Origin of the sequence: Pseudomonas sp. PB101, assembly GCF_009764265.1 — a bacterium.
Lineage (GTDB): Bacteria > Pseudomonadota > Gammaproteobacteria > Pseudomonadales > Pseudomonadaceae > Aquipseudomonas.
On record NZ_RWIR01000025.1, the window covers coordinates 1 to 52,850 of the forward strand.

The 52,850-nt window shown below is 60.0% G+C and carries 47 protein-coding genes; 26 read left to right on the forward strand and 21 right to left on the reverse strand.

The window, feature by feature from the left end; translation table 11 throughout:
* Positions 1 to 88: 88 nt before the first annotated feature.
* The 5 genes from EI969_RS08045 to EI969_RS08065 all read right to left on the reverse strand — a co-directional run bounded on the left by EI969_RS08045 (position 89) and on the right by EI969_RS08065 (position 5,387).
* Entirely contained in the window at positions 89 to 730 is a 642-nt protein-coding gene (locus tag EI969_RS08045) for a transcriptional regulator (RefSeq protein WP_160386999.1), read from the reverse strand.
* A 90-nt stretch (positions 731 to 820) separates the two neighbouring features.
* Positions 821 to 1,948: an FAD-binding oxidoreductase gene (locus tag EI969_RS08050; RefSeq protein ID WP_160387000.1), complete on the reverse strand. Its 1,128-nt coding sequence runs from the start codon at positions 1,946 to 1,948 to the stop codon at positions 821 to 823.
* Positions 1,949 to 2,073: 125 nt separating this feature from the next.
* Positions 2,074 to 3,018, reverse strand: coding sequence for an ornithine cyclodeaminase family protein (locus tag EI969_RS08055; protein WP_160387001.1), 945 nt, complete (start codon positions 3,016 to 3,018; stop codon positions 2,074 to 2,076).
* A gap of 123 nt (positions 3,019 to 3,141) precedes the next feature.
* Positions 3,142 to 4,632 carry an ATP-dependent RNA helicase RhlB gene (gene rhlB, locus EI969_RS08060; protein ID WP_160387002.1) on the reverse strand — a complete coding sequence of 497 codons (1,491 nt, stop codon included), beginning with the start codon at positions 4,630 to 4,632 and terminating at the stop codon, positions 3,142 to 3,144.
* A 98-nt stretch (positions 4,633 to 4,730) separates the two neighbouring features.
* Positions 4,731 to 5,387: an alpha/beta hydrolase gene (locus EI969_RS08065; RefSeq protein WP_160387003.1), complete on the reverse strand. Its 657-nt coding sequence runs from the start codon at positions 5,385 to 5,387 to the stop codon at positions 4,731 to 4,733.
* Positions 5,388 to 5,855: 468 nt separating this feature from the next.
* On the opposite strand from EI969_RS08065, the gene EI969_RS08070 reads away from it, so the two are divergent.
* From EI969_RS08070 to EI969_RS08095, 6 genes are all read left to right on the forward strand, one after another.
* Positions 5,856 to 6,887, forward strand: a complete 1,032-nt coding sequence (locus EI969_RS08070) for an amino acid ABC transporter substrate-binding protein (RefSeq protein WP_110657923.1) — start codon at positions 5,856 to 5,858, stop codon at positions 6,885 to 6,887.
* Between the two features lie 65 nt (positions 6,888 to 6,952).
* A complete protein-coding gene (locus tag EI969_RS08075; protein ID WP_160387004.1) occupies positions 6,953 to 8,134 on the forward strand; it encodes an amino acid ABC transporter permease in 1,182 nt (393 codons plus the stop codon).
* Between the two features lie 10 nt (positions 8,135 to 8,144).
* Positions 8,145 to 9,242 carry an amino acid ABC transporter permease gene (locus EI969_RS08080; protein WP_160387005.1) on the forward strand — a complete coding sequence of 366 codons (1,098 nt, stop codon included), beginning with the start codon at positions 8,145 to 8,147 and terminating at the stop codon, positions 9,240 to 9,242.
* Positions 9,243 to 9,272: 30 nt separating this feature from the next.
* Positions 9,273 to 10,037, forward strand: a complete 765-nt coding sequence (locus tag EI969_RS08085) for an amino acid ABC transporter ATP-binding protein (RefSeq protein ID WP_160387006.1) — start codon at positions 9,273 to 9,275, stop codon at positions 10,035 to 10,037.
* A 262-nt stretch (positions 10,038 to 10,299) separates the two neighbouring features.
* A complete protein-coding gene (locus tag EI969_RS08090) occupies positions 10,300 to 10,959 on the forward strand; it encodes a FadR/GntR family transcriptional regulator (protein WP_160387007.1) in 660 nt (219 codons plus the stop codon).
* On the forward strand, positions 10,949 to 12,259 hold the full coding sequence (locus EI969_RS08095; RefSeq protein ID WP_160387008.1) for a CynX/NimT family MFS transporter: 1,311 nt from the start codon (positions 10,949 to 10,951) through the stop codon (positions 12,257 to 12,259). Before EI969_RS08090 ends, EI969_RS08095 begins: the two co-directional genes overlap by 11 nt.
* A gap of 7 nt (positions 12,260 to 12,266) precedes the next feature.
* On the opposite strand, the gene EI969_RS08100 is transcribed toward EI969_RS08095, so the two are convergent.
* The 5 genes from EI969_RS08100 to EI969_RS08120 all read right to left on the reverse strand — a co-directional run bounded on the left by EI969_RS08100 (position 12,267) and on the right by EI969_RS08120 (position 18,202).
* Complete coding sequence (locus EI969_RS08100; protein ID WP_160387009.1) at positions 12,267 to 12,917, reverse strand: DUF1120 domain-containing protein; 651 nt, start codon at positions 12,915 to 12,917, stop codon at positions 12,267 to 12,269.
* 82 nt (positions 12,918 to 12,999) lie between these two features.
* Positions 13,000 to 13,614, reverse strand: coding sequence for a DUF1120 domain-containing protein (locus tag EI969_RS08105; RefSeq protein ID WP_160387010.1), 615 nt, complete (start codon positions 13,612 to 13,614; stop codon positions 13,000 to 13,002).
* Between the two features lie 83 nt (positions 13,615 to 13,697).
* Positions 13,698 to 14,843, reverse strand: a complete 1,146-nt coding sequence (locus EI969_RS08110; protein WP_160387011.1) for a DUF1120 domain-containing protein — start codon at positions 14,841 to 14,843, stop codon at positions 13,698 to 13,700.
* Between the two features lie 11 nt (positions 14,844 to 14,854).
* On the reverse strand, positions 14,855 to 17,338 hold the full coding sequence (locus tag EI969_RS08115; protein WP_160387012.1) for a fimbria/pilus outer membrane usher protein: 2,484 nt from the start codon (positions 17,336 to 17,338) through the stop codon (positions 14,855 to 14,857).
* Between the two features lie 135 nt (positions 17,339 to 17,473).
* Complete coding sequence (locus EI969_RS08120; RefSeq protein ID WP_160387013.1) at positions 17,474 to 18,202, reverse strand: fimbria/pilus chaperone family protein; 729 nt, start codon at positions 18,200 to 18,202, stop codon at positions 17,474 to 17,476.
* Positions 18,203 to 18,660: 458 nt separating this feature from the next.
* Between EI969_RS08120 and EI969_RS08125 the strand changes: the two genes are divergently transcribed.
* The 4 genes from EI969_RS08125 to EI969_RS08140 all read left to right on the forward strand — a co-directional run bounded on the left by EI969_RS08125 (position 18,661) and on the right by EI969_RS08140 (position 21,264).
* Positions 18,661 to 19,287 (forward strand): response regulator transcription factor, encoded by a 627-nt coding sequence (locus tag EI969_RS08125; protein WP_160387014.1) that lies wholly within the window; start codon positions 18,661 to 18,663, stop codon positions 19,285 to 19,287.
* Between the two features lie 121 nt (positions 19,288 to 19,408).
* The gene (locus tag EI969_RS08130) at positions 19,409 to 19,879 is read left to right on the forward strand and encodes a nuclear transport factor 2 family protein (RefSeq protein ID WP_160387015.1); all 471 of its coding nucleotides are present in this window, start codon (positions 19,409 to 19,411) and stop codon (positions 19,877 to 19,879) included.
* A gap of 40 nt (positions 19,880 to 19,919) precedes the next feature.
* Complete coding sequence (locus EI969_RS08135; protein ID WP_160387016.1) at positions 19,920 to 20,240, forward strand: GIY-YIG nuclease family protein; 321 nt, start codon at positions 19,920 to 19,922, stop codon at positions 20,238 to 20,240.
* Positions 20,241 to 20,328: 88 nt separating this feature from the next.
* Positions 20,329 to 21,264 carry a glutathione S-transferase family protein gene (locus tag EI969_RS08140; protein WP_160387017.1) on the forward strand — a complete coding sequence of 312 codons (936 nt, stop codon included), beginning with the start codon at positions 20,329 to 20,331 and terminating at the stop codon, positions 21,262 to 21,264.
* A gap of 146 nt (positions 21,265 to 21,410) precedes the next feature.
* On the opposite strand, the gene EI969_RS08145 is transcribed toward EI969_RS08140, so the two are convergent.
* Together EI969_RS08145 and yejK are read right to left on the reverse strand one after the other, a co-directional pair.
* Positions 21,411 to 21,761 (reverse strand): glutaredoxin family protein, encoded by a 351-nt coding sequence (locus tag EI969_RS08145; RefSeq protein ID WP_160387018.1) that lies wholly within the window; start codon positions 21,759 to 21,761, stop codon positions 21,411 to 21,413.
* Positions 21,761 to 22,765, reverse strand: coding sequence for a nucleoid-associated protein YejK (yejK, locus tag EI969_RS08150; protein ID WP_160387019.1), 1,005 nt, complete (start codon positions 22,763 to 22,765; stop codon positions 21,761 to 21,763). Before yejK ends, EI969_RS08145 begins: the two co-directional genes overlap by 1 nt.
* A gap of 395 nt (positions 22,766 to 23,160) precedes the next feature.
* Between yejK and EI969_RS08155 the strand changes: the two genes are divergently transcribed.
* Positions 23,161 to 23,442, forward strand: coding sequence for an HU family DNA-binding protein (locus EI969_RS08155; protein WP_007905514.1), 282 nt, complete (start codon positions 23,161 to 23,163; stop codon positions 23,440 to 23,442).
* A gap of 304 nt (positions 23,443 to 23,746) precedes the next feature.
* Positions 23,747 to 24,187 carry a DUF3757 domain-containing protein gene (locus tag EI969_RS08160; protein WP_160387020.1) on the forward strand — a complete coding sequence of 147 codons (441 nt, stop codon included), beginning with the start codon at positions 23,747 to 23,749 and terminating at the stop codon, positions 24,185 to 24,187.
* Between the two features lie 145 nt (positions 24,188 to 24,332).
* Here EI969_RS08160 and rlmF read toward each other — a convergent pair whose 3' ends face one another.
* The 5 genes from rlmF to EI969_RS08185 form a co-directional block, all read right to left on the reverse strand.
* Positions 24,333 to 25,364: a 23S rRNA (adenine(1618)-N(6))-methyltransferase RlmF gene (gene rlmF / locus EI969_RS08165; protein ID WP_160387021.1), complete on the reverse strand. Its 1,032-nt coding sequence runs from the start codon at positions 25,362 to 25,364 to the stop codon at positions 24,333 to 24,335.
* 228 nt (positions 25,365 to 25,592) lie between these two features.
* Positions 25,593 to 28,439 (reverse strand): valine--tRNA ligase, encoded by a 2,847-nt coding sequence (locus tag EI969_RS08170; protein WP_160387022.1) that lies wholly within the window; start codon positions 28,437 to 28,439, stop codon positions 25,593 to 25,595.
* A gap of 230 nt (positions 28,440 to 28,669) precedes the next feature.
* Positions 28,670 to 29,986, reverse strand: coding sequence for an MFS transporter (locus EI969_RS08175; RefSeq protein WP_160387023.1), 1,317 nt, complete (start codon positions 29,984 to 29,986; stop codon positions 28,670 to 28,672).
* 261 nt (positions 29,987 to 30,247) lie between these two features.
* Positions 30,248 to 31,480, reverse strand: coding sequence for a transporter associated domain-containing protein (locus EI969_RS08180; protein WP_160387024.1), 1,233 nt, complete (start codon positions 31,478 to 31,480; stop codon positions 30,248 to 30,250).
* Positions 31,481 to 31,492: 12 nt separating this feature from the next.
* Entirely contained in the window at positions 31,493 to 32,305 is an 813-nt protein-coding gene (locus EI969_RS08185; protein ID WP_160387025.1) for an inner membrane protein YpjD, read from the reverse strand.
* Positions 32,306 to 32,515: 210 nt separating this feature from the next.
* Between EI969_RS08185 and ffh the strand changes: the two genes are divergently transcribed.
* From ffh to rplS, 5 genes are all read left to right on the forward strand, one after another.
* Positions 32,516 to 33,892 carry a signal recognition particle protein gene (ffh, locus tag EI969_RS08190; RefSeq protein WP_056726162.1) on the forward strand — a complete coding sequence of 459 codons (1,377 nt, stop codon included), beginning with the start codon at positions 32,516 to 32,518 and terminating at the stop codon, positions 33,890 to 33,892.
* Positions 33,893 to 34,142: 250 nt separating this feature from the next.
* Positions 34,143 to 34,394: a 30S ribosomal protein S16 gene (rpsP, locus tag EI969_RS08195; protein ID WP_007972721.1), complete on the forward strand. Its 252-nt coding sequence runs from the start codon at positions 34,143 to 34,145 to the stop codon at positions 34,392 to 34,394.
* Between the two features lie 5 nt (positions 34,395 to 34,399).
* Positions 34,400 to 34,936: a ribosome maturation factor RimM gene (gene rimM, locus EI969_RS08200; RefSeq protein ID WP_008053499.1), complete on the forward strand. Its 537-nt coding sequence runs from the start codon at positions 34,400 to 34,402 to the stop codon at positions 34,934 to 34,936.
* A gap of 2 nt (positions 34,937 to 34,938) precedes the next feature.
* A complete protein-coding gene (gene trmD, locus EI969_RS08205) occupies positions 34,939 to 35,691 on the forward strand; it encodes a tRNA (guanosine(37)-N1)-methyltransferase TrmD (RefSeq protein WP_007897583.1) in 753 nt (250 codons plus the stop codon).
* A gap of 45 nt (positions 35,692 to 35,736) precedes the next feature.
* On the forward strand, positions 35,737 to 36,087 hold the full coding sequence (rplS, locus tag EI969_RS08210) for a 50S ribosomal protein L19 (RefSeq protein WP_003175895.1): 351 nt from the start codon (positions 35,737 to 35,739) through the stop codon (positions 36,085 to 36,087).
* A gap of 260 nt (positions 36,088 to 36,347) precedes the next feature.
* Here the strand turns inward: rplS and EI969_RS08215 are convergent, their stop codons facing one another.
* On the reverse strand, positions 36,348 to 38,159 hold the full coding sequence (locus EI969_RS08215) for a sodium:proton antiporter (RefSeq protein ID WP_160387026.1): 1,812 nt from the start codon (positions 38,157 to 38,159) through the stop codon (positions 36,348 to 36,350).
* A 107-nt stretch (positions 38,160 to 38,266) separates the two neighbouring features.
* Here EI969_RS08215 and xerD point away from each other — a divergent pair, with 107 nt between their 5' ends.
* The 6 genes from xerD to EI969_RS08245 all read left to right on the forward strand — a co-directional run bounded on the left by xerD (position 38,267) and on the right by EI969_RS08245 (position 44,987).
* A complete protein-coding gene (gene xerD / locus EI969_RS08220; RefSeq protein WP_160387027.1) occupies positions 38,267 to 39,163 on the forward strand; it encodes a site-specific tyrosine recombinase XerD in 897 nt (298 codons plus the stop codon).
* Positions 39,164 to 39,417: 254 nt separating this feature from the next.
* Positions 39,418 to 40,149, forward strand: a complete 732-nt coding sequence (dsbC, locus tag EI969_RS08225) for a bifunctional protein-disulfide isomerase/oxidoreductase DsbC (protein WP_150715434.1) — start codon at positions 39,418 to 39,420, stop codon at positions 40,147 to 40,149.
* 133 nt (positions 40,150 to 40,282) lie between these two features.
* On the forward strand, positions 40,283 to 41,587 hold the full coding sequence (locus tag EI969_RS08230; protein WP_007998527.1) for a homoserine dehydrogenase: 1,305 nt from the start codon (positions 40,283 to 40,285) through the stop codon (positions 41,585 to 41,587).
* 66 nt (positions 41,588 to 41,653) lie between these two features.
* Entirely contained in the window at positions 41,654 to 43,063 is a 1,410-nt protein-coding gene (gene thrC / locus EI969_RS08235; RefSeq protein WP_075945553.1) for a threonine synthase, read from the forward strand.
* A 119-nt stretch (positions 43,064 to 43,182) separates the two neighbouring features.
* On the forward strand, positions 43,183 to 44,538 hold the full coding sequence (locus EI969_RS08240; protein ID WP_160387028.1) for a transporter substrate-binding domain-containing protein: 1,356 nt from the start codon (positions 43,183 to 43,185) through the stop codon (positions 44,536 to 44,538).
* A gap of 161 nt (positions 44,539 to 44,699) precedes the next feature.
* Entirely contained in the window at positions 44,700 to 44,987 is a 288-nt protein-coding gene (locus EI969_RS08245; protein ID WP_160387029.1) for a DUF3509 domain-containing protein, read from the forward strand.
* Positions 44,988 to 45,157: 170 nt separating this feature from the next.
* On the opposite strand, the gene EI969_RS08250 is transcribed toward EI969_RS08245, so the two are convergent.
* Complete coding sequence (locus EI969_RS08250) at positions 45,158 to 46,126, reverse strand: TIGR02285 family protein (protein ID WP_160387030.1); 969 nt, start codon at positions 46,124 to 46,126, stop codon at positions 45,158 to 45,160.
* Complete coding sequence (locus tag EI969_RS08255) at positions 46,080 to 47,279, reverse strand: CaiB/BaiF CoA-transferase family protein (RefSeq protein ID WP_160387031.1); 1,200 nt, start codon at positions 47,277 to 47,279, stop codon at positions 46,080 to 46,082. Before EI969_RS08255 ends, EI969_RS08250 begins: the two co-directional genes overlap by 47 nt.
* Before the next feature lie 147 nt (positions 47,280 to 47,426).
* Between EI969_RS08255 and EI969_RS08260 the strand changes: the two genes are divergently transcribed.
* From EI969_RS08260 to EI969_RS08270, 3 genes are all read left to right on the forward strand, one after another.
* The gene (locus tag EI969_RS08260; RefSeq protein ID WP_160387032.1) at positions 47,427 to 47,969 is read left to right on the forward strand and encodes a YaeQ family protein; all 543 of its coding nucleotides are present in this window, start codon (positions 47,427 to 47,429) and stop codon (positions 47,967 to 47,969) included.
* Between the two features lie 67 nt (positions 47,970 to 48,036).
* Positions 48,037 to 49,746 carry a single-stranded-DNA-specific exonuclease RecJ gene (recJ, locus tag EI969_RS08265; RefSeq protein ID WP_160387033.1) on the forward strand — a complete coding sequence of 570 codons (1,710 nt, stop codon included), beginning with the start codon at positions 48,037 to 48,039 and terminating at the stop codon, positions 49,744 to 49,746.
* A 182-nt stretch (positions 49,747 to 49,928) separates the two neighbouring features.
* Entirely contained in the window at positions 49,929 to 51,035 is a 1,107-nt protein-coding gene (locus EI969_RS08270) for an NADH:flavin oxidoreductase/NADH oxidase (protein ID WP_160387034.1), read from the forward strand.
* Between the two features lie 67 nt (positions 51,036 to 51,102).
* Here the strand turns inward: EI969_RS08270 and glpD are convergent, their stop codons facing one another.
* The gene (gene glpD / locus EI969_RS08275; protein WP_160387035.1) at positions 51,103 to 52,641 is read right to left on the reverse strand and encodes a glycerol-3-phosphate dehydrogenase; all 1,539 of its coding nucleotides are present in this window, start codon (positions 52,639 to 52,641) and stop codon (positions 51,103 to 51,105) included.
* Between the last annotated feature and the right edge of the window lie 209 nt (positions 52,642 to 52,850).

A 52,850-nucleotide genomic window follows, 5' to 3' on the forward strand; every position in this document is an offset into this window, starting at 1 on the left:
AAGCCCGCTCCCACAGTGGATCGGTGTACACCGTACCCTGTGGGAGCGGGCTTGCCCGCGATGAGGCCGGAACAATCCCTGCAAATCTTCAGCCCTTCAATTCCTTCAAATGCTTGTACACCGTCGCCCGGCCCATGTTCAGCACATTGGCCACGTAGTTCGAGGCGCTTTTGCCCTTGAACGCGCCTTCGGCGTGCAACGCCAGCACCAGTTCCCGCTTGTGGTCGCGAGTCAGCAGATTCAGGCTCAACTGGCGTTCGCGCAGCCAGGCGTGGAGGAAGGTGTTGATCCGCTCCTGCCAGTCATCGCGAAACAGTGCATCCGGTTGCGGGATCAGTTTGGTCGGCGACAGGAAAAGGTCCAGGGCGGCCTTGGCATTCTCGAACAACGAAATATTCAGGTTGATGCACAGCACCGCCAGCGGATGCCCCTCGCTGTCGCGCAAAACGGTGCTGAGGCTGCGAATTTTCTGACCATCCCAATTGAGCTTTTCGTACGGCCCGATGTTTCGTTCGCTGGCATCCTCGCTGAGCATGTCTTCCAGCGCCGAGTCGTCGCCGATTACCCGCTTGGACAGGTTGTTGGCGATGTAGTCGACCTTTTGCGTGCGCAGGTCATGCAGCACCACTTCGGCGTGGGGAAAGAACAACGTGGCGATGGCGTCGGCGATCGCGTGGAAGTTATTCAGGGACGTGTCGTCCAGGGCCGGGTCTTTTTCGGGGGCGTTCATACGGTGGAACTCCAGGCAGCGTCAGCGCCCCATCAAAGGGGCACTGAAAGTGTGCCGTAATCGGATGGGCACGTCACCTGAGGATCAGGATCAGCCGAGGCGGGCAGGGGAGAGCATTTCGGCATTCAGGCCGAAACGGCCAAGCGACTCGGGCAACGCTTCACCGCGTACCAGCGCAGCGCTGGCCTGGCCCATGGCCGGCGAAGTCTGGATGCCGTAACCACCTTGCGCCGCGACCCAGAACAGGCCAGGTACCCGTGGATCGAAACCCGACAACAGGTCGCCGTCGCTGACAAAGCTGCGCAGGCCGGCCCAGGTGCGGGTCGGGCGGCGGATGGTCAGGGTCGTGGCCTCTTCGATCTGGTAGATGCCCATGGCGATGTCCAGCTCTTCGGGCTGCACGTCGTGGGGCTCCACCGGGTCGGCGTTGGCCGGCGAGCCGAGGAACATCCCGGCATCGGGTTTCATGTAGAAGGATTCGTCGAGGCTGACCAGCATCGGCCAATGGTGGATGTCCACGCCTTCGGGGCCGGCGAAGATGAACGCGGCACGGCGTTTCGGTTGCAGGCCCAGTGGTTTCGCGCCGGCCAATTCACCGAGCTTGTCGGCCCAGGCGCCGGCGGCGTTGATGATGACCGGGGCGCTGAAGGTCTGAGTGCCGGTCTGGACGTGCCATGTGCCTTGGTCGTCGCGACTCAGGCTGACGACCTCGCTGTCGGTATGCACTTCGCCCTGGTTGCGGCGGATACCGCGCAGATAGCCTTGGTGCAGGGCATCGGTGTCGATGTCGGTAGCCGTCGGATCGTAGATCGCGCCGTGGACTTTTTCCCGGCGCAGGATCGGCACCAACGCGCAGGCCTCGTCGGCGTCGAGCAATTGCATCTCCGGCACGGTGGCTTTCGCGCTTTGGTATTGCCTGTTCAGTTCATCCGGATCGCCAGTGAGATCCACGGTCATCTCGCCGCGCGGGGTCAGCAGCGGGTGTTCGCAGAAGCCAACGGGCGGGTTGTCGAAAAAGTCGCGGCTGGCCAGGGTCAATGCCCGCACTTGCGGAGTGCCGTAGGCAGCGGTGTACAGCGCCGCCGAGCGTCCGGTGGAGTGATAGGCCGGATGGGATTCGCGTTCGAGCACGATCACGCGGCTGTGCTGCGACAGCCAGAAACCGGTGGAAGCTCCGGCAATCCCGCCGCCGATGATGATGAAGTCTGCCTGGCTCATGAATGTCTCCTGTTATTGGTTTTTCCTGTAGGAGCCGGCTTGCCGGCGATGGCATCGCTGCGGTTTATCTGATGGACCGCGGCGTCTGCATCGCTGGCAAGCCAGCTCCTACAGAGGTTGTGGTGTTAGTGAGACAGGCGATAGATCGCATTGGCCAGCGCAATGTCTTCCAGGCCCAGGCCGATCGATCGGAAGAACACGTGTCGGTCATAGTCCGGGCGCTGTACTTTTCCACTGATCAGGTCCGGCAGGTCGCCGACAATCGCGCCCTTGTCCCAGCCATGCTGTTCGCCGGCGATCAGCATTTCGCCGGCCGAGCCCGGCGTGGTCAGGCGATAGTCGCAGAACACGTGCATGTCGTTGAGGCTTTGCGGCGGCACCTCGTGGGCACGCGGGGCGTTGGTGCTGATGGAGGTGATCAGCGCCGGTTTGTGTAAGTGAGACGGGTCGATCACCGGGCCGGGGGAGGAGGTGCAAAGCATGATCACGTCGGCGTCCGCAACGGCAGCTTCGCGACTGTCGAGGATGTTCAGGCGTGGCTCGATGTTTTTCAGCAGGCTCGCGGTCTCGGCATCATCGCTCAGGTTCGGCGCGTACAGACTGATGCTCTGCCAGTCGCGCAGGCCTTTCACGTAATGCAGGTGCGCCTGGGCCACTTTGCCGCTGCCGATGATGGCAAGCCGATTGGCGGTGGGTGGCGCGAGGGCATCGACCGCTACTGCGGTGGTCGCGGCGGTGCGTGCGGTAGTCAGTTCACCGGCGTCGCACAGCAACAGCGGCTGGCCGGTCTGCGTCGACATCAGCAGCGTCCACGCGGTCACCAATGGCCCCTGTTCACGGACGATGTAGGGCGAAGTCTTGATCCCGTACACGCCGTCTTCGGCCAACACACCCAGGTAGTTGATGAAGTCGCCGGCACCCTGTGGGAACTCCACCAGTTGCTGCGACGGTTGCACTGCCTGCCCGCACGCCAGGTCACGGAACATGTTGCGCAGGATCTGCGGTACGTCGACTTGCGCCAGCAACTCGCGAGCCTGGTTCTGGGTGATCACTTGGGGCGTGCTGGACATGGTCGGCTCCGGGATTGAAAGTAAACTAATTTGTCTATTATGGACTTTTAGTTGTGTCAGACAATATCCAGGCGAAAAAAAAGCGCAGTCCGTTTCCGGCTGCGCTTGTCTTTTCAGCGTCGTTTAATGAGGACGCTTGCGCTCAACCGCCCGCAACAGATGCGTCGGTGGCGTTTCACAGCTGATCTTGCGCCCCAGCTTTTCCTCGATGGACGGTAACTGGTAGGAGTCGTCTTCACCGGCAAAACTGATGGACACGCCATCGGCACCAGCGCGACCGGTACGCCCGATGCGGTGCACGTAGTCGTCCGGCACTTCCGGCAGGGTGAAGTTGATCACGTGACTGATGCCGTCGATGTGGATGCCGCGACCGGCCACGTCGGTGGCGACCAGCACGCGGATCTTGCCTTCGCGGAAGCCTTCCAGGGTCTTGATGCGCTTGTGCTGCGGCACGTCGCCGGACAGTTGCGCGGCGTTGATGCCGTCACGTACCAGGCGCTCTTCGATGCGTCGCACTTCATCCTTGCGGTTGGCGAAGACGATGACCCGCTCCCAACCGTTGTCGTTGACCAGGTTGAAGAGCAGTTTGTACTTGTCGGCACCGGCCACCGCGTAGATGTGCTGTTCGACGTTTTCGTTGGCCACGTTCTGCGACTCGATCTCGACGATCGACGGGTCGGTGGTCCATTGCTTGGCCAGGTTCATCACGTCTTCGGTGAAGGTCGCGGAGAACAGCAGCGTCTGGCGCTCGGATTTCGGCGGCGTCTGGCGAATGATCTGGCGCACTTGCGGGATGAAGCCCATGTCGAGCATGCGGTCGGCTTCGTCCAGCACCATCACTTCGACCATGTCCAGGTGCACGTCGCCGCGCTGGTTGAAGTCCAGCAGGCGGCCCGGCGTGGCCACGAGGATGTCGCAGTGACGGGCTTCGAGATGCTTGAGCTGCTTGTCGAAGTCCATGCCGCCGACGAACGTCATGACGTTGAGGCCGGTGTACTTGGTCAGGTCGGCGGCGTCCTTGGCGATCTGCACCACCAGTTCGCGGGTTGGCGCGATGATCAGCGCCCGCGGCTCACCCATGTAGCGCTCTTTCGGCGGCGGGGTTTGCAGCAACTGGGTGATGATCGAGACCAGGAACGCAGCGGTTTTGCCGGTACCGGTCTGGGCGCGGCCGATGGCGTCTTTGCCCGCGAGGGTAAAACCCAGCACTTGGGCCTGGATCGGCGTGCAATACGGGAAGCCCAGGTCCTGGATGGCGTGCATCAGTTCGGGGGCAAGCTTGAAATCGTGGAAGCGGGTTTTGCCTTCCTGAGGCTCGACGACGAAGTCTTCGAGTTTCCATGGGATGACCGGCGCCTTGGGCTTGGGTTCGCGGCGCGGTTTGGCGGGTTTCGGCGATTCGCTGAGCGGCTGTTCTGGGGCTGTCACTGCCGCAGGCTGGACAGCGTTTGCGGTCTTCGGCTCATGCCTGGGTGCCGTCGTGGTCGTGGCCCGTTCGGACGGATTGCCGTCGGTGCGGTGGCCGGGAGCGTGAGACGCAGCGCTGGGAACTGGCGCGAGTTGCTCAGTCTCGCTTTTACCGAACATTTTCTTGAGTGCTTTGAGCACGGTCATCTCATCAATTGGTTAAGGAATGTACGCCGGCCAGTGTAATGCAAGAATCGGGCGCGGCGTAGGGGGATGGATCAAAGGGTGTTTTTAAACATCAGTGTTCAGCGCAGGCGCTCGGTGAGCCAGGCGCCGATATCGCGAATTTCCTCGGGTAACACTTCGTGACCCATTGGGTATTCCTGCCATGTCACGGTGACACCATGCCGCTTCAGATGCTCGTAGGCACTGCGTCCCATCGAGTTCTGCACCACATCGTCGTACTGGCCGTGCATCGACAGCGCCGGAATTCGCTGCTGGCTGGCGGACAGTTCCAGTTCGTCGCTGAAGGTCGGTGCATAAGTAGAAAGGGCAACTACGCCACCCAGTGGTCCCTGCCATTTCACAAACGCCGTGTGGAATACCACCGCACCGCCCTGGGAAAAGCCTGCCAGGAAAATCCGCGAGGCGTCTATTCCGATGGCCTTCTGGGCTTCGATCAGTTCGATGATCCAGTTGGCCGACTCTTCGAGTTGTTCGCGATTGATCGCGCGCGCCGGGCTCATGGCCAATATGTCGTACCAGCTCGGCATCTCGTAGCCGCCGTTGATGGTGACGGCGCGGGTCGGTGCCTGGGGCAAAACGAAGCGGGTACTCAGCAGGCTTTCCTGCAGCGCTTCGGCCACCGGCAGGAAGTCATAGCGGTCGGCACCCAGGCCATGCAGCCAGATAACGCAGGCGTCTGCGGTCTTGACGGGTTCAAGAATCAAGGGGTTGGTCATGGCTGCTCCAAAAATGTGCGTGCGCTCTCATTGAGTGCGAGGGCTGTGTGCGTGTCTGGTTGATCAGTTACGAAGATGTCGCAAGGTTACAAGTTTTGCTATTGACCTGCAGCTGAACCGCTTCGGAGAGCGGTGTGGTACGGGCTTTGCTATGGCGAAGTCTGTATGAAAAATCCCACGTCTGTCGGTAACACTATCAGGCCAAGGTTATTAGTGGGATTGAAAAAAATCCGGTGATGGATGTTCGCCAAGGGCCGCTACGGGGCTTCGCGAACGTGAAAGGGCTACAGCCCGTTCGGCCGACTGGTGAGAGTGAGTTTTCCATGATGTGGATTTTCTCCTACTAGACTCATAGCTAACGTCTTACGTCGGTTGACCCCAAAACAAGCCAACTCGGGTCGACTACGCCTCATAAGGGTGCGACAGGACTCACGCTCCGACACAACAAGAGCAAAACTGGAGGTTTGAATGAAGATGTTGAAATCCACCCTGGCTATCGTGACTGCAGCCGCAGTACTCGGTGTCAGCGGGTTTGCCCAGGCGGGTGCAACCCTGGATGCAGTGATGAAGAAAGGTTTCGTGCAGTGTGGCGTCAGCGATGGTCTGCCAGGCTTCTCGGTTCCGGATTCCACCGGCAAGATCGTCGGTATCGATGCTGACTACTGCCGTGCAGTAGCGGCCGCTGTCTTCGGCGACGCGACCAAGGTCAAGTTCAGCCAGTTGAACGCCAAGGAGCGCTTCACCGCGCTGCAGTCCGGCGAAATCGACATCCTGTCGCGCAACACCACCATGACCAGCTCCCGTGACGCTGGCATGGGTCTGAAATTCCCTGGCTTCATCACTTACTACGACGGCATCGGCTTCCTGGTAAACAACAAGCTGGGCGTGAAGAGCGCCAAGGAACTGGACGGTGCAACCATCTGCATCCAGGCCGGTACCACCACCGAGCTGAACGTTTCCGACTACTTCCGCGGCAACGGCCTGAAGTACACCCCGATCACTTTCGACACCTCCGATGAAAGCGCCAAGTCGCTGGAATCCGGTCGTTGCGACGTACTGACCTCCGACAAGTCCCAGCTGTTCGCCCAGCGCAGCAAGCTGGCTTCGCCGAAGGATTACGTGGTTCTGCCGGAAACCATTTCCAAGGAACCTCTGGGCCCGGTCGTGCGTAATGGCGACGACGAGTGGCTGGCCATCGTGCGCTGGACTGGCTACGCCATGCTCAACGCTGAAGAAGCCGGCATCACTTCGAAGAACGTCGAAGCCGAAGCCAAGGGCACCAAGAACCCTGACGTTGCCCGTCTGCTGGGTACCGACGGTGAATACGGCAAAGACCTGAAAGTGAAGAAAGACTGGGTCGTGCAGATCATCAAGCAAGTAGGCAACTACGGCGAAGTGTTCGAGAAAAACCTCGGCAAGGACACCCCGCTGGAAATCGACCGCGGGCTGAACGCTCTGTGGAACGCTGGCGGCATTCAATACGCACCACCAGTGCGCTGATGGTTCTGTCACCCGGTGGGCCAACCACCGGGTGATGTTCTGTTCCATTATTTCCGGGGCACTTCATGCAAAATTCAATCGGCGCACCAAAGCAGAGGCTCAGCCTCAGCGATCCGAAAGTGCGTGCGTGGCTATTCCAGATCATCACCATTGTCGCGGTGGTCTCGATGGGCTGGTATCTGTTCGATAACACCCAGACCAACCTGCAACACCGGGGCATTACCTCCGGTTTCGACTTTCTGGAGCGCAGTGCCGGTTTCGGCATCGCTCAACACCTGATCGACTACACCGAAGCGGACACTTACGCCCGGGTGTTTGTCATCGGTCTGCTCAATACCTTGCTGGTGACTTTCATCGGCGTGATCCTGGCGACGATCCTCGGTTTCATCGTCGGTGTGGCGCGGCTGTCGAAGAACTGGATCATCGCCAAGCTGGCGACGGTGTACGTGGAAGTCTTCCGCAACATTCCGCCGCTGCTGCAGATCCTGTTCTGGTACTTCGCGGTATTCCTGACCATGCCGGGGCCGCGCAACAGCCATAACTTCGGCGACACCTTCTTTGTCAGCAGCCGTGGCCTGAACATGCCGGCGGCGTTGATGGCGGACGGTTTCTGGCCATTTGTGATCAGCATCGTGGTGGCCATCGTCGCCATCGTGCTGATGAATCGCTGGGCGACCAAACGCTTCGAAGCGACCGGTGTGCCGTTCCACAAGTTCTGGGTCGGCCTGGCGCTGTTCCTGGTGATCCCGGCACTGTGCGCATTGGTCTTCGGCGCACCGGTTCATTGGGAAATGCCGAAGCTGCAAGGCTTCAACTTCGTCGGTGGCTGGGTGCTGATCCCGGAACTGCTGGCGTTGACCCTGGCCCTCACGGTGTACACCGCGGCGTTCATCGCCGAGATCGTCCGTTCGGGCATCAAGTCGGTCAGCCACGGCCAGACCGAGGCGGCGCATTCCCTCGGCCTGCGCAACGGCCCGACCTTGCGCAAGGTGATCATCCCGCAAGCCCTGCGCGTGATCATCCCGCCGCTGACCAGCCAATACCTGAACCTGGCGAAGAACTCCTCGCTGGCGGCCGGTATCGGTTATCCGGAAATGGTCTCGCTGTTCGCCGGGACCGTGCTCAACCAGACCGGCCAGGCGATCGAGGTGATTGCGATCACCATGAGCGTGTATCTGGCGATCAGTATCAGCATTTCCCTGCTGATGAACTGGTACAACAAGCGCATTGCGCTGATCGAGCGGTAAGGAAAAGCGCATGAGCACTCATACTTTCAAACCTGACATGCCTCCACCGAGCAGCAGCATCGGTGTGGTGGCGTGGATGCGCGCGAACATGTTCTCCAGCTGGCTGAACAGCCTGCTGACCCTGTTTGCGTTCTACCTCATCTACCTGGTGGTGCCGCCGATCCTGCAGTGGGCCATCCTCGACGCCAACTGGGTCGGCACGACCCGCGCCGACTGCACCAAGGAAGGCGCCTGCTGGGTGTTCATCCAGCAGCGGTTCGGCCAGTTCATGTACGGCTACTACCCGCCGGTATTGCGCTGGCGCGTGGACCTGACGGTGTGGCTGGCGATTGTCGGCGTGGCGCCGTTGTTCATCTCGCGCTTTCATCACAAGGCGGTGTACGGGCTGAGCTTCCTGGTGCTGTACCCGATCATTGCCTGGTGTCTGCTGCATGGCGGCGTATTGGGTCTGGACGCCGTGGCGACCAGCCAGTGGGGCGGCCTGATGCTGACCCTGGTGATCGCCACCGTCGGCATCGCCGGTGCGCTGCCGCTGGGGATTGTCCTGGCGCTGGGCCGTCGGTCGAACATGCCGGCGATTCGCGTGGTCTGCGTGACCTTCATCGAATTCTGGCGCGGCGTGCCGTTGATCACGGTGCTGTTCATGTCCTCGGTGATGCTGCCGCTGTTCCTGCCTGAAGGCATGAACTTCGACAAGCTGCTGCGGGCCCTGATCGGCGTGATCCTGTTCCAGTCGGCCTATGTGGCCGAGGTGGTGCGTGGTGGTCTGCAAGCGATTCCCAAAGGTCAGTACGAAGCGGCGGCGGCAATGGGCCTGGGCTACTGGCGCAGCATGGGCCTGGTGATTCTGCCGCAAGCCCTGAAGCTGGTGATCCCGGGCATCGTCAACACCTTCATTGCGCTGTTCAAGGACACGAGCCTGGTGATCATCATCGGCCTGTTCGACCTGCTCAACAGCGTCAAGCAAGCCGCCGCCGACCCGAAATGGCTGGGCATGGCCACCGAAGGCTATGTGTTCGCCGCCCTGGTGTTCTGGATTTTCTGTTTTGGTATGTCGCGCTATTCCATGCATCTGGAACGCAAGCTCGACACAGGCCACAAGCGCTGAAGCGCCGTACCTAATTTAGGAAGTTCTTTTATGAGCGAAGCAAATAAAAAGCCTGTGAGCCCTGAAGGCATTATTCAGATGCAGGGCGTGAACAAGTGGTACGGCCAGTTCCACGTGTTGAAAGACATCAACCTCAACGTCAAGCAGGGCGAGCGTATCGTCCTGTGTGGCCCATCGGGTTCGGGCAAGTCCACCACCATCCGCTGCCTCAACCGTCTGGAAGAGCACCAGCAGGGCCGCATCGTGGTCGATGGCGTGGAACTGACCAACGACCTCAAGCAGATCGAAGCGATCCGCCGTGAAGTCGGCATGGTGTTCCAGCACTTCAACCTGTTCCCGCACCTGACCATCCTGCAGAACTGCACGCTGGCACCGATGTGGGTGCGCAAGATGCCCAAGCGCAAGGCCGAGGAAATCGCCATGCACTACCTGGAACGCGTACGCATTCCGGAGCAGGCGCACAAGTACCCGGGGCAACTGTCCGGCGGTCAGCAACAGCGTGTGGCGATCGCCCGCGCGCTGTGCATGAAACCGAAAATCATGTTGTTCGACGAACCGACTTCGGCGCTCGACCCGGAGATGGTGAAGGAAGTGCTCGACACCATGATCGGCCTGGCCGAAGACGGCATGACCATGCTCTGCGTAACCCACGAAATGGGCTTCGCCCGCACCGTGGCCAACCGCGTCATCTTCATGGACAAGGGCGAAATCGTCGAACAGGCTGCGCCGAACGACTTCTTCGACAACCCGCAGAATGAGCGTACCAAGCTGTTCCTGAGCCAGATTCTGCATTGATCGAACCCTGGCGCTGAAATAAACCCGGACCGAGTTCCGGGTTTATTTTTGCCTGCGATTCCTGCCCATGGAACGGATACACCACCTACCGCCCCTGTAGGAGCTGGCTTGCCAGCGATGGCGATTTCCCATTCGGCATCTCCAGTGAATGATCCACCGCTTTCGCTGGCAAGCCAGCTCCTACACGGGGGTTGTGTGGTGGCCGTTAGCTGACTAACATGTCAGAAAATTCATCCTATGATTGGATGAAAGGGCGAACTCCATGTCTGAAATCTCTCCACTGGTAAAACGATCCCTGGTCGATCAGGCCCTGGATCAACTGCGCCAGCGCATCAACCAGGGTGTCTGGACCGTGGGCCAGCGGTTGCCCACCGAACCCGAGCTGTCCGCCGAGCTGGGCATCAGCCGCAACACCGTGCGCGAAGCCATGCGCGTGCTGGCGTTTTCCGGGTTGATCGAAATCCGTCAGGGTGACGGCAGTTATCTGCGGGCGGTGGTCGATCCGCTCGATACCTTGAAGGCGCTGTCCCGTTGCTCCCTTGAGCAGGCCCGGGAAACCCGGCACATCCTTGAAGTCGAGGCCATCGGCCTGGCAGCCCTGCGCCGCACCGATGAAGACCTGGTGGCATTGCGCGAGGCCCTGGGTGTCAGCGGCAGCCACTACCATGGCGATCTCGATACCTACATCGCCTGCGATCTGGTGTTCCACCGCCGGTTGGTGGACGCCGCGCACAATCCGACCCTCAGCGAGTTGTATCGCTATTTCTCCAGCATCGTCGGCGCGCAGTTGCGCCAGACCCTGAGCATCGTCCCGCGCCGTCAGGAAGTGTTCGACCTGCACATCGAATTGCTCGATGCCGTCGAACAACGCGACCCTGAGCGGGCCAAATCCCTGTCGAGGCAGTTGATCAATGAACCTTGAAACCGATAAGCCGATGCCGCGCAGTGATCTATCCACAGCCCCGAAACGTTCGGCCGAGCTGGAAGAACTGCTGATCGACGCCGAAGCCGATGACGAACAGGTCCAGCAAACCCACCCGGTTCTACGCCGGCCGTGGCTGTTGCTGCTGGGCCTGGTTCTGGTGGCGCTGAACTTGCGTCCGGCGCTGTCGAGCATGGCGCCGATGCTCAGTGAAGTGTCGAAGTCCCTTGGCTTGTCTGCATCGCAGGCCGGTTTGCTGACGACGCTGCCGGTGCTTTGCCTCGGCCTGTTTGCGCCATTGGCGCCGGTGCTGGCGCGTCGTTTCGGTGCCGAGCGGGTGGTGCTGGGCATTCTGCTGACCCTGGCGGGCGGGATTATCCTGCGCAGTTCGTTCGGTGAGATCGGCCTGTTTGCCGGCAGCGTGCTCGCCGGTGCCAGCATCGGCGTGATCGGCGTGTTGCTGCCAGGCATCGTCAAGCGCGATTTCCCGAAACAGGCCGGGACCATGACCGGCGTCTACACCATGGCCCTGTGCCTGGGCGCGGCAATGGCGGCGGGTGCGACCGTGCCGCTCAGTGAGCATTTCGATAAAAGCTGGGCGCTGGGCCTGGGCTTCTGGGTCATTCCGGCATTGGTCGCCGCGCTGTTCTGGTTGCCGCAAGTCGGCCAGAAGCACGGTTCGCACAACGTCGCCTACCGCGTGCGCGGATTATTGCGTGACCCGCTGGCCTGGCAGGTGACCCTGTACATGGGCCTGCAATCGTCCCTGGCCTACATCGTGTTCGGCTGGTTGCCGTCGATCCTGATCGGTCGCGGGCTGAGCCCGACCCAGGCCGGCCTGGTGCTGTCGGGATCGGTAATCGTGCAACTGGTCAGCTCCCTGGCCGCGCCATGGCTGGCGACACGCGGCAAGGATCAGCGCCCGGCGATCGTGATCGTGATGGCGCTGACCCTCGCTGGTCTGTTCGGTTGTCTGTATGCGCCGATCGACGGCTTGTGGGGCTGGGCGATCGTGCTGGGGTTGGGACAGGGTGCCACGTTCAGTCTGGCATTGACCCTGATCGTGCTGCGCTCGCGGGACTCTCATGTCGCGGCGAACCTGTCGAGCATGGCCCAGGGCTTCGGTTACACGTTGGCGTCCATGGGGCCGTTCGCAGTCGGTATCGTGCATGACTGGACCGGCGGCTGGACGGCGGTGGGCTGGATCTTCGGCGTTATCGGCCTGGGTGCGATCATCGCCGGACTGGGTGCCGGACGAGCGCTGTATGTGCAAGTCGACAGTGAGAAAATTCAGCCGTGACGCACGCCTATAAATAGACAATCTCCAGGGTCGCGGAACCGTCGAGTATTGCATCGTCACTCAGGTCCAGCGTCGAGGTGGGGGCAATGATGGTGACGAGAGTGACCCGACTGCTCAGGTTCCGGATCGCGACGGGACCGGCGGTGCTGCCCGCCACATCGGTGAAGCCCAGATAGCTTCTGGCGGCGATCGGTATGCGGCTGGACCTGGATGAACTCCACGCCCGCCCTCCAGTGGTGGAGTCGGTTCGATACACCTGCGGCACAGCGTCCACTATGGTGCTGGCGGGATCGAAGTACAGCGAATGCAGACCGATCCTGTTGCCGCTTCGGTCGTAGTTCAGGCCATAGTAGATCTCACTGTTGACGATGGCCGAGCCTTCGCGGTTGTCGCGCATTTTCAATGCAAAACGGGCAGCTGTGTTGCAGCTGATGTTGAGGTCGAGGGACTCGTCACGCAGTTGCGTCCTTTTGTCGACGTTCAGGTCCTGCCGGGAGATTTTTCCGTAGTCGACAAGACCGTTGTTGGAAAAGATCGGGGTGCAGGCGACCGGAGTGATGAGGCCGTTGACTGTCAGGTCCACGGTAGACGCCGCCAGGGCGCAAGTCGCCGCGCTCACCATTAGCGCGACAGTCACGGTCATAGGGATACGCTTCATCGTTAAATTCCTTTTTGAGAAGAAGGTATAGGTGCTGAACCACCCGTTCATTCAAGTAACGAATGGTTCAGCACCTTGGTACTTAGAGGTATTTCACTTCGAACGTCGCGGAGCCATCAATGGTGACGTCTGTCTTCAGGGTCAGCTCTTTGGCTGGGGCAATGTAGGTGTCGATCTCAAAATCAAAGGTGACATCTTTTGCATCAATCGGTGCGCTGCCGCCTGTAGCGGCAACGGACAGAAGCCATCCCGCTTGAGCGTCGCCTGCTTTCACCCAGGTTGTTCCGCCGTCGTTTGATTTGATTGCGTCCAGCGCAGTTGCCCCTTCTTTGACTTGCACGACTTTGGGGAAAAAGAAGCCCAACTTTTCGTCGTCAGGGGTCAGACCAAGGCCAAACCAGTCACCAATTGATGTGCCGGGTTGATTGTCAATTGGATTCAGTGCGAACTTGGTCGCAGCATCACAGTTTACGACCAGTTGAATCGGATCGGACCCTACCAGCGTATTGATGTCTTGGTTAAGGTCTCCTGACGAGATCTTGCCGATTTCAATGTCACCGCCGCCGGTGAAGGAGGGCGTGCAAGCGACTGGCGTGATGATGCCTGTAACCGTCAGATCGGTGCTCGACGCTGCGAGAGCAAAAGGTGCAGCACTGATCAGTGCTGTTGTGGTGAGTGCTGCGAAGTACTTTTTCATCGGTGAAACTTCCTTGCTGTTGTTGACCTTGAATGGCCCGGGGCGCGAGATTGCACCGCGTATTCCACAAGGTCGGATGGGTGTTACGGGTAAAGAATTTCGATCGTCCCTGAGCCGTCGAGGTGAACGGCGGTGCTCAGGTCCAGGCTTGTGGTGGGGGCGATGACGGCATCGACCGTCACCGTGGTGGTGAGGTTCTGGATCCAGGCCGGGCCGGCGGTGCTGGCGGCACTGTCGGTAAAGCCCAGGTAGCTTTTCCCGGCGATCGGTATGGGGTTCGAGCTGGAGCTGCTCCAGGCCGCGCCCTGGGTGGTGGAGTCGGTCCGGTACACGCGGGCAAAACTGTCCGCGCTGGCGTTGGCGGGATCGACATTCAACGAGTACAGGCCAATCTTGTTGCCGTGGTTATCCAAGTTCAGCCCGTAGTAAATCTCGCTGTTGACCGTTGCCGTGCCTGGGCGGTTGTCATGCATGACCAGGGCAAATTTCGCAGGGGCATCGCAGTCAACCCGCAGGGTTAGATCCTTGGGAGGCAGCCGGGTGCTCTTGTCGGGGTTCAGATCGTTTTTCGATAGCTGGTCGAAATCCACCTGGCCACCATTGGACAATTCCACGTTGCACGCGGTGGGCGCGAAACTGGCGCGCAGGGTTATTTCCCTTGAGCGGCCCATAGCGACCGCGTCGAACAGACCGCTGGCTTCCCAGACCACGGCATCACGTACCTGCAAGGCTTTTTCCTGCGCCCAGGCCGTCAGTTCCAGTTGCGCCGACAGGCTTTGACCTTGCACCGCCACACCGCCCCGAACCGGAACCAGTGCTTGCTGTGGTCGCCAAAGCAGACTCGGAGCGGTTTCTTCGGGTACTTGGCCGACGGCGGAAATCAGGCCCAGGTCCACTGCTTGCCCATCGAGCTGGGCCTCACTCATGCGCAGGGCATAGCTGCCGTGTTCGGCAAAGCGAAAGCGCTCGGCGGTCGCGGCGGCGATGGCGCGGTAGAACAGGGTCATGTCAGCGGGTTGGCTGCAGCTCAGGTTCAGGCTCAACCGCTGCACTCCCAGGGTCAGCTCCTGGGAGGCAGGGGTGTGAAGCGCCCGATTCACGACGCCGAAGTCAACGTCCGGCTGACTCAGGGTGAGTTGGCACTCATCGGCGAACGCCCAGGCCTGTGGCGCAAGTGCGTTCGACATCAAGGTGCCGAGTACCAACAGCAGCGGGTGGGAAAGCTTCATGGGGGTCATCCTCAAAGGGCCCTGCACTGGGCGGCGGCGGTCTCGTAATACACCTGGGCATTGGCCTTGGCCGGCAGTTCGAAACGCAGTTCGCAACGCTCGAGCCCCGGTGCGGTTATCCACAGGTCAGGGGTGTCGAGGGCGTTGGGGAGGAACACCAGTCCGCCTTCCTGGGCGAGCGTGACGAACTCACCGTTTGCGGTGCTGACCGTCGCGCCACGGGGCAGGGGTAGACCGTTGTCCGTGGTGACTTTGAGCAGGGCTCGTCGAGTCAACGCGACGCCGAAGTGGACTTTGTCGACGGCTCCACGCCCGGCGGTAACCACGGCCAGTCCGTTGTTGATATCGAGGTTGCGTGGCAGCGAGCGGGTGTCGACTTCTACCGGACTGCGGCCATAGGCGCTTAATTGAGGAACCACGGCGTGACCTTGCCAGTCAGTCCAGACCGGACCGCTGGGGGTCGAGACCTTGATCGCGCTTTCGTCGCCAACCGAGAGCAGCGCGAAGGTGTCCCGTACGGCGTATGGCGATAACGTCAGGCCGTCGCCGTGCAGCACGACGCCGCCACGGGCGCCCACCTGGTAGCTGGAGCGTTCGGCATCGGAGCGGGTGTAGTTCAAGTCCAGTTGGCTGTAGCGCGGCAGCAGGGAAACCCCCGCCGAGGACTGCACTTGTTTGTCTCGTGTGTCGTGCTCGACACCGACCCGGTAACTCAGCTGGTCGTTGACCTGTTCGTTCAAGCCGACACCGCTGCGGTATTCGCCAGCGGAACTGCGTAGCCAGGTGCGCGCCCGGCGACTTTCACCCAGTGGAATGCTCAAGCTCAGGTAAACGCTGTCGTCGTTGCGTTGGGTGCCGCTGACTTGCCATTGCGCGCTGGCCGACACCGATACGCCGCCGATCTGCGTGCCCCAGGACGCCAGGGCGCGGCTGCTGTTTTGTCCGTCGAATGTCGTTGAGTGATTGAGGCCGCTGCTGAACGCGCCAAACCCGGGATGTGACCAGGCCAGCGACAGGCTCTGCTGATCGCGGTAACGCGACTGGCTGCGTTCTGATTGAGTATCGAACACCGCTTCGGACAGTTCGTGATAGCCGAAGGTCCGGTGCGAGGTTCCGGCAGTGATCGACCACTGCTCACCCAGGCGCTGCGAAACATTCAGGTCGGCCTGAAGCCCTCTGCCGGCCTGGCGGGTACTCGTATCGGCCGCTTGCAGGGTGGTCTGGATCTGTGTGGCGGGCCCTGGCAGCACGCTCAGGCCGGCGCCCGCGGCGCGGTAGTCGGCGGCGCCCGTGGCGCCGGTGCTGAGCAGGACATCAGGGTTGAGTGCTGCGCTCCAGCCACCGCTGATCACCCAGGGTTCGTCGCTCTGTGCTCCGCCGAGATTGCGTACCTGGCCGGCGGCCAGGGAAAAGCCGGGCGTTGGCAGGCCAATACCGAGCATGGCGACAGGGACCGTGAAGCGTTGCTCGCTGCCATCCGCTTCCTTGACGGTGACTTCAACATCGGAGCGACTGTCGAGCCGACGCACATCACTCAGGGAAAACGGTCCTGCCGGCACCACTGTCGAGTGGATCAGCGAACCCTTCTGACGAATTTCGATCCGGGCCTGGCTGCGGGCTATCCCTTCGATGGGATTGCCTCGGCCTTCGACCTGGAGCGCCTGCTCGGTCATGACCTGCACGCCGGTGATCTGCGCACCGGAAAGTACCGGGTTGTAGAGATTGATCTGGCCTGCTTGAAACACAGTCTCATGGCTGGCAAAAGTGCGCTGGGCGTAAGCTGCCAGGTGAGCGCTACGCGACTCATCGTTATTCCAGGTATGCACCTGACGACTGCGCACAATCCAGTCTCCGGCATTGAAACCGACTTCGGTATTGGCCGAGAGGTAGCGGTTCGATTGATCGCCGTATTGGCTGTGAAGGCTATTGACGTCGTAGTTGAACAGCCCGGCAACACCGCCGGTTTGATAACCGGAGATATCCCGGACCACCGGACGTATCCCCTGGGTGGGCACGATCAGGGACAGGCCGAGGTTGGCCGGGTCCTGTTCGATTCGGGCTTGCGGCCAGGTGGCGAGTACATCGAAACAGCCTTTGTCGTTGGCCGGAACCGATGGCTCGCTCAGGTTCGCCGCATCGAGCAGGGCGCGGTCAAGGCACAGGTCGCCCTCCCGGTTGAACGTGACGTCGACCCGGCCACGGCGCAGGCCATTGACCGTGAGGGTGATCGGGTGTCGGCCAGCGGTGAAGTTCGGTGCGGCCAGCAGTTGGGTTGCGAGACTGGGATCGATACCGCGTTGACTCAGCATTTTCTGGTCGAACGAAGCAGGCAACGCAGCTGCATTGACGTCTTTCGCATTGGCCTGGAGCCCTGTCAGCACGTTGCCCAGCAGCAAAACCATGCCGGTCCGGACTCGCGACGGATAAGGGTACGTGCTGGCCGACCGAATCGCAGGCATGGCTTTGCCATCACGGTATTTCAATACGGTGTTCATGAGGTTCACTTGGGTTCTGTCCGGGTGCCGGCGCGATCCGCTACGGTTCCCGTCACACATGTGGCGACGGCAAAGTTGGCCGTCACGTTGAGAACTCGACGCCTGCCTTTCTATGCAGGGCGCTATGGATGCTGGCTAGAGGGCGAGCGGTGCGTCATAGGCTGGCACCGCAAAGCCATAGACGGTCGCCGGATGAATTCGAACCTGGGCGGCAGCCTTTGCAGAAACCGCAACGCTGATCTGGTCACCGGGCAGTACGTAGGTCCGCGGGAGCATCGCAGCGTTGCCGGAGGGCAGCAGTTGTACTTCCTGAGCCAGTCGCACGACATAAGGTGTTTCGTTGCGTACGGTCAGTTGACCATCCTGCAGCGACCATTTCAGATCGGTCCACGGTGTGCGGTTGAGCGCCAGGCCTGCGGGGTGAAGGATGATCGGCAGGTTCTGGCGCACCGTCACGCCCACACGGGCATGCCCGGCTTCGGCGGCCGGCTTGTTCTGGGGGATGCCTTCAAAGATCACCCGCTTCAAACGCTGTGTGAGCAGGGGTTTTTCCGACTGCAGGATAAAACGCACCAATTGCGTTTTGGAGGCTTCAACGCGCGCCAGTGGCGGCGTCACGAACACCAGTGACTCGGCATCTTCGGGAATGTTTTCGATGGTGATGTGCAGCAGTGCCAGGCTGGCATCGGTGTTGGTCACGGATACGGCGGTTTCGCCGGTTGCTTCATTGACGATGACCACGGAGGTGTCGGGCACCATGCCGTCGGCGTAGGCCGGTGCAGTCAGTAACAGGGCGCACGCGCCGATCCCCGTATGGGTCAGGCGGCGCACTTGCTTCAACAATGTCGTCTTGATGTTTCTCATTGAAAATTCCGGATAAAAGACGCTTGGCATGGCTCGGGATACAAGTAACGCACCGGTTCCGTAAGTACGAATCCAGTGCGCTGTTAATGGTGTCGTACTCATGCAGTCGATAGCCTGTCAGTGAGTGAACTTAGTTCTGTGCAGGTACGACGGACTATTTGGTGCGGGGAAATTTAGCGGGATGGCGCAGCGGAATGAATACAACTAATACGAAAGGACGGCGGGGCGTGTATGAATAAGTATTGCGGACTACGTAGCGTTTTCTATGGTTTGTAGTTTTGCTGTGTAGTCTCTTTTGCGCTGCGGCGTAGGAAGCATCTGATTGTTAAATGGGCAAAGGGAAATCCCTTTGAATACATTGAGGAGGCGGAGCTGGAATATTATCGGAGGTGTTGTGGAAGTAGGAATAACGGCGCTATTTTCCGCGCTTTCTCCCTACCAACAGGAGGTATCCCACAATGCGAGTCGTTATTGCTGACGACCATTCTGTCGTTCGTGTCGGGCTGCGCATACTCATCAACGCCAGCAGGCAATGTGTGATCGTCGGTGAGGCGGACAGTGCAGACAGCCTGATGAAACTTCTTTCAAGTACGCCCTGCGATCTGCTGATCACTGACTTCTCCATGCCGGGAGGGAAACAGGCCGACGGATTGAAAATGTTGGGTACGATTCAACGTGAATACCCCGGCTTGCCGATCATTCTGGTGACGATGTTTACCAGTGTGGCCACGGCAAGGGCGGCGTTGGATAAAGGGGTAATGGCCATCGTCGCCAAAACCGCATCGGCGACTGAGTTGCCCTTGGCGATCAATAAAGTGAAAAACGGGCATCGCTACCTCAGTGGGTCACTGCGCACATTGCTGGTCAATACCCGCAATCAGCTACACGAATCGCCACTGTCGGCCAAAGAGCATGAAGTGGTTCGCATGCTCGCCAGCGGGATGACCGTCAGCGAAATCGCCAGTCATTTCAAACGCAGCGTGTCGACCATCAGTAAACAGAAAAGCATGGCCATGCACCGGCTGGGTATTTCCACCAACGTTGATCTTTTTACTTACGCCCGGGATAGCGGAATGTCGTACTGAAATGACGAGAACGGGCATCACGTTATTTTCATTATGAATGCCAATAGTGTTCGGTGCATTTGAGGGTTATCGTGCAGGCCAATCTTTCGTAGCTATTGTGCATAATCAGGGGAACCCGTAAATGAGTGAAGCCCATAGCGCCTTGATCACCCGTTTCTACCAGGCTTTCCAACGCCTGGATGCCGAAGCCATGGCGGCCTGCTACACCGATGATGTGGTGTTCAGTGACCCGGCGTTCGGCGAGCTTCGCGGGCGCGATGCCGGTGACATGTGGCGCATGCTGACCACTCGGGCCAAGGACTTTTCCCTGACCTTTGATCATGTTCGTGCCGACGAGCACACCGGTGGTGCCCATTGGGTCGCGACTTACCTGTTCAGCCAGACCGGCAACACCGTGGTCAACGATATCCAGGCGCGATTTGTTTTCCGTGACGGCAAGATCTGCGAGCATCACGACAGTTTCAATCTATGGACCTGGGCGCGTCAGGCGCTGGGTTTCAAGGGCCTGCTGTTGGGCTGGACGCCACTGGTGAAGAGCGCCGTGCGCGCCCAGGCATTGAAGGGTCTGAAGGCATTCCAGGCCAGTCGCTGATAAGATCGCGGCTTGTATTCCATCAAGCCCTGATCGTTACGTGACCAGCCTCAGCGAAAGCCCTGCCGACGCCGCAATTCCTGCGAGCAAAACCTGGTTCGTCTACCTCGTTCGCGCGGCCAACGGTTCGCTCTATTGCGGGATCAGCGATGATCCCGTGCGTCGTTTCGCCAAGCATCAAAGCGGCAAGGGCGCACGATTCTTTCTTTCCAGCCCGGCCATGGCCCTTGTCTACACCGAACGCTGCCGCGATAAAAGCGATGCATTGCGCCAGGAGCGGTTGATCAAAAAACTCAAGAAGAGCGCCAAGGAATGCCTGGTGGCGAGCGCAGCGAACGCAGCCCCGGGCTTATCACTCTGACTGATTGGTTCCCATCAGGCAGATCTGTAGGCTGCCAGGTGATTGCGCGCTAAGCTGCGGACTCCTGATCCTTGCGGCGGAGCCGAGCATGTCCGAGTTGATTCTGCATCATTACCCGACGTCCCCCTTTGCCGAGAAGGCCCGCCTGTTACTGGGCTTCAAGGGCTTGTCCTGGCGTTCGGTGAAGATCTCGCCAGTGATGCCGAAACCGGATCTCACGGCATTGACCGGTGGCTACCGCAAGACACCGGTGCTGCAGGTCGGTGCCGATATCTATTGCGACACCGCATTGATCGCCCGGCGACTGGAACAGGAGAAAGCCCTGCCGGCGTTCTTCCCGGAAGGTCAGGAAATGATCGCCGCGTCGTTTGCCGCCTGGGCTGATTCGGTGGTGTTCCAGCATGCGGTGAGCCTGGTGTTCCAGCCGGAATCGATTGCCGTGCGTTTCGGTCATTTACCGCAGGAAGCGATCAAGGCGTTTTTGGCCGACCGTGCCGGTTTGTTCAGTGGAGGTAGTGCGACAAAACTGTCCACCGAACAGGCGAAGCATCAGTGGCCGACGATCATGTCGCGCCTGGAGTTGCAACTGCAGCGAGAAGAGGGGGATTTCCTGTTCGGTGAGCCTTCGATTGCCGACTTCGCCCTGGCTCATTGCCTCTGGTTCCTCAAGGCCACGCCCGTCACGGCGCCATTGGTGGATGCGTACCCGGCAGTTGCCGCATGGCATGCGCGAGTACTGGGCTTCGGTCATGGTGCGTCCAGCGAGATGAGTTCCGAGGAGGCTCTGGCAGTGGCGCGCGCGTCCACGCCAGCGGCCTTGCCGGATGAGCAGTTCGTCGATCCCAACGGGTTCACGGCGGGTCAGCAGGTGGTCATCGCGGCCACGGACTATGGCGTTGATCCGGTGGCGGGCGAGTTGTTGTTTGCCGGCCGCGAGGAGCTGATTGTACGGCGAGAGGACGAGCGTGGCGGTGTGGTGCATGTGCACTTCCCGCGGTTTGGTTTCCGGATTGAAGTGCAGTAAGTCCCGCTACACACACACACACACACACCGGCACTGTAGGAGCTGGCTTGCCAGCGATTGCGGTTTGTCAGTCTGCAGTTTTGTCGACTGATCCACCGTCATCGCAGGCAAGCCAGCTCCTACAAGGGAGGTTGCGCGCCGAGAAGTTACTTCAACGCTGCCAGAATCGCATCCGGGTCATATCCGCGTATCAGGGTTCCGTTCACATCGATGATCGGAATCCCGCCCCCGCCGAGGGCCTCATAGTCCTTGCGTGCGACGGCATCTTTCTCGATATCGAACTCCTTGTACGGAATGCCTTTCTGATCGAGAAAGCGCCGGGTCAGCTTGCAGTAACCACACCATTCGGTGGCGTAGAGCACGACGTTGGCCTGGGTCTGCGTCTGCTCAGACACCACTTGCGATGGATTGAACACCCGCTCGATCTTGCCCCAGTTCTGGTAGGCCACGACCACCAGCAAGATCAACAGGCATTTTTTCAGCACGCCGCCCAACATCAGTTGCGACGCTTCAGCTGATCGGTGAGCGAAGTGGGCAGGCCCTTGATGATCAACGTGCCGGCTTCTTCGTCGTACTCGATCTTCGAGCCCAAAAGGTGTGCTTCGAAACTGATCGACAGGCCTTCGGCTCGGCCGGTGAATCGGCGGAACTGGTTCAGGGTGCGTTTATCGGCGGGGATCTCCGGCGACAGGCCGTAATCCTTGTTGCGGATGTGATCGTAGAAGGCCTTCGGGCGTTCTTCGTCGATCAGCCCCGACAGTTCTTCCAGGCCCATCGGTTCCCCGAGCTTGGCCTGGCTGCTGGCGTAATCCACCAGGGTCTTGGTCTTCTCGCGGGCGTCGTCTTCGGGCAGGTCTTCGCTTTCAACGAAGTCGCTGAAGGCCTTGAGCAGGGTGCGGGTTTCACCCGGCCCGTCGACGCCTTCCTGGCAGCCGATGAAGTCGCGGAAATACTCCGAAACCTTTTTCCCATTCTTGCCTTTGATGAACGAAATGTACTGCTTGGATTGTTTGTTGTTCTGCCATTCGGACACGTTGATCCGCGCCGCCAGGTGCAATTGGCCCAGGTCCAGGTGACGGGACGGGGTCACGTCCAGCTCATCGGTCACGGCCACGCCTTCGCTGTGGTGCAGCAGGGCGATGGCCAGGTAGTCGGTCATGCCTTGCTGGTAGTGGGCGAACAGCACGTGGCCACCGACCGACAGGTTCGACTCTTCCATCAGTTTTTGCAGATGCTCGACCGCCACGCGGCTGAACGCCGTGAAATCCCGGCCGCCATCGAGGTACTCCTTCAGCCAGCCGCTGAAGGGGAACGCGCCGGATTCCGGATGGAACAGGCCCCAGGCTTTGCCCTGTTTGGCGTTATAGCTTTCGTTGAGGTCGGCGAGCATGTTCTCGATGGCTGCGGACTCGGCCAGTTCAGAGTCACGGGCGTGGAGAACTGCAGGTGTGCCGTCGGGTTTTTTGTCGATCAGGTGGACGATGCAATGACGGATCGGCATGGGCTTCTCGGCTGAATGAAGAGAGGAGGGCGTGCTCCCCCGAAAAGCGCTCAGTGTACCGCAACCACTGGTTTTGGCGCTGTGTGAAGGGCAATTGGCAGGCGACCGACGGCGCTTATGCGTTTTTTTCCTGTTTTAGCGCAATAAAGCTGACCAAATGGGTAGCTAGAGGCGGATATTTCCACGTCTGTGTGCTAGCTTTGCCCGGTCTTGCGCGAAGTCACTGCGTTAAGCGTGCAGTCAGCATTTGTCAGGTCGAACCAAACCCTGATTTCGGTATCTATAACCCCGATCCCGAGGTTATTTGGCCGAGGGTGCCGGATCCAAAAGATCGGGCTCGATGGCTGACATTGCACTCTGCAATCCATATGAATTTGATAGGGAAGGAACACTAAATGGCTCTTACTAAAGACCAACTGATCGCCGACATCGCTGAAGCTATCGACGCGCCGAAAACCACCGCGCGTAACGCTCTGGACCAACTGGGCCAAATCGTTGCCGATCAGCTGGAAAACGGCGGCGAAATCACTCTGCCAGGTATCGGCAAACTGAAAGTGACTGAGCGCCCTGCCCGTACCGGCCGTAACCCTTCGACTGGCGCTGCCATCGAAATCGCTGCCAAGAAAGTGATCAAGCTGGTTGTGGCCAAAGGCCTGACCGACGCTGTTAACAAGTAAGACTTGTTAAAAAAAACCGTGCGCCGGAGCGATCCGGGCACGGTTTTTTTGTGGGCGCTGGAAACAGTTTATGCAAGATAAATTGTTGGAATGTTCACTTTGTTTGAAAGCAGTTGTTACTTGTGCACCTGATAGGGATAGCTGTTTGCACTGAGTAGCACTTTTCTCTCTATTAAAACGAAAACTCCTACACAACTGCTAGTTGAGTGTGCGCCTTGGGTCGGTACCATCAATAGGCGTAGCACTTGGCTTTGCGGTAAATAGCCAAAATCAAATTTCAGTTATTGGTTACAGGGACGTTTTTATGAGAGTTAAAGAGTTGTTGATGTGTATATCGGTTCTGGTGTCCGGCCAGGCTTTGGCAAATGTTACCGAGTACTGCCCAAGTCCAGCTGACATCAAGGAGTTTGGAGTCGGTACGTATATAGCCCCGACAGCAAGTGGCGACGGACAATGGTACGGCGTATCGCAAACCGGGCGCGGGCTGGTAGGTGAGTTCGAGTCGGCGATATTCGCACCTCGCGTAGCAGCCGAGGGCGGCACCGTCGCCGGTGAGGTTCTGCGTTGTGGCTACAAACTGCGAAATGGCGGTAATCTGGATATGAGATTCAAACGAGAGGGAACTCTAGTAAGTATTGATACCCGTGGGCCGTGGGAGGAATGGCTTGGTCAATATTACTGCGATAGCAAAGAAGCACGAGCCTGTGCATTCAAAGAGAATGTTCGTACAAACTCCAGAATGTAAATGTCTAGGTTTTGCTGTTATCGATGTTGCAGAAAAGTTGTCAGGCAGTTAGTGGTTAACGAACCGAGCGCCACTGTTAACCGATGAGGTTTGTTAAAAGCCGTGTCCAGAATTCATCCGGGCACGGCTTTTTTACGTTTGGCTTTTATTCGGCTGTAGCTTTCGACCATCGTGCCTGGCGCCAGGCTTGTTGCTGCGCTTGTGTCTGGAAGGTCCAGGCGACGAAGCGGCTCTGTTTTTGGCCCTGGCCCATTTCCACCACCCGACTGTCCAGCACACCGGCCTTTTTCAAGGCGGTCTGGATCGCCGGCAGGTTCGACGCCTTCGATACCAGCGTGCTGAACCACAGCACTTGTTGCGCCACCTGCACGCTCTCGCTTACCAGTTGCGTGACGAAGCGTACTTCACCGCCTTCACACCACAACTCCGCCGCCTGCCCGCCAAAGTTCAACACCGGCAGCTTGCGTTTCGGATCGGCTTTGCCCAGGGCTCGCCATTTGCGCGTGCTACCCCGTGTGGCCTCTTCCAGTGAGGCATGGAAGGGCGGGTTGCACATGGTCAGGTCGAACCGCTCTGCGCTCTCCAGCAGGCCGGTGAGGATCTGTTTGGGGTTGCTCTGCTGGCGCAGCTGGATCGCCTTGTTCAGGCCATTGGATTGAACGATGGCCTTCGCTGCGGCGATGGCGGTCGCGTCGATATCGGAACCGAGGAACTGCCAGCGATAGTCGCTGTAGCCGATCAGCGGATACACGCAGTTGGCGCCCATACCGATATCCAGCACCTTCACGGCGGCGCCACGGGGGATCACGCCGTCATTACCGGTGGCCAGCAGGTCGGCGAGGAAGTGCACATAGTCGGCACGGCCTGGCACCGGTGGGCACAGGTAGTCGGCCGGAATGTCCCAGTGGGCAATGCCATAGAACGACTTGAGCAGCGCCCGATTGAACACCCGCACGGCTTCCGGGCTGGCGAAGTCGATGCTCTCCTTGCCGTAGGGATTGATGATCACGAATTTCTTCAGTTCTGGCGTGCTTTTGATCAGCGCCGGAAAGTCGTATCGACCCTGATGGCGATTGCGCGGATGCAGGCTGGCCTTTTCCTTCGGGGCGACGGCCGTGGCCGGGGTCTTCGGGGCAGGCTTTTTGCGCGCAGGCTTGGGGGAGCGGGGGGCGGTCATGGGTGTTGTCGATTCGGGTATGGCTGAAAGTGGCGGGCATTGTCCCACATCTGTCGTCACAACACGGTGCGCGTTTGTGTAGGAGCCGGCTTGCTGGCGATTGGGGCGACGCGGTGTTTCTGAAGGACCTCGTTATCATTTCTTCGCCAGCAAGCCGGCTCCTACAGGACCGCGGGGTAATGAAAAAGGGAGGCCACTTGGGCCTCCCTTTTTCATTGCGATTTGCCGTTACAGGCTGGCAATCCGTGCATGCTGCTCGGCCAGCTTGCCCAGGGCCTGTTCGGCCTCGGCCAGTTTGGCGCGTTCTTTCTCGATGACTTCGGCTGGCGCCTTGTCAACGAAACCGGCGTTGGACAGCTTGCCGCCGACACGTTGCACTTCACCCTGAAGACGCTGGATTTCCTTGTCCAGACGCGCCAGTTCAGCGCCTTTGTCGATCAGGCCGGCCATCGGCACCAGCACTTCCATCTCGCCGACCAGTGCGGTGGCGGACAGTGGCGCCTCTTCACCCGCAGCCAGAACAGTGATCGACTCGAGGCGTGCCAGTTTTTTCAGCAGGGCTTCGTTCTCGGTCAGACGACGCTGATCTTCAGCGCTGACGTTCTTCAGGAACAGCGGCAGCGGTTTGCCCGGGCCGATGTTCATTTCGCCACGGATGTTGCGAGTGCCGAGCATCAGGCCCTTGAGCCATTCGATGTCATCTTCGGCCGCCGGATCGATGCGCTCTTCATTGGCCACCGGCCAAGGTTGCAGCATGATCGTCTTGCCTTCGATGCCGGCCAGCGGCGCGATGCGCTGCCAGATTTCTTCGGTGATGAACGGCATGAACGGATGCGCCAGGCGCAGGGCGACTTCCAGGACGCGCACCAGGGTGCGACGGGTGCCGCGCTGGCGTTCGACCGGTGCGTTTTCGTCCCACAGCACAGGCTTGGACAGTTCCAGGTACCAGTCGCAATACTGGTTCCAGATGAACTCGTACAGGGCTTGCGCGGCCAGGTCGAAACGGAACTGGTCGAGCTGGCGGGTCACTTCGGCTTCGGTGCGTTGCAGCTGCGAGATGATCCAGCGGTCAGCGAGGGAGAGCTCATAGGCTTCGCCGTTCTGGCCGCAGTCTTCGCCCTTGTCCAGCACGTAGCGCGCGGCGTTCCAGATCTTGTTGCAGAAGTTGCGATAGCCTTCGACGCGGCCCATGTCGAACTTGATGTCGCGACCGGTGGACGCCAGCGAGCAGAAGGTGAAGCGCAGGGCGTCGGTGCCGTAGCTGGCGATGCCTTCAGCGAATTCGTCGCGGGTCTGCTTCTCGATCTTCTTCGCCAGTTTCGGCTGCATCAGGCCCGAAGTGCGTTTCTGCACCAGTTCTTCGAGTTGGATGCCGTCGATGATGTCCAGCGGGTCCAGGACGTTGCCCTTGGACTTGGACATTTTCTGGCCCTGACCGTCACGCACCAGGCCGTGCACGTACACGGTCTTGAACGGAACCTGCGGCGTGCCGTCTTCGTTTTTCACCAAATGCATGGTGAGCATGATCATCCGGGCAACCCAGAAGAAAATGATGTCGAAGCCGGTCACCAGCACGTCGGTGGAGTGGAATTTCTTCAGGAATTCGGTCTTTTCCGGCCAGCCGAGGGTGGAGAACGTCCACAGGCCCGAGCTGAACCAAGTGTCGAGAACATCGTTGTCCTGCTGCAGAGCAACGTCCGGGCCGATGTTGTGCTTGGCGCGCACTTCGGCTTCGTCGCGACCGACGTAGACCTTGCCCGACTCGTCGTACCAGGCCGGAATCCGGTGGCCCCACCACAGCTGACGGCTGATGCACCAATCCTGGATGTCGCGCATCCACGAGAAGTACATGTTTTCGTACTGTTTCGGCACGAACTGGATGCGACCGTCTTCAACGGCAGCAATCGCAGGCTCGGCCAATGGCTTGGTCGACACGTACCACTGGTCGGTCAGCCACGGTTCGATGATGGTGCCGGAGCGGTCGCCTTTCGGCACTTTCAGGGCGTGGTCGTCGACGCTGACCAACAGGCCGGCAGCGTCGAACGCGGCGACGATCTGCTTGCGCGCTTCGAAGCGGTCGAGACCGGCGTATTCGGCCGGGATCTTGCCGTCGATGGTTTCGTTCAGCGTGCCGTCGAGGTTGAACACCTGGCAGGCTGGCAGAACGGCTGCGTTCTTGTCGAAGATGTTCAGCAGCGGCAGGTTGTGACGCTTGCCGACTTCATAGTCGTTGAAGTCGTGGGCCGGGGTGATTTTCACGCAGCCGGTGCCGAATTCAGGGTCGCAGTAATCGTCGGCGATGATCGGGATGCGGCGGCCAACCAGTGGCAGCTCGACAAATTTGCCGATCAGGGCTTTGTAGCGTTCATCGTTCGGGTTAACGGCCACGGCGGAGTCGCCGAGCATGGTTTCCGGGCGAGTGGTCGCGACGATCAGGAAATCGTTGCCTTCAGCGGTCTTGGCGCCGTCAGCCAGCGGGTATTTCAGGTTCCACAGGAAACCTTTCTCGTCGTGGTTCTCCACTTCGAGGTCGGAAATCGCCGTGTGCAGCTTGGTGTCCCAGTTGACCAGGCGCTTGCCGCGGTAGATCAGGCCGTCTTCGTGCAGGCGGACGAAGGCTTCTTTAACGGCTTCCGAGAGGCCGTCGTCCATGGTGAAGCGCTCGCGGCTCCAGTCGACGGACGAGCCGAGGCGACGGATCTGACGGCTGATGTTGCCACCGGACTCATCTTTCCATTCCCAGACTTTCTCGAGGAATTTCTCGCGGCCCAGGTCGTGGCGGCTCTGGCCCTTGGCTTCGAGCTGGCGCTCTACCAGCATCTGCGTGGCGATACCGGCGTGGTCGGTGCCCGGCTGCCACAGGGTGTTGCGACCCTGCATGCGGCGGAAACGGATCAGGGCGTCCATGATCGCGTTGTTGAAGCCGTGACCCATGTGCAGGCTGCCGGTGACGTTCGGCGGCGGGATCATGATGGTGTAGGACTCGCCCGCGCCTTGCGGGGCGAAGTAATTCTCTGACTCCCAGGTGTTGTACCAGGAAGTTTCAATGGCGTGCGGCTGGTAGGTCTTATCCATGCGCGGCGGGACCCTATTGGCATTTATTCAGGAAAAGCCGGGAAGTATAGCGGGGATGAGCCGATGCGCGTAGAGCGAGGTGACAATGGGTGGGGGAAAGTTGTGGTTGGTGTTTTGTCAGAGAGGGCCCCATCGCTGGCAAGCCAGCTCCCACATTGTTGGTGTCGATCACAAAAATGTAGTGCGACACTAATCCTGTGGGAGCGTGGCTTGCCCGCGATGGCGGTCTATCAATCGATGCGATTCAAATCGTTATGCCGCGTTTCCTTCAGGCACAGCACCGCAATCAAACTCAGCACCGCCGCCCCCGACACATACCCGCCGACATAACTCAAACCACCCATCGCCACCAGTTTCTGCGCGAAGAACGGCGCTGCGGAAGCACCGACAATCCCGCCCAGGTTGTAGGCCGCCGAGGCGCCGGTATAACGAACGTGAGTGGGAAACAGTTCCGGCAGCAGCGCACCCATCGGCGCAAACGTCACACCCATCAGAAACAGTTCGATGCACAGGAACAACGCCACGCCCCAGGTCGAGCCCTGGGTCAGCAGCGGCTCCATGAGGAAACCGGACAGGACCGCCAGCACGCCACCGATGATCAGCACCGGTTTGCGCCCGTAACGGTCGCTGGCCCAGGCCGACAGCGGGGTCGCGGCGGCCATGAACAGTACGGCGAAACACAGCAGGCCGAGGAAGGTTTCGCGGCTGTAGCCGAGCGTCGCCACCCCGTAACTCAGGGAAAACACGGTGGAGATGTAAAACAGCGCGTAGCACACGACCATCGCGCCGGCGCCCAGCAATACGGGCATCCAGTATTGACCGAACAGTTCAAACAGCGGGATCTTCACTCGTTCCTGCCGTGCCACGGCATTGGCGAACACCGGCGTTTCATGCAGCTTGAGGCGCACGTACAGGCCGACCATCACCAGCGCGGCGCTGAGCAGGAACGGAATACGCCAGCCCCATGAGCGGAACTGTTCATCGTCCAGGACCAGGGCCAGTGTCAGGAACAGGCCATTGGCCGCCAGAAAGCCAATGGATGGACCCAGTTGCGGGAACATGCCGAACCACGCGCGTTTGCCTTTTGGCGCGTTCTCCGTGGCCAGCAATGCCGCACCGCCCCATTCGCCGCCCAGCCCCAGGCCCTGGCCGAAGCGCAGGACGCACAGCAGGATCGGTGCCCAGGCGCCAATACTGTCATAACCGGGCAGCACGCCGATCAGCGTGGTGCACACGCCCATCAGCAGCAGCGAAGCGACCAGGGTCGACTTGCGGCCGATACGGTCGCCGAAGTGACCGAAAAGTGCCGAACCCAAGGGGCGCGCAAGGAAGGCGATGCCGAACGTGAGAAACGCCGAAAGCATCTGGGCGGTGCCGGATGTCTGGGGAAAGAACACCGGGCCGATCACCAGCGCGGCGGCGGTGGCATAGACATAGAAATCGTAGAACTCGATGGCGGTGCCGATGAAGCTCGCGGTGGCCACGCGGGTGGCGGAGTTCGTCGGTTGCGCCGGTGTGGCGTCGTTGTAGGTCGTGCTGGTCGTCATGCGGTGATCCCTGACAGTTTTGTGCTCCGGTGGAGCGAATTATTATGGTCGAGAACCCAGGGATGTGGGTGAGGGCGCGGTCGCTGTTTCAGGTAGGAACAGGCGTCGGTTTTTTGCAGTTCTTGTCGATGGTCGGGCCGGAAGCTGCGAGGTGCGGGGTAAGCACGGGGCCGGCGAGGCTTGGGTAAGCGATTCGATTATAGGAAGGTGGCTAACGATCGAACAAGTGGCTTGAGTGACCACAAAAGACTTGCCCGATAGTCAGATAACCACAGGCATCGAACTGGTCTGCCAGATCAGGACCCGCGTGACACGGTTGTCCTCGGTCTCGAGGATTTCCAGGCGATAGCGACCGATCTTCAGGCACACCGCGCTGTCGGGAATGGTTTCCAGCGCCTCGGTGACCAGGCCGTTCAGGGTTTTCGGGCCGTCGCTGGGCAGGTGCCAGCCAAGGCTTTTGTTCAGCTCGCGGATGGACGCGGCGCCGTCGATCACCAAGCGTCCGTCGGCTTGCGGATGGATATGCGGGTTGTCCAGACTGTGCTGGCTTTCGAACTCGCCGACGATTTCTTCGAGAATGTCTTCCAGGGTGACGATGCCAAGCACTTCGCCGTACTCATCGACCACCATGCCCAGGCGTCGCTGCTGCTTGTGGAAGTTGAGCAGCTGCAGCTGCAGCGGGGTGCTTTCCGGCACGAAGTACGGCTCGTGACTGGCCGCCAGCAACGCTTCCCTGGTCAGGCTCGCGTCGGGCAGCAAGTGCAGGATGTGCCGGGTGTTGAGGACGGCTTCGACCTGGTTGATATCACTGTGGAACACCGGCAGGCGCGTGCGTTTGTTGTGGCGCAATTGCTCGATGATTTCTTCGATGGAGTCATCGAGGTTGATGCCGTCCACATCACTGCGCGGTACCAGGATGTCATTGACCGTGATGTTGTCCAGCGCGTGGATGCCTGGCAGCGGGTGAGGGCGGCTGACGGTTTCCGGCGTGTCCTGGCGTTCCGTCAGCGTTTCGTCCTCGCTTCGTTGCACCACTTTGGCTTTGCGGGCGAATGGTCGCGTCAGCACCTGACTGATGCTGTTGAGCAGCCATGCCGCGGGATAGATGATTGTCAGCGGTACGCGCAACAGATTGTTGCCCTGGGCCAGGATCGCATCCGGATAGCGCGTGGCCAGCGCTCGTGGCAAGTAATCGGAAAACACCAGCAACATGGCGCCCGCCCCAAGGCAGGCGACCCAGGGGCCGTTCTCGGCCCAGGTGAAAATGGCCAGCAACGTACTGATGACCACCGCGAGTGCACGGCAGAGGGTGTTGCAGAAAATCAGGCTCGCCAGGGGGAAGCTGAGTTTTGCCACCGGCTTGTCGCTGGACCGCGTTGCGGTGCGTTGGGCCAGTAAATGCTGGTGCGCCGCTTCGATGGCGGTAAACAGCCCCGACCATAAGATCAGCAGGGTCACTACTGCGAGCATCGGCCCTATGGGCAAGTCGTCCATTAATGCCGCCCGTCAGATATGCAGGATGTATTCACGAACCAGTTTGCTGCCGAAATACGCCAGCATCAGCAGGCAAAAACCGGCCAGGGTCCAGCGAATGGCTTTGTGCCCGCGCCAGCCGAGGCGATTGCGCCCCCACAGCAGCACGCTGAAAACGAGCCAGGCCAGGCAGGCCAGCAGGGTTTTGTGCACCAGATGCTGGGCGAACAGGTTTTCTACGAACAGCCAGCCGGAAATCAGCGACAGCGACAACAACGTCCAGCCGGCCCAGAGAAAGCCGAACAGCAGGCTTTCCATGGTTTGCAGCGGCGGGAAGTTCTTGATCAGGCCGGAGGGGTGCTTGTGCTTGAGCTGGTGGTCTTGAACCAGTAGCAGCAAAGCCTGGAACACCGCGATGGTGAACATGCCGTAGGCCAGAATCGAAAGCAGGATGTGGGCGAGGATGCCCGGCTCCTCATCGATGACCTGCACCGTACCGGCCGGCGCGAAATGCGCCAGCAACACAGTCAGGGCCCCAAGCGGGAACAGCAGGACCAGCAGGTTCTCCACCGGAATCCGCGAGCAGGCCAGCAGGGTCAATGCAATGACCGCCACGGCAATCAGGCTGGCGGCATTGAAGAAATCCAGGCCCAGGCCGATCGGGGTCAGCAGGTGGCTGAGCAGGCTGGCGCTGTGGGTCAATACGGCGAACACGCCAAGTATGACCAGCAGGCGCTTGTTGATCTTGGCGCCGGAAGCCAGGCGAGTGCCCTGGTAAAAGGTCGCAGCGGCATACAAGCAGGCGGCGGCGAGGGTGGTAAGCAAGCTGGGTGACAAGGGGAGCATAAATCCTGTTAGGCAAGCCCGAAAGTCGCTGAGTTTGGCATAGAACCCCTGCCGCACGAAAGACCGCACAACCCGACAGCGAGGTGTCCGCCGGCCACAGTCTTCGCTATAATCCGCGACCTGCCCACGCCGCAGGCTCGCCGAGCACACGTTTAGTCCGGTCCGGGCCGCCATTATCCCGGTCTACACAGGGCCTGAAAGGATCGCGCAATGTTTGAAAACTTAACCGACCGTCTCTCGCAGACGCTGCGCCATGTCACCGGCAAGGCCAAGCTGACTGAAGACAACATCAAAGACACCCTGCGCGAAGTGCGCATGGCGTTGCTCGAAGCCGACGTCGCCCTGCCGGTGGTCAAGGACTTCGTCAACTCGGTCAAGGAACGCGCCGTCGGTACCGAGGTGTCGCGCAGCCTGACGCCGGGCCAGGCCTTCGTGAAGATCGTCCAGGCCGAACTCGAAAGCCTGATGGGCGCGGCTAACGAAGACCTGAACCTGAGCGCCGTTCCACCTGCTGTCATCCTGATGGCCGGTTTGCAGGGCGCGGGTAAAACCACCACCGCCGGCAAGCTCGCGCGCTTCCTTAAAGAGCGCAAGAAGAAGTCGGTCATGGTCGTGTCCGCCGACGTTTATCGTCCGGCGGCGATCAAGCAGCTGGAAATGCTCGCCGGTGAAGTTGGCGTTACCTTCTTCCCGTCCGACCTGAGCCAGAAGCCGGTCGAGATCGCGCAAGCGGCTATTAAGGAAGCAAAACTCAAATTCATCGACGTGGTCATCGTCGATACCGCCGGTCGCCTGCACATCGATGAAGAGATGATGGGCGAGATCAAGGCGCTGCATGCCGCGATCAACCCGGTCGAAACCCTGTTCGTGGTCGACGCCATGACCGGCCAGGACGCCGCCAACACGGCCAAGGCCTTTGGCGATGCATTGCCGCTGACCGGTGTGATCCTGACCAAGGTCGACGGCGACGCCCGTGGCGGTGCCGCGCTGTCGGTGCGTGCCATCACCGGCAAGCCGATCAAGTTCATCGGTATGGGCGAGAAGAGCGAAGCGCTCGATCCGTTCCACCCTGAGCGTATCGCCTCGCGCATCCTCGGCATGGGCGACGTGCTCAGCCTGATCGAGCAGGCGGAAGCGACCCTCGACAAGGACAAGGCCGACAAGCTGGCCAAGAAGCTGAAGAAGGGCAAGGGCTTCGACCTCGAAGACTTCCGCGATCAGCTGCAACAAATGAAGAACATGGGCGGCCTCGGCGGGCTCATGGACAAGCTGCCGAACATGGGTGGCGTGAATCTGGCGCAGATGGGCAACGCCCAGGGTGCGGCAGAGAAGCAATTCAAGCAGATGGAAGCCATCATCAACTCCATGACCCCGGCCGAGCGCCGCGACCCTGAAATGATCAGCGGTTCGCGCAAGCGTCGGATCGCCATGGGTTCCGGCACCCAGGTGCAGGACATCGGTCGCTTGATCAAGCAGCACAAGCAGATGCAGAAGATGATGAAGAAGTTCTCCGCGAAAGGCGGAATGGCCAAGATGATGCGCGGCATGGGTGGAATGCTACCCGGCGGCGGTATGCCGAAAATGTAAAGTATTTGCGCCGACTGTCAGGTCGGCGCTGCCCCACACGGACGTGGGATACACAGCAAACCCGCACTTGGCGGGAGCTGACCGGCCGTTTTCAACGACGGCTCTATAGCAAATCTGCATGGCGGCCGATAGACCGCCGGAAAAAGTCATTTGCAAAAGTCCGGATATTCCTTAGAATATGCGGCCTTTCGGGCACCCATGCCCGCTGTGCCTTTAGATTTGCAGCACCGACTACAGGAACGATGTTCACATGCTAACAATCCGTCTTGCCCTTGGCGGCTCCAAAAAGCGCCCGTTTTACCACTTGACCGTAACCGACAGCCGCAACCCGCGCGACGGTTCGCACAAGGAACAGGTTGGCTACTTCAACCCTGTTGCCCGTGGTCAGGAAGTTCGTCTGTCCGTGAACCAAGAGCGCGTAGCCTACTGGCTGAGCGTTGGTGCACAACCTTCTGAGCGCGTTGCTCAGTTGTTGAAGGAATCTGCCAAGGCTGCGGCCTGAGCAATATGAACGCGACGCCAGCCATTGCTGATGATTTGATCGTTATCGGCAAGATTTATTCTGTTCACGGCGTTCGCGGCGAAGTGAAGGTGTATTCCTTTACTGATCCGATCAAGAACCTGCTGGATTACAAAACCTGGACGCTCAAGCGTGACGGCAATGTAAAGCAGGTAGAGCTGGTCAGCGGACGCGGGAACGACAAGTTCCTGGTCGCAAAGCTCAAGGGTCTCGATGATCGCGAAGAAGCTCGTCTTCTGGCCGGTTATGAAATCTGCGTGCCGCGCAACCTGTTCCCTGAACTCACCGACGGCGAGTACTACTGGTACCAGCTGGAAGGTCTCAAGGTCATCGACACCCTCGGGCAACTGTTCGGGAAGATCGATCACCTGCTGGAGACCGGCTCGAATGATGTAATGGTGGTCAAGCCTTGCGCTGGCAGCCTGGATGATCGCGAACGCCTGTTGCCCTATACCGAGCAATGCGTGTTGGCCGTCGACCTGGCAGCGGGCGAGATGAAGGTGGATTGGGACGCGGATTTCTAAGCGTGGCTAACTTGCGCGTAGAAGTGATCAGTCTGTTTCCCGAGATGTTCTCTGCCATCAGCGAGTACGGCATCACCAGTCGTGCGGTGAAACAGGGGCTCTTGCAGCTCACCTGTTGGAATCCGCGAGACTACACGACGGATCGACATCACACTGTGGACGATCGCCCGTTTGGCGGTGGTCCGGGCATGGTGATGAAGATCAAGCCCCTGGAAGATGCTCTGGTTCAGGCCAAGGCAGCAGCCGGGGAGGCGGCGAAGGTAATTTACCTGTCGCCCCAAGGCCGCCAGCTGACTCAGTCGGCGGTACGCGAGTTGGCGAATCTGGATGCATTGATCCTGATTGCCGGCCGCTATGAAGGCATTGACGAGCGTTTTATTGATGCTCATGTCGATGAAGAGTGGTCGATTGGCGACTATGTACTGTCTGGCGGCGAGCTGCCGGCGATGGTCCTGATCGATGCGGTTACACGACTGCTGCCTGGAGCTTTAGGGCATGCGGACTCCGCCGAGGAAGATTCCTTTACGGATGGTTTGCTGGATTGCCCGCACTACACCCGACCGGAGGTGTATGCGGATCAGCGTGTTCCCGACGTATTGCTAAGTGGCAATCACGCGCACATCCGGCGTTGGCGTTTACAGCAGTCCCTTGGTCGGACCTTTGAACGACGCGCCGATCTTCTGGAAAGCCGCTCGCTTTCTGGAGAAGAGAAGAAGCTGCTCGAGGAATACATCCGCGAGCGGGACGATAGTTAACAACGTATCGATGGTAGATCCGACGATTTACCTTAGGAGCACAGCATGACTAACAAAATCATCCTTGCACTCGAAGCAGAGCAGATGACCAAAGAGATCCCTACCTTTGCCCCGGGCGACACCATTGTCGTTCAGGTGAAAGTGAAGGAAGGCGACCGTTCGCGTCTGCAAGCGTTCGAAGGTGTTGTTATCGCCAAGCGTAACCGCGGCGTAAACAGTGCATTCACCGTTCGTAAAATCTCCAACGGTGTTGGCGTAGAGCGTACTTTCCAGACCTACTCCCCGCAAATCGACAGCATGGCTGTTAAACGTCGCGGTGACGTACGTAAAGCCAAGCTGTACTACCTGCGTGACCTGTCGGGTAAAGCAGCTCGCATCAAGGAAAAACTGGCTTAAGTCCAGCTTCCGATGCAAAAAAAGCAGCCTGCGGGCTGCTTTTTTGTTGCCTGCGATTTGATGATGGCCAGGGTCTGCGCGAAACCCTGTAGGAGCGAGCCTGCTCGCGAAGGACGTCAACGATAACGCGCCCTTTCTGGATGAGCGCGTTATCCATACGTTTTTCGCGAGCAGGCTCGCTCCCACAGTGGATCTTCAGTGGGCGCAATATTTGTGAGCACTAAAGGTCATTGTGGGAGCGAGCTTGCTCGCGATGGGGTTTAGCCGGCCCCAACAGTCTCCGGCTGAATCAGCGCCAACAAGGTCCACCCCGCCGAAGGTTTCAACGAGCTCTCCGGCGTCACCACATGCACCCAGCCACTGTCATCGCGCACAAACATCAAAGTGGCGCGATCACCATGCAATGCCTGGTAATCATCCCAGCCGAAGCCATCCGTCAATGTCGTGCTGTACAGCTGCGAACCCTGGCTCAGTTGGCTGGCGAGTTTGGCGTAGGTCAGCGCTTCGCTGCCCAGTTGATTGCCGCGATGCTCCAGGCTGGTGCGGTGCTTGTCGGTGCGACGGCTTTCCTGGCCGCTGGCCAGGCCGAACATGCGCTGATGGCCCAGTTCATGACGAAAGCGCATCAGCGCCAAGGTGTTCATTTCGCCGGAGGGTGATAGCGCGAGCAAATGCCCCAGGCCTACCAGGTCCAGATGCGCATCGGCATGTTGCGACGCCGGGTTGCCAAAATAGGTCGGCAAACCTTCCATGCGGGCTGCCCGAATGTTTTCCCAGCTCGAATCCGTCAGCAGCACCCGGCTGCCCAGCTGTTGCAGCGCCTTGCCCAGCGTGCGCGCAGGCCCGTTGGCACCGATGAGCAGGAAACCGCTTGGCGCCGGTTCCGCCACCTTCAGCAGGCGTGCCAGAGGACGTGCCGTCGCGCTTTGCAACACGACGGTGCCGATGATCACTGCAAAGGTGAGCGGCACGAGCAGCAATGCCCCCTGATGACCGGCCTCATGCAGGCGGATGGCGAAGATTGCCGACACCGCTGCCGCCACGATGCCCCTCGGGGCAATCCACGCCAACAGGCTGCGCTCGCGCCAGCTCAGGCTGGAGCCCGCCGTGCTCAGCAGCACATTCAAGGGGCGGGCGATGAACTGAATGACCAGCAGCAGAATCAGCACCAGAGGCCCGAGGCCGATCATGGCGTTCAGGTCCAGCCGTGCCGCCAGCAGAATGAACAGGCCGGAGATCAGCAGTACGCTGAGGTTCTCCTTGAAGTGCAGGATGTGCCGCACATCGACGCCTTTCATGTTGGCCAGCCACATGCCCATCAGCGTCACGGCGAGCAACCCGGATTCATGGGTGACCTCGTTGGAGGCTATGAAAATACCCAGGACCGCCGCGAGCGCTGCCAGGTTATGCAGATATTCCGGCAGCCACTGGCGACGAATCAAAGTCCCGAGCAACCAGCCACCAAAAATACCGAACAGGCTGCCGCACAAAATCACCCCACCGAAGGTCAGCAGGCTTTCTTTGAGCCCGTTACCTTCGGCGCTGGCGATGATGAAGCTATAGACGACCACCGCCAGCAGAGCGCCGATAGGGTCGATGACGATACCTTCCCAGCGCAGGATGTTGGCAATCGAGGCTTTCGGGCGCACCACGCGCAGCATCGGTACGATCACGGTCGGCCCGGTCACCAGCGTCAGGCTGCCGAACAGGATGGCCAGCATCCAGTCGAAATCCAGCAGCCAGTGGGTGGCGACAGCAATGACCGCCCAGGTGGAGAGGGCACCAATGGTGACCAGTCGGTGGACGACGCTGCCGATCTCGCGCCATTCGGACAGATGCAGGGTCAGGCTGCCTTCGAACAGGATCAGTGCTACCGCCAGGGACACCAGCGGCATCAGCAACGGTCCGAACAACTCTTGCGGGTCGAGCAAGTGCAGTACGGGGCCGACCAGAATGCCGGTCAGCAGCAGGAAAAGAATCGCCGGCAGTTTCAAGCGCCAGGCCAGCCACTGGCAAAGCAGCGCCGCCGCGCCGATCCCGCCAAATGCCAATAAAATCTGCTGCTCGCTCATTGCTGCTCCCTGTTCCTTGTAATGGCGGCCTATGAAAGACTAGCGACCGTTTCCATGTCCATTTTTAATTTTGTGCGCAGTTTCAAGACTGTGTGATTTGAGTGCCCATGCCCGCCATCGAACACCCACTGATAGACCAATTCCTCGATGCCCTGTGGCTGGAGAAAGGCCTTTCCGACAATACCCGCGATGCCTATCGCAGTGACCTGGCGCTGTTCAATGGCTGGTTGCAGGACAAAGGGCTGGAGCTGGTCAATGCCGGGCGAGAGTTGATCCTCGACCACCTGGCCTGGCGCCTGGAGCAAAACTACAAACCTCGTTCCACCGCGCGATTTCTCTCGGGGGTACGCGGTTTTTATCGTTATCTGCTGCGGGAAAAAATGATCGCCGTCGATCCAACGCTACGGGTTGATATGCCGCAGCTCGGCAGGCCGCTGCCGAAATCCCTGTCGGAGGCCGACGTCGAAGCGCTGTTGGCAGCGCCGGACTTGTGCGAAGCCATCGGTCAGCGCGACCGGGCCATGCTTGAAGTGCTGTATGCCTGCGGCTTGCGCGTGACCGAGCTGATCAGCCTGACGCTGGAACAGGTCAATTTGCGTCAGGGCGTGTTGCGGGTGATGGGCAAGGGCAGCAAGGAACGGCTGGTGCCGATGGGCGAGGAGGCGATTGTCTGGGTCGAACGCTACATGCGCGATGCCCGCGGCGAACTGCTGGGCGGGCGCCCCAGCGATGTACTGTTCCCGAGCCAGCGTGGCGAGCAGATGACCCGCCAGACCTTCTGGCACCGGATCAAGCACCAGGCCAAGGTGGCCGGGATCGGCAAATCGCTGTCGCCGCACACCTTGCGCCATGCCTTCGCCACGCACCTGCTCAACCACGGCGCAGACCTGCGGGTGGTGCAGATGCTGCTGGGGCACAGCGACTTGTCGACGACGCAGATCTACACCCATGTTGCCCGGGCGCGGTTGCAGGATCTGCATGCCAAACACCACCCCCGGGGTTAACCGAAACCCTGTGGGAGCGAGCTTGCTCGCGATAGCGGCCTGACAGTCGATACATGTTTTGGATGTGATGCCGTCATCGCGAGCAAGCTCGCTCCCACAGGGGGGTGTGGTGATCACAATGTCTTGTGTCAGGTGCATTCGGCCATGCGAACCTTATGTGATAGGCTTGGCCGGTTTGCACGATGGGCGGTTATGACCCGGTGTTTCGGCACGGGCGTTCTGATCGTCCCATATGTTCGCCTTCAGGAGTTCTCATGCGTCTGACCCAGATTTTCGCCGCCGCAGCCATTGCGTTGGTCAGCACCTTTGCCGTTGCCGATGACGCGGCCGACAAAGCCATTCGTAAAAGCCTGGAAAACCTCCAGCTCGAAGTGCCGGTAGAGACCATCACCGCCAGCCCGTTGCCGGGCCTGTACGAAGTCAAACTAAAAGGCAGCCGTGTGCTGTACGCCAGCGCCGACGGCCAGTACGTGGTTCAGGGCTACCTGTTCGATCTCAAGGACGGCAAGCCGGTCAACCTGACCGAGAAGACCGAGCGCCTGGGCATCTCCAAGCTGGTCAACGACATCCCGGTTGCCGAAACCGTTGTCTACCCGGCCATCGGCGAAACCAAGTCGCACATCACCGTATTCACCGACACCACCTGCCCGTACTGCCACAAACTCCACGCCGAAGTGCCCGAGCTGAACAAGCGCGGCATCGAAGTGCGTTATGTAGCGTTCCCCCGTCAGGGCCTTGGCTCGCCGGGTGACGAACAGCTGCAGGCAGTGTGGTGCTCGAAAGACAAGAAAGCGGCCATGGACAAAATGGTCGACGGCAAGGAAATCAAGGCCGCCAAGTGCGATAACCCGGTTTCCAAACAGTTCGCACTCGGCCAGTCGATCGGCGTGAACGGCACACCGGCCATCGTTTTGGCCGACGGTCAGGTCATTCCGGGCTACCAGCCTGCGCCACAAGTCGCCAAACTGGCGCTGGGCGCGAAGTAAATTCGCATCGTCACGGTCAGCCGGTGACGATCGTGGTCCGGCAGTTGCATCGCCGGGCCATCAATAGAGAGCCGCGAGCACGCGGTTGTTTTCACGGCCGGCCTCGAGTCGGCCGTTTTATGGGGAGTTCACAGTGAAACCGGTCAAAGTAGGCATCTGTGGGTTAGGGACCGTCGGTGGCGGTACCTTCAACGTACTTCAGCGTAACGCCGAGGAAATTGCTCGTCGTGCCGGGCGTGGGATCGAAGTGGCACAAATTGCCATGCGCACGCCAAAGCCTCAGTTCCAAACGACCGGTATTGCGATTACCAACGATGTCTTCGAAGTGGCCACGAACCCTGAGATCGACATCGTCATAGAGCTGATGGGCGGCTACACCGTTGCCCGCGAGCTGGTACTCAAGGCCATCGAGAATGGCAAGCATGTGGTCACCGCGAACAAGGCGCTTATCGCCGTTCACGGTAATGAAATTTTCGCCAAGGCTCGCGAGAAGGGCGTGATCGTTGCGTTCGAAGCGGCCGTGGCCGGAGGCATTCCGGTGATCAAGGCGATCCGTGAAGGCCTGTCCGCCAACCGCATCAACTGGGTGGCCGGCATCATCAACGGCACCGGCAACTTCATCCTCACGGAAATGCGCGAGAAGGGTCGCACCTTCGAAGACGTATTGGCCGAAGCCCAGGCCCTGGGTTACGCCGAAGCCGATCCGACCTTCGACGTCGAGGGTATCGATGCGGCTCACAAGCTGACGATCCTGGCTTCGATTGCATTCGGTATTCCGCTGCAATTCGACAAGGCTTACACCGAAGGCATCACCAAGCTGACCACCGCCGACGTCAACTACGCCGAAGCGCTGGGCTACCGCATCAAGCACCTGGGCGTGGCGCGCAGCACCGCGGCCGGTATCGAGTTGCGCGTGCACCCGACGCTGATCCCGGCCGATCGCCTGATCGCCAACGTCAACGGCGTAATGAACGCAGTGATGGTCAACGGCGATGCTGCCGGTTCGACCCTGTTCTACGGTGCCGGTGCCGGCATGGAACCGACCGCTTCGTCGGTGATCGCCGACCTGGTGGACGTGGTCCGCGCCATGACTTCCGACCCGGAAAACCGCGTACCGCACCTGGCATTCCAGCCGGATTCGCTGTCGGCGCACCCGATCCTGCCGATCGAAGCCTGCGAAAGTGCCTACTACCTGCGTATTCAGGCCAAGGACCATCCGGGCGTGTTGGCTCAGGTCGCGAGCATCCTCTCGGAGCGCGGCATCAACATCGAGTCGATCATGCAGAAGGAAGCCGAGGAGCACGACGGCCTGGTGCCAATGATCCTGCTGACCCACCGCGTGCTGGAACAGCATATCAATGACGCCATCGCTGCCCTGGAAGCCTTGGCGGGTGTGGTCGGTCCGGTCGTACGGATCCGTGTCGAGCACCTGAACTAAGTCGTTATCGTTGACCGGGCTCGCTGGCGGGCCCGGCACTACGAACACTGTCCATTGGAGTCAGTCATGCGTTACATCAGTACCCGCGGCCAGGCACCGGCCCTGAATTTCGAAGACGTCCTGCTGGCAGGTCTTGCCACCGACGGCGGTCTGTACGTCCCGGAAAACCTGCCACGTTTCACCCAGGAAGAAATCGCCTCCTGGGCCGGCCTGCCGTATCACGAGCTGGCTTTTCGCGTCATGCGCCCGTTCGTCACCGGCAGCATTCCGGATGCCGATTTCAAAAAGATCCTCGAAGAAACCTACGGTGTATTCGCGCATAGCGCCGTTGCGCCGCTGCGTCAGTTGAACGGCAACGAATGGGTGCTGGAGCTGTTCCACGGCCCGACCCTGGCGTTCAAGGACTTTGCCCTGCAACTGCTCGGTCGCCTGCTCGACTATGTGCTGGAAAAGCGCGGCGAGCGCGTGGTGATCGTCGGCGCCACCTCCGGTGACACCGGTTCGGCCGCCATCGAAGGCTGCAAGCACTGCGAAAACGTCGACATCTTCATCCTGCACCCGCATAACCGCGTGTCCGAAGTGCAGCGTCGGCAGATGACCACCATCTTCGGTGAGAACATCCACAACATCGCCATCGAAGGCAACTTCGATGACTGCCAGGAAATGGTCAAGGCCAGCTTCGCCGACCAGGGTTTCCTCAAGGGCACGCGCCTGGTGGCGGTGAACTCGATCAACTGGGCGCGGATCATGGCCCAGATCGTTTACTACTTCCATGCAGCCCTGCAACTGGGCGGCCCGGCGCGTTCGGTGTCGTTCTCGGTGCCGACCGGCAACTTCGGCGACATCTTCGCCGGTTACCTGGCGCGCAACATGGGCCTGCCGATCAACCAGTTGATCGTCGCCACCAACCGCAACGACATCCTGCACCGCTTCATGAGCGGCAACCAGTACGTCAAGGAAACCCTGCACGCCACGTTGTCGCCGTCCATGGACATCATGGTGTCGTCGAACTTCGAACGCCTGCTGTTCGACCTGCACGGTCGCAACGGCGCGGCCATCGCCGGGCTGATGGATTCGTTCAAGCAGGGCGGCGGTTTCAGCGTCGAGCAAGAGCGCTGGACCGAAGCCCGCAAGCTGTTCGATTCGCTGGCCGTGGATGATGCGCAAACCTGCGAAACCATCGCCGAGGTCTACGAGCAGACCGGCGAAGTGCTGGATCCGCACACGGCCATCGGCGTCAAAGCTGCGCGTGAATGCCGCCGTAGCCTGGACATTCCAATGGTGATCCTGGGTACCGCCCACCCGGTCAAATTCCCGGACGCCGTGGAAAAAGCCGGTGTAGGAAAAGCGCTCGAACTGCCTGTACATCTTTCTGATTTGTTTGAACGAGACGAACGTTGCACCGTATTGCCAAATGACTTGAAAGCCGTACAGGCCTTTGTCAGCCAGCATGGCAACCGTGGCAAGCCGCTGTAACCGGTCAGTACTGTTACATTTTGAAGCCCGTCTCCTGACGGGCTTTTTCATTTCTGCATGCACACTTGTCGTGTTATCGCCGCGAAAGGACGGGCGAGTGAATCACCAAGGACGTGGGAATGCTGTTTACAAGTGTGTTCAAGCCAGTCGCGCGCTGGCTGTTTTTATTTGCCGCCCTGGGAGTCGTCGGTTGGGGTTTGGCGAGCCCTGCATTGATTCAGGAACGTGGGAAGTCTGTCGCACGTTCAATGGTCGTGCTGGATGATGAGGAGCTGCAGTGGGTGGCCAGCCATCCACGGGTCGTGGTCGCGGCACTGGAATACCCGTTGTACCAGTTCAAGGATGAGTATGGTCAATGGACGGGCCTGAACAGTGAGCTGCTCAAACGCATCAGTGACATGACGGGGTTGCAGTTCGATTACGTAGAGTCTTTTTCCGTCGATCAGATGCTGGCACGCCTTGAAGGCGGCTCGGCGGATTTGAGCACCACACTGTCAATGAATGACGAGCGCAGGGCGTTTCTTGATTTCAGCCATGCGTTCGGTGGTGCAGGATGGGTCTTTGTCGGACAGGCCGAGGCACCGCCGGTGCAGGCGCTGGAGGAGCTGGCGAAGCGGGTACTGGTGCTGCCGGCCCGGCATGCGCTGGAAGCGATGATCCGTCGCGATTATCCGTCCATCGAATTGCGTTCGGTCAAGACCTACGCCGAAGCTCGTGCCTGGGTTGAAAGCGGCGAAGCCTATGCCACCATCGAAAGCGAAATCGGCACCCAGCTTTTACCGTCGGGCCGGTTGCAGGTCGGCGCTGCGGTGCCGGACAAATGGGATGCGGATTATCTGGCGGTGCGCAAAGGCCAGCCGCAGTTGCTGAGTATCCTCAACAAGGCGCTTGCGGCGTTTCCCGAACAGGAGCTGCGCACCCTGCGCCTGAAGTGGTTCGGTGGCACTTTCACGCCACCAGCGCCAGGCTTCTGGCAGCTGATTGACTCGTGGGTCTGCTGGGGCATGTTTGTGCTCAGCCTGTTCGGCCTGTTGTCCCTGATCTGGAATCGGCGGCTGGCGGTGGTGGTCAGGCAGCGGATCGAAGCGCAAAGAAGCCTGCGCGACCAGCTCGCATTCCAGCATGCGCTGATGGATGCCATGCCGGACCCGATGTTTGTACGTGACCTGCAAGGGCGTTTGATCATGTGCAACAAGAGTTATGAGGACGCCTTGTCGACGCGTTTCGACCGAATGCAGGGGCGGCAGTTGATCGAGGTCGATGTCTTGCCCAGGCAAACCGCGCAACTGCTGCATGCCGAGTTCATGGCGCAACTGGGTACGCGCCGCACGCGCTTCTTCGAGCGGCAATTGCTGTTCAAGGACGGTCTCAGGGATATCTACCAGTGGACCGTGCCGTTCTACACGGCGGATGGCGAGCTGCGAGGATTGTTGGGAGGCTGGGCCGACATTGCCCGACGTAGCCGACAGACGTGATGGTCGGGTTTTTTCTCTGTCATGTTCGCCGTGCATGCTCTCTTGACTGCACGGCAGCTTCGCCTGTGGTCAGTCTCCAGAACTTTCTTCTCGGGCCAGTGGTCATTTGTCATACGCATGCCCCAGGCACATTGTTTTCGGACTATTGAGTGGTGATCGGGATGGAAAGTATCAGTTTGTTGCTCGGTGAGGCGCTGAGCCCGTATCAGGTCACATTGACCCCGTCAGGCGTTCGTGGCGAATGCCGGGTGACCTTGAAGAATGCCATCGGCGCAACCGTGGTCGAGCGCGAGTTCAATCAGGCTCAGTTGAATGACAAGCGCCTGCTGACGGATGTGGTCGACGGTTTGCATCGCGACGTGCTGATTGCTGAAGGGCGCCTTGAGCCATGTGTCATCGCGGCATTGCGTAATGCGGCGCAGGACAAGCTTCCGGCAAGCCGCAATTGAACGGATTTCTGTGGGAACCTTCCTGCGGCCAGGTCAGTCAGACTTTGTAACAGCAGGATCAAGCATTGTGCTCCGGTGCTTGTAGCTTGCTGCCACTGGTCTCCAGGTAGACCACGTTTAACCCCGGGTCGTCTCCCCACTTCCCGGGGTTTCTTTTTGCCCGGAATTTGTCATGGCTGTGCCAGATCGTCGAAAAACGCCTTGGTGTCTTTCAGGTAATCGCTGCGGCTTTCGGGATCCAGCCAGGCGGCGTAAGCCTCATCAAGGCGTTCGCGGGGCAGGGTGCGCAGCACCTGGTTGATTTCGACGATGGCCTGGTGGCCCTTCGGCGTGTTGGTGCAACCAATGTAGCCGGACAGGTATTTACCCGTGCCACGGATCGGATAGAACTGCAGCTCATCCTCGGCGATGCCTTGCTGTGAAGCCTGGTAGCGGATTTCCGGTCGATAGCCCAACAGCAGGCGCAAACGCCCAAGGCGCTGCATTTGCAGGAGGCTGCCCAAGGCGTCGTTGCCGTAATGAGGCATGAGCACGTCGGCTGGCGCTTGCTTGAGCAGCCCGTCGAGGTATTCGCCGTAATTGCGCTCGGCAATAACCCCCAGTTTTTCGCTGCCACTGGCGAGCAACTCTACGAGGTCCACTTCGCCGTCCTTGATAAAGGGGGCGAGCACCTTCTGATCGACGCGCCGCACGGCCAGGCCATTGCTCATGGCCCGGAAGACCGGGATGGAAAAGGCAATCCACTGTTCGCGCTCCTTGCTCCAGTTCAGCGCCGCGTCGCAGACCAGGGCCGGCTCGTGAAGCATTTGCAGCCCACGCGCGCGATTGACCCTCATCACGCTGTGCTGGTATTGCGGCATGCCCGCAATCAACAGTGGGAGCAATTGATCGATAACGCCCTGACCCTTTTTCGGTCCGTCGAAAATCGTCAGGGGTGGCAGGTCACGCTTGAGCCAGATCAGGGTTTCCCTGGTTTGCGCCAAGGCTGACGGGACCGGTCCAAGGAGCAGGAGCAAAGTCGCCAGCACGCAAAGCAGCCAGCCGCCGCGCGACGGGCAGCACCCGATCGCCCCTGCAGGCAGGCGCCTCAGATCAGATGGCTCCGTCTTTGCGCAACTGTGCGATCTGCGACGCGTCATAGCCAAGTTCCTGGAGTACCTGTGCGTTGTGCTCACCCAGTTGTGGCCCGACCCATTCACATTCACCGGGTGTCTCTGAGAGTTTCGGCACAATCCCCGGCATCTTGAAGTCTTTGCCGTCCGGCAGCTTGGCCTGCAGGAACATTTCCCGCGCCAGGTACTGAGGATCATTGAACATGTCCTCGGCACTGAAGATCCGGCTGGCCGGCACGTCGGCCTGATTGAGCAGCGCCAGCACGGTGTCCAGCGGCAACGAGTTGACCCAGCGATCGATGACACCGTAAAGCTCGTCGCGTCGGGCATCGCGGCCATCATTGCTGGCAAGCAGTGGGTCGTTGGCCAGGTCTTCCCGGCCAATGATCAGCATGAAGCGTTTGAAAATGGCGTCGCCATTGGCACCGATCTGTACGTGCTTGCCGTCGGCACTGGTGTGGATCGAGGAGGGGGTAATGCCGGGCATGATATTGCCCGTGCGTTCGCGGATGAAGCCGAACACATCGAACTCCGGAACCATGCTCTCCATCATCGCGAAGATGGCTTCATACAGGGCCACGTCCACCACTTGCCCCTGGCCGCCGTTGACCTCGCGATGACGCAGGGCCATCAGCGCGCCGATCACGCCCCAGAGCGCGGCAATCGAGTCACCGATGGAAATGCCGGTGCGCACGGGCGGCCGGTCTTCGAAGCCAGTGATATAACGCAGGCCGCCCATGGATTCTCCGACCGCACCAAAGCCGGGCTGATCTTTCATCGGGCCGGTCTGGCCGAATCCCGACAGCCGCACCATGACCAGTTTCGGGTTCAAGGCGTGCAGGACATCCCAGCCCAGGCCGAGTTTTTCCAGGACGCCGGGACGAAAGTTCTCGATCAGGATGTCGGCTTCACCCAGCAGTTGTTTGAGGATCGCCAGGCCGTCGGGGTGCTTGAGGTTGAGGGTCAGGGACTTTTTATTGCGGGCCTGGACGAACCACCACAACGAAGTGCCTTCATACAACTTGCGCCATTTGCGCAACGGATCACCGCCGTCCGGGGATTCGATCTTGATCACATCGGCCCCGAATTCAGCGCAAATGCGCGAGGCAAACGGGCCGGCAATCAAGGTGCCCAATTCGATGACTTTCAGACCGGAAAGCGGTTTGGCGGTGAACGGCATGCGGGATCCTGCTGGACAAGGGATGAGCGAATACAGCGTTTTAACATAGCCGACTGTCAGGCGCTTCAGGTTGATCACCTTCAATTCGTGGATTGCCCGTCGCATCGGTTAGACTTGCCGCCTTTCCTCGTATCAAGAAGCCCGTTCATGGCCCAGCCGTCCACGACCTACAAGTTTGAACTGAACCTCACCGACCTCGACCGCAGCGTCTATGAGAGCGTGAAGCAGACCATCGCCCGTCACCCTTCGGAAACCGAAGAGCGCATGACCGTGCGCCTGCTGGCCTACGCCCTCTGGTACAACGAACAGCTGTCGTTCGGCCGTGGTCTGTCGGAAGTGGATGAACCAGCCTTGTGGGAAAAAAGCCTGGATGACCGCGTTCTGCACTGGATCGAAGTCGGCCAGCCGGATGCCGAGCGCCTGACCTGGTGTTCGCGCCGCACTGAACGCACCAGCCTGCTGGCCTATGGCAGCCTGCGTGTATGGGAAGGCAAAGTGATCCCGGCGATCAAGAATCTGAAAAACGTACATATCGCGGCTGTTCCGCAGGAAGTCCTGGAAACCCTGGCCAAAGACATGCCGCGCGTCATCAAGTGGGACGTGATGATCAGCGAAGGGACGATTTTCGTCACCGACGACCGTGGTCAGCACGAAGTCCAGTTGCAGTGGCTTAGCGGCGAACGCGGCTGATTTTTTTCCGCTTTAGCGTGTCACCCGGTTTTTATCCTACGTATTCAAGAGAAGCTCCCGTCACCCCATGCGCATCGAACCCCGCCTGCTGCCCGACACCCTGCCATTCCTCGGTGATATTCCGCCACTGCTGACCCGCCTGTACGCGGCGCGGGGTGTGCAATCCGAGGCAGAACTGGACAAGAGCCTGGCGCGGTTGATTCCGTTCCAGCAGCTCAAGGGTATCGACGCCGCGGTTGACCTGCTGGTGACTGCGCTCGAACAGCGCCAGCGCATTCTGATCGTTGGCGACTTCGATGCCGACGGCGCGACGGCCAGCACCGTGGGCACGCTGGGTCTGCGTTTGCTGGGGGCGGCACATGTCGACTACCTGGTGCCGAACCGCTTCGACTACGGCTACGGCCTGACACCGGAAATCGTCGCCGTTGCGCTGGAGCGACAGCCGCATTTGCTGATTACCGTCGATAATGGCATCTCCAGCGTTGAAGGCGTGGCCGCGGCGAAAAAGGCCGGGCTCAAGGTGCTGGTCACCGACCACCACTTGCCGGGTGACGAACTGCCGCTGGCCGATGCCATCGTCAATCCGAACCAGCCCGGTTGCGAATTCCCGAGCAAGGCGCTGGCCGGTGTCGGGGTGATTTTCTACGTATTGATGGCCTTGCGTGCGCGGTTGCGCGAGCTCGGCTGGTACACAAGCAAGCCACAGCCGAATATCGGCGAACTGCTGGATCTGGTGGCTCTTGGCAGTGTGGCCGACGTGGTGCCGCTGGATGCCAACAACCGGATTCTGGTGCATCAGGGCCTGGAACGGATTCGCGCCGGACGTGCCCGGCCGGGGATCAAGGCGATCCTCGAAGTAGCCAAGCGCGACCATGCGCGCATCACCTCCACCGACCTCGGTTTCATCGTCGGTCCGCGCCTGAACGCGGCAGGGCGCCTGGATGACATGAGCCTGGGCATCGAATGCCTGCTGACCGAAGACGCGGGGCTGGCGCGTGAAATGGCGGCTCAATTGGACGGTATGAACCAGGATCGAAAATCCATCGAGCAGGGCATGCAGCGTGAAGCGCTGGCCCAGCTCAAGGATTTGCCGGTGGAGTCGATGCCGTTCGGCTTGTGCCTGTTCGATCCGGAGTGGCATCAGGGCGTCATCGGTATCCTCGCGTCGCGGATGAAAGAGCGCTATTTCCGCCCGACCATCGCCTTTGCCGATGCCGGAGATGGCTTGCTCAAGGGCTCGGGACGTTCGGTGCAGGGCTTTCACATTCGCGACGCCCTGAGCGTGGTGGCGGCGCAGCATCCGAATCTGATCACCAAGTACGGCGGCCACGCGATGGCGGCCGGGCTGACGCTGCCGGAGGCGAACTTCCCCTTGTTCGCCGAAGCCTTTGACGCTGAAGTGCGTCGGCAACTGCGCGAAGAAGACCTGACTGGCCGTCTGCTGTCGGACGGCACCCTGGCGGTGGAAGAGTTTCACCTGGAACTGGCCCGCGCCCTGCGGCATGCCGGCCCTTGGGGGCAGCACTTCCCTGAGCCGTTGTTTCATGGGGTGTTCCAGTTGGTCGAGCAGCGGGTGGTGGGCGAACGGCACCTCAAGGTCGTGCTGAAAAGCGAATGTGGTTCGGTGAAGCTCGACGGCATTGCCTTCGGGATCGACCGCGATATCTGGCCGAATCCGACCATCAAATGGGTGGAGCTGGCCTACAAACTCGACCTCAACGAGTTTCGTGGCAATGAGACGGTTCAATTGATGATTGCCCACATCGAACCGCGTTGATCCGACACCTGTGAGGGCGACATCCCCCGATGTCGACTAGGCTCTAAACACTGCTTGATTTTGGCCTTGTGACGTCTTGTCGAATTTTTTGCCCGCGGGGGCGGGTGCTGTACCTTTTTCCTGTCACTCGTCGACTATTCAAACAGAACCTGGAGCCTGCCCACTGATTCGAGAGGTGCCCCATGAGTCTGCTGCTTGAACCCTTTACCCTGCGCCAACTGACCCTGCCCAACCGCATCGCGGTATCGCCGATGTGCCAGTATTCCAGTGCCGATGGCCTGGCCAATGACTGGCACCTGGTCCACCTCGGCAGCCGTGCTGTCGGCGGCGCCGGGCTGGTGTTTACCGAGGCCACGGCGGTGACCGCCGACGGGCGAATCACCGCTCAGGACCTTGGTCTGTGGAATGACGAGCAAATCGAACCTCTGCAACGCATCACCCGTTTCATCACCGCCCAGGGGGCCGTTGCTGGCATTCAACTGGCCCATGCCGGGCGCAAGGCCAGTACCTACCGGCCCTGGCTCGGCAAGCATGGCAGCGTCAAACCCGACGAGGGCGGCTGGGTGCCAGTCGGACCTTCGCCGATTGCGTTCGACCCGCAGCACACCCAACCCAGACAATTGGATGAAGGCGAGATCGCCCAGGTGATCCAGGCCTTTGTCGATGCGGCAAAACGCTCCCTGACCGCCGGTTTCAAGGTGGTCGAAGTGCACGCCGCCCATGGTTACCTGCTGCATCAGTTCCTGTCGCCGTTGAGCAATCAGCGTCGCGATCAATATGGCGGCTCCTTCGAAAATCGCATTCGGCTGGTGCTGCAGGTCACCGAAGCGGTGCGTGCGGTCTGGCCTGAAGAGTTGCCGGTGTTTGTCCGGGTCTCGGCCACCGACTGGGTGGAAGACGGCTGGAACCCGGATGAAACCGTGGAGCTGGCGCGTCGTCTGAAAAACCTGGGGGCGGACCTGATCGACGTTTCGTCGGGCGGGACGGCGGTGAATGCCGAGATTCCCACAGGCCCCGGTTACCAGACCCGCTTCGCCGAACGTGTGCGCAAAGAGTCGGGCATGGCCACCGGCACCGTTGGCATGATCACCGAACCGGCCCAGGCCGAGCACATCCTGCGCACCTGTCAGGCGGACATCATCTTCCTGGCCCGTGAGTTGTTGCGCGATCCGTACTGGGCGCTGCATGCCGATGACGACCTGGGTGGGCACAAGGCCGCGTGGCCCGCGCAGTACCAGCGGGCGACTCACCGCGAGCAACCCATACACGAATCGGATTTGCGCGACTGAAATCCATCGATACGAAAAAGCCCCTGAATCTCGCGATTCAGGGGCTTTTGTTTGTATCGGTTGCCGATCAGGCCGCTTCGATCTTGCTGCGGTTCTGTTCGACCTGGTTCAGGTAGTCCTTGAGCTTGTCCTGCTCGGCGACCGTGGTGAACAAGCCGAGCTTGCTGCGACGCCAGAGGATGTCATGGGCGCTGGTTGCCCATTCTTCGCTGCACAGATAGTCGACTTCACGGGTGTAGAGACCGCCGCCGATGTGCTCGCCCAGATCGCCGAGGTCCTGTACGCCTTCGAGCATGCGCCAGGTGCGGCTGCCGTAGGTGGTGGCCCAGCGGCGAGCGATCTCGCTCGGTACCCAGTCGAACTTGTCGCGGATGCGCGAGCTCAAGGCTTGCGGGGTGGTCATGTCCTCACCGCCCGGCAACGTGGCGCTGGCGGTCCAGCTCGGCTTGATGTGCTTGAAGTACGGTGCCAGTTGCGCCAGCGCCGATTCGGCCAGTTTGCGATAGGTGGTGAGCTTGCCACCGAACACCGACAGCAACGGCGCCTCTTCGCCCGCGCCAGACAGCGCCAGGGTGTAATCGCGGGTCACGGCCGACGGGTTGTCGGACTCGTCGTTGCACAGCGGGCGCACACCGGAATAGCTGTGCAGGATATCGTCGCGGCTGATCTGCTTTTTGAAATGGGCATTGACCACGTTCAGCAGGTAATCGGTTTCGCCGTCGGTGATCGCAACGGCTGCCGGATCGCCGGTGTACTCGCGGTCGGTGGTGCCGATCAGGGTGAAGCGGTTCAGGTACGGAATGGTGAACACGATGCGCTGATCTTCGTTTTGCAGGATATGCGCGTGTTCGCCTTCGTACAGTTTTGGCACGATCAGGTGACTGCCCTGGATCAGGCGGATGCCGTAAGGCGATTCCATCTTCAGGTCATCACGAATGAACTTCGCAACCCATGGTCCGGCCGCATTGACCAATGCCTTGGCGCGGATCGAAAACAGGCTGCCATCGGCGCGTTCCAGATGCAGGTGCCACAGACCCTTGGTGCGACGCGCGCTGACGCAGCGGGTCTGGGTGTGAACGTGAGCGCCTTGTTCCCGGGCGGCCATGGCGTTCAGCACCACTAGGCGTGCGTCGTCGACCCAGCAATCGGAGTATTCGAAGCCTTTGGTGATCTCGCTTTTCAGTGCGCTGTCGGGGCCGAACTTCAGGCTTTTCGAACCTTGCAGTTGCTCGCGCTTGCCCAGGTTGTCATAGAGGAACAGGCCGGCGCGAATCATCCACGCAGGGCGCAGGTGCGGGCGGTGTGGCAGCACGAAGCGCATTTGCTTGACGATATGCGGGGCCTTGGCAAGCAGCACTTCACGTTCAGCCAGCGCTTCACGCACCAGACGAAACTCGTAATGTTCGAGATAGCGCAGGCCGCCGTGAATCAGCTTGCTGCTGGCCGAAGAGGTATGGCTGGCCAGATCATCCTTTTCGCAAAGGAACACCGATAGACCACGGCCGGCGGCATCCGCTGCGATCCCCACGCCATTGATCCCGCCGCCAATGACGGCGATATCGTAGACCTCAGCGAGAGGGGGCGTGGGCAAGGTGGAAGTGGGCATCGGCTCGGCCTCGGAATTCTTTGATGTTCTGTATTTGAATTCGAACATTAATGTTCATTTGCGAAAATACTAGCCCATAAAGACGCGCACAGCCAGTCAGCTTCGATTGAAAATACTCATCGAAGGGCCGATAAAGGAAAATTTACGAACATTGTATTGCGGGGAGTATTGATTGTAGGAGCCGGCTTGCTGGCGATGGCGCCCTTGAA

Coding starts and splice junctions, on each gene's coding strand:
- EI969_RS08045 (WP_160386999.1), bottom strand. CDS start 730: ATGAACGCCCCCGAAAAAGACCCGGCCCTGGACGACACGTCCCTGAAT.
- EI969_RS08050 (WP_160387000.1), bottom strand. CDS start 1,948: ATGAGCCAGGCAGACTTCATCATCATCGGCGGCGGGATTGCCGGAGCT.
- EI969_RS08055 (WP_160387001.1), bottom strand. CDS start 3,018: ATGTCCAGCACGCCCCAAGTGATCACCCAGAACCAGGCTCGCGAGTTG.
- rhlB (WP_160387002.1), bottom strand. CDS start 4,632: ATGACCGTGCTCAAAGCACTCAAGAAAATGTTCGGTAAAAGCGAGACT.
- EI969_RS08065 (WP_160387003.1), bottom strand. CDS start 5,387: ATGACCAACCCCTTGATTCTTGAACCCGTCAAGACCGCAGACGCCTGC.
- EI969_RS08070 (WP_110657923.1), top strand. CDS start 5,856: ATGAAGATGTTGAAATCCACCCTGGCTATCGTGACTGCAGCCGCAGTA.
- EI969_RS08075 (WP_160387004.1), top strand. CDS start 6,953: ATGCAAAATTCAATCGGCGCACCAAAGCAGAGGCTCAGCCTCAGCGAT.
- EI969_RS08080 (WP_160387005.1), top strand. CDS start 8,145: ATGAGCACTCATACTTTCAAACCTGACATGCCTCCACCGAGCAGCAGC.
- EI969_RS08085 (WP_160387006.1), top strand. CDS start 9,273: ATGAGCGAAGCAAATAAAAAGCCTGTGAGCCCTGAAGGCATTATTCAG.
- EI969_RS08090 (WP_160387007.1), top strand. CDS start 10,300: ATGTCTGAAATCTCTCCACTGGTAAAACGATCCCTGGTCGATCAGGCC.
- EI969_RS08095 (WP_160387008.1), top strand. CDS start 10,949: ATGAACCTTGAAACCGATAAGCCGATGCCGCGCAGTGATCTATCCACA.
- EI969_RS08100 (WP_160387009.1), bottom strand. CDS start 12,917: ATGAAGCGTATCCCTATGACCGTGACTGTCGCGCTAATGGTGAGCGCG.
- EI969_RS08105 (WP_160387010.1), bottom strand. CDS start 13,614: ATGAAAAAGTACTTCGCAGCACTCACCACAACAGCACTGATCAGTGCT.
- EI969_RS08110 (WP_160387011.1), bottom strand. CDS start 14,843: ATGAAGCTTTCCCACCCGCTGCTGTTGGTACTCGGCACCTTGATGTCG.
- EI969_RS08115 (WP_160387012.1), bottom strand. CDS start 17,338: ATGAACACCGTATTGAAATACCGTGATGGCAAAGCCATGCCTGCGATT.
- EI969_RS08120 (WP_160387013.1), bottom strand. CDS start 18,202: ATGAGAAACATCAAGACGACATTGTTGAAGCAAGTGCGCCGCCTGACC.
- EI969_RS08125 (WP_160387014.1), top strand. CDS start 18,661: ATGCGAGTCGTTATTGCTGACGACCATTCTGTCGTTCGTGTCGGGCTG.
- EI969_RS08130 (WP_160387015.1), top strand. CDS start 19,409: ATGAGTGAAGCCCATAGCGCCTTGATCACCCGTTTCTACCAGGCTTTC.
- EI969_RS08140 (WP_160387017.1), top strand. CDS start 20,329: ATGTCCGAGTTGATTCTGCATCATTACCCGACGTCCCCCTTTGCCGAG.
- EI969_RS08145 (WP_160387018.1), bottom strand. CDS start 21,761: ATGTTGGGCGGCGTGCTGAAAAAATGCCTGTTGATCTTGCTGGTGGTC.
- yejK (WP_160387019.1), bottom strand. CDS start 22,765: ATGCCGATCCGTCATTGCATCGTCCACCTGATCGACAAAAAACCCGAC.
- EI969_RS08155 (WP_007905514.1), top strand. CDS start 23,161: ATGGCTCTTACTAAAGACCAACTGATCGCCGACATCGCTGAAGCTATC.
- EI969_RS08160 (WP_160387020.1), top strand. CDS start 23,747: ATGAGAGTTAAAGAGTTGTTGATGTGTATATCGGTTCTGGTGTCCGGC.
- rlmF (WP_160387021.1), bottom strand. CDS start 25,364: ATGACCGCCCCCCGCTCCCCCAAGCCTGCGCGCAAAAAGCCTGCCCCG.
- EI969_RS08170 (WP_160387022.1), bottom strand. CDS start 28,439: ATGGATAAGACCTACCAGCCGCACGCCATTGAAACTTCCTGGTACAAC.
- EI969_RS08175 (WP_160387023.1), bottom strand. CDS start 29,986: ATGACGACCAGCACGACCTACAACGACGCCACACCGGCGCAACCGACG.
- EI969_RS08180 (WP_160387024.1), bottom strand. CDS start 31,480: ATGGACGACTTGCCCATAGGGCCGATGCTCGCAGTAGTGACCCTGCTG.
- EI969_RS08185 (WP_160387025.1), bottom strand. CDS start 32,305: ATGCTCCCCTTGTCACCCAGCTTGCTTACCACCCTCGCCGCCGCCTGC.
- ffh (WP_056726162.1), top strand. CDS start 32,516: ATGTTTGAAAACTTAACCGACCGTCTCTCGCAGACGCTGCGCCATGTC.
- rpsP (WP_007972721.1), top strand. CDS start 34,143: ATGCTAACAATCCGTCTTGCCCTTGGCGGCTCCAAAAAGCGCCCGTTT.
- rimM (WP_008053499.1), top strand. CDS start 34,400: ATGAACGCGACGCCAGCCATTGCTGATGATTTGATCGTTATCGGCAAG.
- rplS (WP_003175895.1), top strand. CDS start 35,737: ATGACTAACAAAATCATCCTTGCACTCGAAGCAGAGCAGATGACCAAA.
- EI969_RS08215 (WP_160387026.1), bottom strand. CDS start 38,159: ATGAGCGAGCAGCAGATTTTATTGGCATTTGGCGGGATCGGCGCGGCG.
- xerD (WP_160387027.1), top strand. CDS start 38,267: ATGCCCGCCATCGAACACCCACTGATAGACCAATTCCTCGATGCCCTG.
- dsbC (WP_150715434.1), top strand. CDS start 39,418: ATGCGTCTGACCCAGATTTTCGCCGCCGCAGCCATTGCGTTGGTCAGC.
- thrC (WP_075945553.1), top strand. CDS start 41,654: ATGCGTTACATCAGTACCCGCGGCCAGGCACCGGCCCTGAATTTCGAA.
- EI969_RS08240 (WP_160387028.1), top strand. CDS start 43,183: ATGCTGTTTACAAGTGTGTTCAAGCCAGTCGCGCGCTGGCTGTTTTTA.
- EI969_RS08245 (WP_160387029.1), top strand. CDS start 44,700: ATGGAAAGTATCAGTTTGTTGCTCGGTGAGGCGCTGAGCCCGTATCAG.
- EI969_RS08250 (WP_160387030.1), bottom strand. CDS start 46,126: ATGACGCGTCGCAGATCGCACAGTTGCGCAAAGACGGAGCCATCTGAT.
- EI969_RS08255 (WP_160387031.1), bottom strand. CDS start 47,279: ATGCCGTTCACCGCCAAACCGCTTTCCGGTCTGAAAGTCATCGAATTG.
- EI969_RS08260 (WP_160387032.1), top strand. CDS start 47,427: ATGGCCCAGCCGTCCACGACCTACAAGTTTGAACTGAACCTCACCGAC.
- recJ (WP_160387033.1), top strand. CDS start 48,037: ATGCGCATCGAACCCCGCCTGCTGCCCGACACCCTGCCATTCCTCGGT.
- EI969_RS08270 (WP_160387034.1), top strand. CDS start 49,929: ATGAGTCTGCTGCTTGAACCCTTTACCCTGCGCCAACTGACCCTGCCC.
- glpD (WP_160387035.1), bottom strand. CDS start 52,641: ATGCCCACTTCCACCTTGCCCACGCCCCCTCTCGCTGAGGTCTACGAT.